56 protein-coding genes, 1 tRNA gene and 1 pseudogene (2 of these 58 running past the window's edge) are annotated in these 55,904 nt (G+C 62.4%); 41 read left to right on the top strand and 17 right to left on the bottom strand.

Features of this window, described 5'->3' with window-relative positions:
* From ACK4FZ_RS13025 to ACK4FZ_RS13010, 4 genes are all read left to right on the top strand, one after another.
* Positions 1-260 carry the 3' portion of a surface-adhesin E family protein gene (locus ACK4FZ_RS13025; RefSeq protein WP_409821551.1) on the top strand. 247 nt of this gene lie to the left of the window's left edge, so only the last 260 of its 507 coding nucleotides appear in the window; its start codon lies off the left edge, out of view; the stop codon is at positions 258-260.
* A 63-nt stretch (positions 261-323) separates the two neighbouring features.
* Positions 324-1,091 (top strand): ParA family protein, encoded by a 768-nt coding sequence (locus tag ACK4FZ_RS13020; RefSeq protein WP_409821549.1) that lies wholly within the window; start codon positions 324-326, stop codon positions 1,089-1,091.
* 16 nt (positions 1,092-1,107) lie between these two features.
* A complete protein-coding gene (locus ACK4FZ_RS13015; protein ID WP_409821547.1) occupies positions 1,108-3,666 on the top strand; it encodes an ATP-binding protein in 2,559 nt (852 codons plus the stop codon).
* Between the two features lie 2 nt (positions 3,667-3,668).
* Positions 3,669-4,565 carry a response regulator gene (locus ACK4FZ_RS13010; RefSeq protein WP_409821545.1) on the top strand — a complete coding sequence of 299 codons (897 nt, stop codon included), beginning with the start codon at positions 3,669-3,671 and terminating at the stop codon, positions 4,563-4,565.
* Here ACK4FZ_RS13010 and ACK4FZ_RS13005 read toward each other — a convergent pair.
* Positions 4,514-6,763: a DNA internalization-related competence protein ComEC/Rec2 gene (locus ACK4FZ_RS13005; protein WP_409821543.1), complete on the bottom strand. Its 2,250-nt coding sequence runs from the start codon at positions 6,761-6,763 to the stop codon at positions 4,514-4,516. The genes ACK4FZ_RS13010 and ACK4FZ_RS13005 overlap by 52 nt on opposite strands.
* A 94-nt stretch (positions 6,764-6,857) precedes the next feature.
* Here ACK4FZ_RS13005 and ACK4FZ_RS13000 point away from each other — a divergent pair, with 94 nt between their 5' ends.
* From ACK4FZ_RS13000 to ACK4FZ_RS12965, 8 genes are all read left to right on the top strand, one after another.
* Complete coding sequence (locus ACK4FZ_RS13000) at positions 6,858-7,661, top strand: class I SAM-dependent methyltransferase (RefSeq protein WP_409821541.1); 804 nt, start codon at positions 6,858-6,860, stop codon at positions 7,659-7,661.
* 117 nt (positions 7,662-7,778) lie between these two features.
* Entirely contained in the window at positions 7,779-8,276 is a 498-nt protein-coding gene (locus tag ACK4FZ_RS12995; protein ID WP_409821539.1) for a putative quinol monooxygenase, read from the top strand.
* Positions 8,277-8,393: 117 nt separating this feature from the next.
* Positions 8,394-8,789 carry an acyl-CoA thioesterase gene (locus tag ACK4FZ_RS12990; RefSeq protein ID WP_409821537.1) on the top strand — a complete coding sequence of 132 codons (396 nt, stop codon included), beginning with the start codon at positions 8,394-8,396 and terminating at the stop codon, positions 8,787-8,789.
* A gap of 108 nt (positions 8,790-8,897) precedes the next feature.
* Positions 8,898-9,356 carry a glycine zipper 2TM domain-containing protein gene (locus ACK4FZ_RS12985; RefSeq protein WP_409821536.1) on the top strand — a complete coding sequence of 153 codons (459 nt, stop codon included), beginning with the start codon at positions 8,898-8,900 and terminating at the stop codon, positions 9,354-9,356.
* Positions 9,357-9,528: 172 nt separating this feature from the next.
* Entirely contained in the window at positions 9,529-10,842 is a 1,314-nt protein-coding gene (locus ACK4FZ_RS12980; RefSeq protein ID WP_409821534.1) for a Na+/H+ antiporter family protein, read from the top strand.
* 55 nt (positions 10,843-10,897) lie between these two features.
* A complete protein-coding gene (locus ACK4FZ_RS12975; protein ID WP_017510314.1) occupies positions 10,898-11,101 on the top strand; it encodes a SlyX family protein in 204 nt (67 codons plus the stop codon).
* Positions 11,102-11,130: 29 nt separating this feature from the next.
* Positions 11,131-11,673 carry a hypothetical protein gene (locus tag ACK4FZ_RS12970; RefSeq protein ID WP_409821531.1) on the top strand — a complete coding sequence of 181 codons (543 nt, stop codon included), beginning with the start codon at positions 11,131-11,133 and terminating at the stop codon, positions 11,671-11,673.
* A complete protein-coding gene (locus ACK4FZ_RS12965; protein WP_409821528.1) occupies positions 11,670-12,413 on the top strand; it encodes a substrate-binding periplasmic protein in 744 nt (247 codons plus the stop codon). The genes ACK4FZ_RS12970 and ACK4FZ_RS12965 overlap by 4 nt, the downstream gene beginning before the upstream one ends.
* A gap of 14 nt (positions 12,414-12,427) precedes the next feature.
* Here ACK4FZ_RS12965 and ACK4FZ_RS12960 read toward each other — a convergent pair whose 3' ends face one another.
* Both ACK4FZ_RS12960 and ACK4FZ_RS12955 read right to left on the bottom strand, forming a co-directional pair.
* The gene (locus tag ACK4FZ_RS12960; protein WP_409821526.1) at positions 12,428-12,760 is read right to left on the bottom strand and encodes a hypothetical protein; all 333 of its coding nucleotides are present in this window, start codon (positions 12,758-12,760) and stop codon (positions 12,428-12,430) included.
* Positions 12,761-12,813: 53 nt separating this feature from the next.
* Positions 12,814-13,725: a DMT family transporter gene (locus tag ACK4FZ_RS12955; RefSeq protein ID WP_409821524.1), complete on the bottom strand. Its 912-nt coding sequence runs from the start codon at positions 13,723-13,725 to the stop codon at positions 12,814-12,816.
* Between the two features lie 47 nt (positions 13,726-13,772).
* On the opposite strand from ACK4FZ_RS12955, the gene dapC reads away from it, so the two are divergent.
* The 8 genes from dapC (at position 13,773) to ACK4FZ_RS12915 (ending at position 19,842) form a co-directional block, all read left to right on the top strand.
* Positions 13,773-14,963: a succinyldiaminopimelate transaminase gene (dapC, locus tag ACK4FZ_RS12950; RefSeq protein ID WP_409821523.1), complete on the top strand. Its 1,191-nt coding sequence runs from the start codon at positions 13,773-13,775 to the stop codon at positions 14,961-14,963.
* Positions 14,964-15,016: 53 nt separating this feature from the next.
* Positions 15,017-15,838, top strand: coding sequence for a 2,3,4,5-tetrahydropyridine-2,6-dicarboxylate N-succinyltransferase (dapD, locus tag ACK4FZ_RS12945; protein ID WP_206210824.1), 822 nt, complete (start codon positions 15,017-15,019; stop codon positions 15,836-15,838).
* Between the two features lie 186 nt (positions 15,839-16,024).
* Positions 16,025-16,840, top strand: a complete 816-nt coding sequence (locus ACK4FZ_RS12940) for an ABC transporter ATP-binding protein (RefSeq protein WP_409821521.1) — start codon at positions 16,025-16,027, stop codon at positions 16,838-16,840.
* Positions 16,837-17,619 carry a lipid asymmetry maintenance ABC transporter permease subunit MlaE gene (gene mlaE / locus ACK4FZ_RS12935; protein WP_409821519.1) on the top strand — a complete coding sequence of 261 codons (783 nt, stop codon included), beginning with the start codon at positions 16,837-16,839 and terminating at the stop codon, positions 17,617-17,619. Before ACK4FZ_RS12940 ends, mlaE begins: the two co-directional genes overlap by 4 nt.
* Before the next feature lie 11 nt (positions 17,620-17,630).
* Positions 17,631-18,116 (top strand): outer membrane lipid asymmetry maintenance protein MlaD, encoded by a 486-nt coding sequence (gene mlaD / locus ACK4FZ_RS12930; protein ID WP_409821518.1) that lies wholly within the window; start codon positions 17,631-17,633, stop codon positions 18,114-18,116.
* 30 nt (positions 18,117-18,146) lie between these two features.
* Positions 18,147-18,758: a phospholipid-binding protein MlaC gene (locus ACK4FZ_RS12925; RefSeq protein WP_409821516.1), complete on the top strand. Its 612-nt coding sequence runs from the start codon at positions 18,147-18,149 to the stop codon at positions 18,756-18,758.
* Complete coding sequence (locus tag ACK4FZ_RS12920; RefSeq protein WP_409821514.1) at positions 18,755-19,057, top strand: lipid asymmetry maintenance protein MlaB; 303 nt, start codon at positions 18,755-18,757, stop codon at positions 19,055-19,057. The genes ACK4FZ_RS12925 and ACK4FZ_RS12920 overlap by 4 nt, the downstream gene beginning before the upstream one ends.
* Complete coding sequence (locus ACK4FZ_RS12915; RefSeq protein ID WP_409821512.1) at positions 19,054-19,842, top strand: VacJ family lipoprotein; 789 nt, start codon at positions 19,054-19,056, stop codon at positions 19,840-19,842. The genes ACK4FZ_RS12920 and ACK4FZ_RS12915 overlap by 4 nt, the downstream gene beginning before the upstream one ends.
* Positions 19,843-20,001: 159 nt before the next feature.
* On the opposite strand, the gene ACK4FZ_RS12910 is transcribed toward ACK4FZ_RS12915, so the two are convergent.
* Genes ACK4FZ_RS12910 through ACK4FZ_RS12900 form a run of 3 tightly spaced genes read right to left on the bottom strand, consistent with a single transcriptional unit; the run spans position 20,002 to position 25,687 of the window.
* Positions 20,002-21,381 carry an efflux transporter outer membrane subunit gene (locus ACK4FZ_RS12910; RefSeq protein WP_409821510.1) on the bottom strand — a complete coding sequence of 460 codons (1,380 nt, stop codon included), beginning with the start codon at positions 21,379-21,381 and terminating at the stop codon, positions 20,002-20,004.
* Complete coding sequence (locus tag ACK4FZ_RS12905) at positions 21,371-24,499, bottom strand: efflux RND transporter permease subunit (RefSeq protein WP_409821508.1); 3,129 nt, start codon at positions 24,497-24,499, stop codon at positions 21,371-21,373. Before ACK4FZ_RS12905 ends, ACK4FZ_RS12910 begins: the two co-directional genes overlap by 11 nt.
* Positions 24,500-24,517: 18 nt before the next feature.
* On the bottom strand, positions 24,518-25,687 hold the full coding sequence (locus ACK4FZ_RS12900; protein ID WP_409821506.1) for an efflux RND transporter periplasmic adaptor subunit: 1,170 nt from the start codon (positions 25,685-25,687) through the stop codon (positions 24,518-24,520).
* A 313-nt stretch (positions 25,688-26,000) separates the two neighbouring features.
* Between ACK4FZ_RS12900 and ACK4FZ_RS12895 the strand changes: the two genes are divergently transcribed.
* From ACK4FZ_RS12895 to ACK4FZ_RS12870, 6 genes are all read left to right on the top strand, one after another.
* Positions 26,001-26,648 (top strand): TetR family transcriptional regulator, encoded by a 648-nt coding sequence (locus ACK4FZ_RS12895; protein WP_409821504.1) that lies wholly within the window; start codon positions 26,001-26,003, stop codon positions 26,646-26,648.
* A gap of 46 nt (positions 26,649-26,694) precedes the next feature.
* A complete protein-coding gene (locus ACK4FZ_RS12890) occupies positions 26,695-27,597 on the top strand; it encodes an ATP-binding cassette domain-containing protein (protein WP_144373719.1) in 903 nt (300 codons plus the stop codon).
* Positions 27,597-28,352 (top strand): ABC transporter permease, encoded by a 756-nt coding sequence (locus ACK4FZ_RS12885; RefSeq protein WP_409821502.1) that lies wholly within the window; start codon positions 27,597-27,599, stop codon positions 28,350-28,352. Before ACK4FZ_RS12890 ends, ACK4FZ_RS12885 begins: the two co-directional genes overlap by 1 nt.
* Positions 28,353-28,391: 39 nt before the next feature.
* Positions 28,392-28,637 (top strand): BolA family protein, encoded by a 246-nt coding sequence (locus ACK4FZ_RS12880; RefSeq protein WP_144373721.1) that lies wholly within the window; start codon positions 28,392-28,394, stop codon positions 28,635-28,637.
* Positions 28,638-28,647: 10 nt separating this feature from the next.
* Positions 28,648-29,904: a UDP-N-acetylglucosamine 1-carboxyvinyltransferase gene (murA, locus tag ACK4FZ_RS12875; protein ID WP_144373722.1), complete on the top strand. Its 1,257-nt coding sequence runs from the start codon at positions 28,648-28,650 to the stop codon at positions 29,902-29,904.
* A gap of 252 nt (positions 29,905-30,156) precedes the next feature.
* The gene (locus tag ACK4FZ_RS12870; RefSeq protein WP_409821499.1) at positions 30,157-32,136 is read left to right on the top strand and encodes a methyl-accepting chemotaxis protein; all 1,980 of its coding nucleotides are present in this window, start codon (positions 30,157-30,159) and stop codon (positions 32,134-32,136) included.
* A 153-nt stretch (positions 32,137-32,289) separates the two neighbouring features.
* On the opposite strand, the gene ACK4FZ_RS12865 is transcribed toward ACK4FZ_RS12870, so the two are convergent.
* Both ACK4FZ_RS12865 and ACK4FZ_RS12860 read right to left on the bottom strand, forming a co-directional pair.
* Positions 32,290-32,847: an adenine phosphoribosyltransferase gene (locus ACK4FZ_RS12865; protein WP_144373724.1), complete on the bottom strand. Its 558-nt coding sequence runs from the start codon at positions 32,845-32,847 to the stop codon at positions 32,290-32,292.
* 10 nt (positions 32,848-32,857) lie between these two features.
* Positions 32,858-34,150 carry an NCS2 family permease gene (locus tag ACK4FZ_RS12860; protein WP_409821497.1) on the bottom strand — a complete coding sequence of 431 codons (1,293 nt, stop codon included), beginning with the start codon at positions 34,148-34,150 and terminating at the stop codon, positions 32,858-32,860.
* A gap of 171 nt (positions 34,151-34,321) precedes the next feature.
* Here ACK4FZ_RS12860 and gmk point away from each other — a divergent pair, with 171 nt between their 5' ends.
* The 12 genes from gmk (at position 34,322) to ACK4FZ_RS12800 (ending at position 45,407) form a co-directional block, all read left to right on the top strand.
* Entirely contained in the window at positions 34,322-34,948 is a 627-nt protein-coding gene (gmk, locus tag ACK4FZ_RS12855) for a guanylate kinase (RefSeq protein ID WP_409821495.1), read from the top strand.
* A gap of 64 nt (positions 34,949-35,012) precedes the next feature.
* Entirely contained in the window at positions 35,013-35,219 is a 207-nt protein-coding gene (gene rpoZ, locus ACK4FZ_RS12850; RefSeq protein WP_017509856.1) for a DNA-directed RNA polymerase subunit omega, read from the top strand.
* An 8-nt stretch (positions 35,220-35,227) separates the two neighbouring features.
* Positions 35,228-37,381 (top strand): RelA/SpoT family protein, encoded by a 2,154-nt coding sequence (locus ACK4FZ_RS12845; RefSeq protein ID WP_409821493.1) that lies wholly within the window; start codon positions 35,228-35,230, stop codon positions 37,379-37,381.
* Positions 37,382-37,385: 4 nt separating this feature from the next.
* Entirely contained in the window at positions 37,386-37,592 is a 207-nt protein-coding gene (thiS, locus tag ACK4FZ_RS12840) for a sulfur carrier protein ThiS (RefSeq protein WP_409821491.1), read from the top strand.
* Between the two features lie 19 nt (positions 37,593-37,611).
* Positions 37,612-38,406, top strand: coding sequence for a thiazole synthase (locus ACK4FZ_RS12835; protein WP_144373730.1), 795 nt, complete (start codon positions 37,612-37,614; stop codon positions 38,404-38,406).
* Positions 38,407-38,532: 126 nt separating this feature from the next.
* Positions 38,533-38,745 (top strand): 30S ribosomal protein S21, encoded by a 213-nt coding sequence (rpsU, locus tag ACK4FZ_RS12830; RefSeq protein ID WP_144373731.1) that lies wholly within the window; start codon positions 38,533-38,535, stop codon positions 38,743-38,745.
* A gap of 112 nt (positions 38,746-38,857) precedes the next feature.
* Positions 38,858-39,304, top strand: a complete 447-nt coding sequence (locus ACK4FZ_RS12825; RefSeq protein WP_409821489.1) for a GatB/YqeY domain-containing protein — start codon at positions 38,858-38,860, stop codon at positions 39,302-39,304.
* Between the two features lie 9 nt (positions 39,305-39,313).
* A complete protein-coding gene (gene dnaG / locus ACK4FZ_RS12820; RefSeq protein WP_409821487.1) occupies positions 39,314-41,092 on the top strand; it encodes a DNA primase in 1,779 nt (592 codons plus the stop codon).
* A gap of 73 nt (positions 41,093-41,165) precedes the next feature.
* Positions 41,166-43,094 (top strand): RNA polymerase sigma factor RpoD, encoded by a 1,929-nt coding sequence (gene rpoD / locus ACK4FZ_RS12815; protein ID WP_144373734.1) that lies wholly within the window; start codon positions 41,166-41,168, stop codon positions 43,092-43,094.
* 31 nt (positions 43,095-43,125) lie between these two features.
* Positions 43,126-43,204 (top strand) — tRNA-Ile (locus ACK4FZ_RS12810).
* A 399-nt stretch (positions 43,205-43,603) separates the two neighbouring features.
* Positions 43,604-43,990 carry a VOC family protein gene (locus tag ACK4FZ_RS12805; RefSeq protein WP_409821485.1) on the top strand — a complete coding sequence of 129 codons (387 nt, stop codon included), beginning with the start codon at positions 43,604-43,606 and terminating at the stop codon, positions 43,988-43,990.
* Positions 43,991-44,339: 349 nt separating this feature from the next.
* Positions 44,340-45,407, top strand: coding sequence for a PLP-dependent cysteine synthase family protein (locus tag ACK4FZ_RS12800; RefSeq protein ID WP_409821483.1), 1,068 nt, complete (start codon positions 44,340-44,342; stop codon positions 45,405-45,407).
* Positions 45,408-45,485: 78 nt separating this feature from the next.
* Here the strand turns inward: ACK4FZ_RS12800 and arsB are convergent, their stop codons facing one another.
* The 7 genes and pseudogenes from arsB to ACK4FZ_RS12765 form a co-directional block, all read right to left on the bottom strand.
* Entirely contained in the window at positions 45,486-46,550 is a 1,065-nt protein-coding gene (arsB, locus tag ACK4FZ_RS12795; RefSeq protein WP_409821481.1) for an ACR3 family arsenite efflux transporter, read from the bottom strand.
* A complete protein-coding gene (locus ACK4FZ_RS12790; RefSeq protein ID WP_409821559.1) occupies positions 46,547-47,068 on the bottom strand; it encodes an arsenate reductase ArsC in 522 nt (173 codons plus the stop codon). Before ACK4FZ_RS12790 ends, arsB begins: the two co-directional genes overlap by 4 nt.
* A gap of 189 nt (positions 47,069-47,257) precedes the next feature.
* Positions 47,258-47,443 (bottom strand): annotated as a pseudogene (locus tag ACK4FZ_RS12785) (winged helix-turn-helix domain-containing protein); the annotation flags it as partial.
* On the bottom strand, positions 47,440-48,675 hold the full coding sequence (gene arsJ, locus ACK4FZ_RS12780; RefSeq protein ID WP_409821479.1) for an organoarsenical effux MFS transporter ArsJ: 1,236 nt from the start codon (positions 48,673-48,675) through the stop codon (positions 47,440-47,442). The pseudogene ACK4FZ_RS12785 and the gene arsJ, both read right to left, overlap by 4 nt.
* Before the next feature lie 3 nt (positions 48,676-48,678).
* Positions 48,679-49,689: an ArsJ-associated glyceraldehyde-3-phosphate dehydrogenase gene (locus ACK4FZ_RS12775; protein WP_409821477.1), complete on the bottom strand. Its 1,011-nt coding sequence runs from the start codon at positions 49,687-49,689 to the stop codon at positions 48,679-48,681.
* A 21-nt stretch (positions 49,690-49,710) separates the two neighbouring features.
* Positions 49,711-50,220, bottom strand: a complete 510-nt coding sequence (locus ACK4FZ_RS12770; protein ID WP_144373194.1) for a tyrosine-protein phosphatase — start codon at positions 50,218-50,220, stop codon at positions 49,711-49,713.
* Positions 50,221-50,344: 124 nt separating this feature from the next.
* Positions 50,345-51,211, bottom strand: a complete 867-nt coding sequence (locus tag ACK4FZ_RS12765) for a LysR family transcriptional regulator (protein WP_409821474.1) — start codon at positions 51,209-51,211, stop codon at positions 50,345-50,347.
* 86 nt (positions 51,212-51,297) lie between these two features.
* On the opposite strand from ACK4FZ_RS12765, the gene ACK4FZ_RS12760 reads away from it, so the two are divergent.
* Positions 51,298-51,732: a multidrug/biocide efflux PACE transporter gene (locus ACK4FZ_RS12760; protein WP_409821472.1), complete on the top strand. Its 435-nt coding sequence runs from the start codon at positions 51,298-51,300 to the stop codon at positions 51,730-51,732.
* 119 nt (positions 51,733-51,851) lie between these two features.
* Entirely contained in the window at positions 51,852-53,051 is a 1,200-nt protein-coding gene (locus tag ACK4FZ_RS12755) for a GGDEF domain-containing protein (protein ID WP_409821470.1), read from the top strand.
* A 40-nt stretch (positions 53,052-53,091) separates the two neighbouring features.
* On the opposite strand, the gene ACK4FZ_RS12750 is transcribed toward ACK4FZ_RS12755, so the two are convergent.
* Positions 53,092-54,021, bottom strand: coding sequence for a 2-hydroxyacid dehydrogenase (locus ACK4FZ_RS12750; protein ID WP_409821468.1), 930 nt, complete (start codon positions 54,019-54,021; stop codon positions 53,092-53,094).
* 181 nt (positions 54,022-54,202) lie between these two features.
* On the opposite strand from ACK4FZ_RS12750, the gene ACK4FZ_RS12745 reads away from it, so the two are divergent.
* Positions 54,203-55,381, top strand: coding sequence for a GGDEF domain-containing protein (locus ACK4FZ_RS12745; RefSeq protein WP_409821466.1), 1,179 nt, complete (start codon positions 54,203-54,205; stop codon positions 55,379-55,381).
* 99 nt (positions 55,382-55,480) lie between these two features.
* Here the strand turns inward: ACK4FZ_RS12745 and ACK4FZ_RS12740 are convergent, their stop codons facing one another.
* Positions 55,481-55,904 carry the final stretch of a protein adenylyltransferase SelO gene (locus ACK4FZ_RS12740; protein ID WP_409821464.1) on the bottom strand. It continues 1,058 nt past the right edge of the window, so the window shows 424 of its 1,482 coding nt (coding positions 1,059-1,482); its start codon lies beyond the right edge, outside the window; the stop codon is at positions 55,481-55,483.

The raw sequence follows: 55,904 nt of genomic DNA, 5'->3' as shown, positions 1-55,904 counted from the left end.
TCCGCGACCGCAAGACCATTTTCAACCCCAGGAAAGAAAACTTCCTCAGTACCCCGCGTCACAAACAGTCGATCAACCAATGGGAAGTGGACTGCAACGGTGCCACTTTCCGCCTGCTACGCATGACGCTGCTGGATGAAAACGGCCGGGAAATCCTGAACCGCACTTATAATGACAGCGAGATTCGCGCCATGCCGGTGGTAAGACAATCGGCGGGCTTTCAGCAGATGGACTACGTATGTAAACAAAGCAGCGTGTAATACTGCTGCGACGGTCTGGCAGACAAACACCGCCAGACTGTCTTCTGATAGCAAGGGGCAACTATGCGTCGGGTGGTATTCAACCAGAAGGGTGGCGTCGGCAAGTCCACCATTACCGTCAATCTGGCAGCGGCCGCCGCCAAGGCTGGCCGCAAGGTACTGCTGATCGATCTGGACCCGCAAGGCAACGCCAGCCACTACCTCAACGGTAGCCACGAGCCACCTGCAGCCAACGCGGCAGGTTTCTTCAACCAGATGCTCACCATCAGCATGTTTGAAAAAGGGCCGGATGCGTTTATCGTGCCAACCCGCTTCGACCAGTTACACCTGATGGCCTCGCACCCGGAACTGACCGAGCTGATGGTCAAACTGGAAGCGCGCTATAAAATGTTCAAGCTGCGCGAAACCCTGCTGCAACTGGACACGGTATACGACGAAATCTGGATCGACACCCCGCCGGCGTTGAACTTCTATACTCGCTCGGCGCTGATTGCGGCCAACCGCTGCCTGATTCCGTTCGACTGCGACACCTTCTCGCGCCACGCACTACTCAGCCTGATGGACAATGCCGCCGAAATTCGGGCCGACCATAACCCGGAACTGCACATCGAAGGCATCGTGGTGAACCAGTTCCAGCCTCGTGCCAGCCTGCCGGTACGCATGGTGCAGGCGCTGCGCGACGAAGGCCATCCGGTATTGAACCCGCCACTCTCAGCGTCGGTAAAGATTCGTGAATCACACGAGCGCAGCCTGCCGATGGTGTACCTGGACCCGCGCCACAAGCTGGCACAAGAATTCAGCCAGTTGTACCAGCATCTGGCCGGCGCCTGACCCCCGCCGCTGAACCATGAAAACCGACCAGAAATCGCAGCTACTCTGGCTGGCCAGCATACTGCTGGCGCTGGCCAGCAGCGTGGTGCTGATCCTCTGGCAAGAACGCAAGCTTCAAAACGAGCTGCGCAGTCAGCAACTGGCGCAAGCTACCCAGCAGCTGGACATCATCAGCCAACGTCTGCAACAGATCAGCCAGGCCGGACAAACCGCTACCGAGTTGCTGATCAACGCCAGCAACGGGCCGGTACACAACGGCTTTGAACGCTACGCCCCGTTTGTGTTGTCCGCTCACGATGCCTTTGACTTTGTGGCCCTGATCGAGCGTATCACCCCCGTGCAGCGGCTCGACCTGGAAGAACGCCAAAGCCTGAGCATCCGCGAATTCCGTGGCAGCAAACTGGTGAATGCCGCCCAACGCAACACCTACTTCGTGGCGACCTTGCAACACCCGGACGATGGCAAAGCGCTGCCTTCCCGGCTGGATCTGGGTGCCGAACCGGCCACGCTGGCCGTGTTGCGCCAGGTCAGTACCCGCGGCCAACCTGCCATTGCCCGTATCCAGGCGGGCAACCTGCAACGTAACGTCATTTTTTTTACGCCCAAAGCCAACCCGCAGGCGGCGTTGATCCTGTTCGGGCTGAACACGGACAGCCTGCTGGCCAGCCTCAACCGTAGCAGCAACCCGGCGCTACAGCTGAGGCTGCGTATCATGCTGCCGGGGCAAACACAGCCGCTACTGGACAGTCACCCGGGTATGCAAAGCAGCACCTTGCCGCTACTGAGTGCTACCCGACCACTCGGCAACCAGCGTCTGGCTTTCCAGTTATACACGCTAGAAGCCGACTCTCCGCTACCTACCCATACTGCCCCGCTCGCCACCGGCATGCTGCTGATAGTGGGTATCCTGCTTCTGGGAGCGCGGCGCTACCACCGCGACAACCAACGTGAAATCCACCGCCAAAGCGCTGCGCTGTCACTACAACAGCAAAGCCACCACAGTCTGAAACTGCAACTGGCGCAACAACAGCAGCAAATGCGGCCCTTGCAGCAAACCGAAGAACGCTGGCGCGCCTTGTTGCACGACGCGAGCGACGGAATGTTGCTACTGGATGCCAATGGCCAAGTACAAGAGGTCAACCCGGCAGCTGCACAGTTGATAGGTCAGCCGCGCGAAACGCTGCTGCATCTACCGGCGGGTGCCTTGATCAGCGAACTGCATCATCCGGACAGCCAGCCCTTTGCCCAGCACGCGGCGCCTTTGCTGGGCAACCCGTTCGAAGCGATGCTGATTTGTGATCAATCGTTCATGCTGCAGGTAGAGCTGAGCCTGAGTCGGATAGAACCCAGCCAAGACACACCGCTCTACCTGGTCGTCTGTCGCAACATTGCCGCGCGCAAAGAACGTGAAGCCGCGCTGATCCGGCTAAAAGATTCGCTAGCCGAACAGGTAGAAACGCAAAGCCGCCAGCTCACCGCGCTGCTGGACGCCAGCCCTATGGCGATGGCTTATATCGTCGACCGTCAGTTCAAGAAAGTGAACAAAGCCTTCCTGGAACTGTTTGTGCATGAAGAGGCGGCCATCGTCGAGCAGCCTACCCGCCTGATCTACGACAGTGACGAGCACTATATACGCACCGGCCGGCTGATCTACCCGCTGCTGTATCAGGGGCAGGTAACGCAGAATACGCTGCGCCTGCAGCGCGGCGATGGCAGCACCTTGTGGGTCAATATGTACGGTAGGGCTGTCAAGCCGGACACCCCAGGCCTGGGATCGGTTTGGCTGTACCAGGATATTTCCACCCAGCGTAATACCGAAGAGGCGCTGCGTCAGGCGCGCGACCTGGCCGAAGAAACCAGCCGTGCCAAAACCGAGTTTCTGGCCAATATGTCGCACGAACTGCGCACCCCGCTGCATGCCATCCTCGGCTTTGCCGAAATGGGCGAGGCGCGCAGCCACGGGGGTGACGGCAATAAAATTGCCCATTACTTTGAACGTATCCACAACAGCGGCAGCCGTCTGCTGTCACTGCTGAACGATCTGCTGGATCTGGCCAAAATGGAAGTTGGCAAGATGGACTACCAGTTCGGCCGTCATGATCTGGAACAGGTCGTTCGCGAAGCGGTAGAAGACCTGCGCGGGCAGGCCGGCAAGCACGGTGTGCAGCTGCTGCTTGCCGAAGCGCCACAGAGCATGGTGGCAGAGGTTGACCCTTTCCGCATTGGTCAGGTCATGCGCAACCTGCTGTCCAATGCCATCAAGTTCAGCCCCAAAGCCGGCCGGGTAGAGATCGGTTTCAGCCTGCGCCATGCGCCCGATGCCCTGTTGACCATTACCGTGCGCGACTACGGCCCCGGCGTACCTGCTGGCGAACAAGAGCGCATTTTTGACAAGTTCATCCAGAGCAGCCTCACCAAGACCGGCGCAGGCGGCACGGGCCTGGGGCTGGCAATCAGCCGCGAAATCGTACTGGCGCACCACGGCCTGCTATCGGTGCACAATGCCGCCGACGGTGGCGCCATTTTCAGCCTGACCCTGCCGCAACGGCAGCAACGGCAAGCCAAGGAGAACTGAGCATGGGCAAACGCCTGCTATTGGTAGACGACGAACCCTTCAACCTGGAGCTGCTGACCGAACTGCTACAGGATGCCGGCTACGACACAGTACAGGCCGAAGATGGCGAAACGGCCTGGCAGATACTGCAACAAGAGGGGGAAACTTTCTCTGCCGTGCTGCTGGACAAAATGATGCCGGGCATCAGCGGCTTCGAACTGCTGCGGCGCATGAAGTCGTCAGCCCGGCTGGCTTTCGTACCGGCCATCATGCAAACCGCCGTCGGCGCGGCGGCCAGCGTGCAGGAGGGGCTATCGTCCGGTGCGTTTTACTACCTGACCAAACCGTTCTCGCGTGACATGCTGCTAGCGGTAGTGGCCGCCGCATCGGTGCACTGGGACCGCCACCAGCACTTCAAGGAGCTGGCTAGCCAGCAAGCCGGCGCACTGCGGCACATGAACAGCGCCAGCTTTTGTTTTGGCAACCTGCTGGAAGCACAGCATGTCACCTCGCTGCTGGCCAAGGCCAGCCCGGAACCCGAAAAAGTGGCCACCGGGCTGTTCGAACTGATTGTCAACGCCATCGAGCACGGCAACCTGGAAGTGAGCTACGAAGAAAAAACGCGGCTGCAAAGCCAGGAGTGCTGGGAAAGCGAGCTGGAGCAGCGTCTAGCCGACCCGGTACTGGGGCGGCGGCGGGTGTGGGTAGACATGGCACGTGAGGCCGGTTGCCTGCGCTTTACCATTCGTGACGAAGGCCGTGGTTTTGACTGGCAGAACTTCCAGGACAGCGCGCCGGATGCGCTATTGGCCAGCCACGGCCGCGGCATCCTGATTGCGCGCAAACTGTCGTTCGACCTGGTGGAATATCAGGGCTGCGGCAACGTAGTGGTAGCCACTACCCTGCTACCCGCCCAGTAGGGCTGCCAGCCGCTACGGCTGGTCTGAAGTGCCAGCCTTTGCCCCAACTGCAAGCGCACAGCACCATGCCAGTCGCTACGCCACAGGGGGATGCCAGCTGCGGCCAACCTGGCCACCACTTCAGCGTGCGGGTGACGGTAACGGTTCATGAAGCCGGCACTGGCCACCGCATAACGCGGCTGCACACTGGCCAGCCAGATGGCGCTGCTGGATGTGCGGCTGCCGTGGTGGCCCAATACCAGCACATCGCTGCGCAACTGCGCGCCATAGCGCGTCACCAGCTCATCCTCCACCGCCTGCGGCGCATCACCACTGAGCAATAAGGCGCGTGTTGGCGTGGCAACCCGCAACACGCAACTGAGCGCATTATCCTCGCCCTGCGCGCCCAGCCGCGGCGCAAGCACGTCAAAACGAACGCCATCCCACGCCCAGCTTTGTCCCGCCACACAGGGTTGGCCACGCCAATCGGCAGCGCTGGCTTCCTGCCCCCGATACAACAAACGTACCGGCCATTGTCGTAACAAGCTGTCGGCGGCACCATCGTGATCATTATCGTTATGCGACAGCCAAAGCACATTCAGCTGCTGTACACCACGTGCACGCAATACCGGCAGCAACACGCGGCTAGCGTCGCCCGCGCCGGTATCAAACAGGGCGTCGTGCTTGGCTGTTTGCAACAGCACCGACAAGCCTTGCCCCACATCCAGCACCTCGGCCCACAGCTCGCCAGGTGGCGGGCGCGGCGCGCGATAGAGCAGAACAGGCAGCAATGCCGTGCACGCCAGCGTCTGCCAGGCAAGACCTAACGGTAACACCAGCATCAGGCTGCCCAGCAAGGCTGCTGGCAGCAACTGCCACGGTAACTGTGGACGGGTATAGGGGGGCCACTGTGCCAGCCAGTCCACCCCCAGCCAGAAACCGCCAGCCAATTGCCCTGCCAACCACACCAGCGCATCTACTGGCAACACGACACACAGCAACACCAGTGGCGTCAGCAACATGGAAACATAGGGAATGCCCAGCGCATTGGCCAGCGGCGACAACACGGGGAAGCTACCAAACAAGTACAGCAAAGGCAGCACAGAGGCCACGGTAACGCGCCATTGCGCCTTGAGCGCCCTCAGCCAGCCCGACGCAGGCTGGCGCAACCCTGTTTCGCCGGCAACCAAAGCCCCCACTAGCAGGAACGACAGCCAGAAACCCACCGCCAGCACCGCAAATGGGTCCAGCAACAACACCACCGTCAGCGCCGCCAACCAGACCTGCAAGCCCGACAGGCTGCGGCGCAGGCTCAAGCCCAGCACCGCGACCAGCAGCATCCACACCGTGCGCTGCGTCGGCACCGAAAAACCGGCCAGCACGGCATAGGCCAGCGCGGCCAACATGCCGGCCCAACGCGGTAGCCACGCCGGCAGCGGCAACCCAAGGCGACGCAAACCATGGCCCAGCCACGCGATCAGCACTGCAATCAGGCTGATGTGCAAACCGGACACACTGACAACATGGGTCAAGCCGGTGGCAGCCAGCGTCGTCCACTCGCTGCGCGTCAGCCACTGCTGCGCACCGACGGCTAACGCCACCACCAATGCGCTATCACGCCCTGGCCCTGCCGTGGCCTGCAGGCGATGCACAATGGCCTGGCGCTGATGGTCTATCCATGCCAGCACATCGGTTTTGTCGGGCGGCAAAACCTGACGCCCCTTGGCAATACTGCCGGTGGCCAGCACACCTTCGCTCCAGTACCAGCGCTCGGCATCAAAGCCCGCCACATTGGCCGCGCCGCGTGGCGGGCGCAAGCGTACCTGTAGCTGCCAGCGGCTACCGGCCGGCCAGTCACGCTTGGAGTAGTCGTTCAGCGCCAACAAGGGCGGCGTCCCCGGTGGCGCCTTATCCACTTCGAAGCGTAACCGAACGCCGTACTCTCCCGGTGCCGGCAGACCACGCACCACACCACTGATGGTCAGACGCTGGCCGTGCAGAGCGGGGTCCAATTGCTGCGCCAGTCGTGTATCAGCTCGCCAGCTGGCGTAGCTAAGGCCCAAAGCAAGCCATAACAACGCGCAGCGCCATCCCTGCCGGCGGCCCCACCAACACGGCCACAGCATCAGCGCCAGCGCCGGCAGCAGAAACCACGGCGGCAAGGCAGGTAGCAGCGCACACAGCACAATGCCGGCGCACAGGAAAGCCAGTCGGAACATACGGCCATGCTAGCCAGCACACTTATCGACAGGCAAAGCCGTTGCCTCGCTGGCAGCGATACCGTATCTTCGCCGCGTCAAAAAAGGAAAAACCATGCACGCCACGCCCCTGTACTGCGCCGAAAACGCCCGCCGAGACACCGCCGAAAGGTTGGCCGCACGCTTTGCGCTACCGCTGGTAAAGCAGCGCCCGGAAAGTGGCTACTGGCTGGAGCTGGGGCCGGAACGGCTGGAACTGCTTACCACCGGCAAGCACGGCGCGGTGTACGCCGAGTTTGTTGCCGGCGCCGCCAAGCACCGCCGCGAACAAGGCGGCGGCCGCGGCCAACCCGTGGCCAAAGCGGTGGGGCTGAAAGGCGCCAAAGACCTGCCGCGCATCGTCGACGCTACCGCTGGTCTGGGCGGCGACAGTTTCGTGCTGGCCACGCTGGGCTGCGAGGTCACCCTGCTGGAACGCTCGCCAGTGGCCGCCGCGTTGCTGTTCGACGCACTGGAACGCGCCAGCGTGCACCCGGACACCATGGACATCGCCGCGCGCATGACGCTGATCCACACCAACGCCATCGACTGGCTGGCACAGCAGACCGAACTGCCATGGGAACAACGCCCGGAAGTGGTGTTTGTCGACCCGATGTTCCCCGATACCGACAAGAAAAGCGCTGCCGCCAAGAAAGGCATGCAGGCCTTCCAGCACGTGATTGGCGACGACATGGACAGCGCTGCGCTGCTGGCCGCCGCCATCGCCGCCGCCACCGGCCGCGTGGTGGTGAAACGCCCGCAGCGCGGCGTACCGATCGAAGGCGTCAAGCCGTCGGTGGTGCTGGACGGCAAGTCCACCCGCTTCGACCTGTACGTGATCAAGGCGCTGCGGCCGCAGGACTTTGTTGGCCGCGACTAAGTTTTGTCGCACCACGACAGCAACAAGGGCAAGCCTGCGGCTTGCCCTTGTGCTTTTATCCATCGCCGATGCCATGCCACAATGCCGCATCATTCAAAAAGCATATCCGGTGATGCCATGCCTGCGCCCATCAAACTCGCCATCCTGATCGACACCCTGCCCGGCCGTGGCGAAGAGCAAGTACAGGCCTTTGCCGCGCTGGCGCCAAGAGTACGCGCAGAAAAGGGCTGCCTCGCCTACCAGCTGCACCGCGTGCCCGGGCAGGACGACCGCTTCGTGCTGACCGAAAGCTGGGCCAGCGCCGCCGACCTGGCCGCCCACGACGCCAGCGAGCACATGCAGGACGCGGCTCCGTGGCTGGCCAGCTTTCGCGCCGGGCCGGTTACCGTGCTGCCGCTGCAAGAAGTGCACCCGGCGCCGCCTCCCGCCGCGCCCAACAACAACCTGCCGCCCTTCCTGATCAGCGGCATCCTGCTGGGCAGCGTGTTGGCCGCCCTGGTGCAGCGTTATTGGCCGCTCGGTTACGGCCTGCTGGCAGGCGTCGGCGGCATGCTGCTCATGCAACGCTGGCTGCAGGCCTGCCAACAGCGCGGCTGGCTACCCGGCCGCCGCTGACGCGGCCACACCTCCCGCCCTGACTCCCCCTGCGCTACACTGCCCTCCCCGTGTCCGGCGCCCACGCGGCACAGACCGCCCGCGCCGCCTTGCAACCCTTGCCTATGGAGCCCGCCGATGGCTGTTTTTACCCTGGAAATGAAAGTCCGCGATTACGAGTGCGACATGCAGGGCATCGTCAACAATGGTGTCTACTTCAACTACCTGGAACACGCCCGCCATGAATTCCTGCTGGAAAAAGGCATCGACTTCGCCCAGCTGGCGCGCGACAAGGTGAACCTGGTGGTGGTACGCGCCGAGCTGGACTACAAAGGCTCGCTCACCAGCGGCGACCGCTTTGCCGTCACCGTGGCCTACGAGGCCGTGTCCAAGGTGCGCTTCGGCTTCCGCCAGCAAGTGATTCGCCTGGCCGACAACAAAGTGGTGCTGGAAGGCCTGATCGTCGGTACCGCCATCAACGAACGCGGCCGCCCGGCCATTCCGGCAGATTTCGCAACACGTCTGCAGGATTGAGCATACTGCCCTGTCATCAACCGTCACAAACCGTTACCCTGTTACCGCAAACTGTTGGCCACGAATGTGGTCCAATGCCGTAACTGTTTTTCTCGGGGAGTAGATACCATGACAACCAGAAACATCCTGATCGCCGGCATGCTGAGCATGGTCGCACTCACCGGCTGCGCTACCAGTTCCGATTCCGCCCAGGTGTACAGCAAAGGCCAGATGCGCCAGATGCACGAAGTGGAATACGGCAAGATCCTGGACATCAAGAACGTGAAGATGGAAGGCGACAAGAACGACCTGCTGACCCTGGGCGGCACTGCGCTGGGCGGCCTGGCCGGTAGCAATATCGGCAAAGGTAGCGGCGCGGTAGCAGGCGCTATCGTCGGCGCCATGGCGGGCGGCCTGGCCAGCGAAGCCGTGCAACGCAACAACACCAAAAACGCCTACGAACTGACCGTGCAGCTGGAAAAAGGCCGCACCGTGTCCATTGTGCAGGAAGCCGACGTGGTACTGACCGTGGGCCAGCGCGTGAAGGTAATTACCGGTGGCGGTACCGCACGCGTGCTGCCGATGTAAGCCTTGCCCCGTCACCGGTTCCGGTGATGACAAACACACAGCCTCCCTCGCGGAGGCTGTTTTGCATTCTGCGTGGCGCACGGCAGCGGGTGCGGCCAACTGGACAGCCCGGCAAACACGGGGTAGGCTGCCGGCCTTTTTTCCTTGTAAAACAATAACTTTGTATATACAAATGCTTGCCATCCCTGTCGCTATTACCCTGATGCTGGCCCTGTCGCTGGCACGTACCCATGTTGTCATCAGCCTGATCGTCGCCTCGCTGGCCGGCGGCCTGCTGGGCGGGCTGGACCTGCCGCAAACCCTGGCCGCCTTCAACAAGGGCATTACCGGCGGTGCGTCCGTCGCCCTGTCTTATGCCCTGCTGGGCGCGTTTGCCGTGGCCATCGCCAAATCCGGCCTGCCGCACGCGCTGGCCGACGCCGCGGTGCAACAGCTGCAAAACAGCCAGCGCCAGAGCAAGCTGAAGTGGCTGATGATCGGCCTGCTGGCGGTGGTAAGCGTGATGAGCCAGAACCTGGTGCCCATCCACATCGCCTTCATCCCGCTGCTGGTGCCACCGCTGCTGTACGTGATGGCGCGCCTGCAGCTGGACCGCCGGCTGGTGGCCTGCGTGATCACCTTTGGCCTTACCACGCCGTACATGCTGTTTCCGGTGGGCTTTGGCGAAATCTTCCTGAAGCAGATTCTGCTGGGCAATATCGAAAAAGCCGGCATGCCCGTGGCCGATGTCAACGTGATGCACGCCATGGCCATTCCGGCCGCCGGCATGCTGGCCGGCCTGCTGCTGGCGGTGTTTGTCAGCTACCGTAAGCCGCGCCACTACAGCCTGGGCAAAATCGAAAACACCGAGCGCACCCACGCCAAGGTTGGCCGCAAGTCGCTGCTGACCTCGCTGTTTGCCATTGCCGCCGCGTTTGGCGTGCAGCTGTACAGCGACTCGATGATGCTGGGCGCGCTGGCCGGCTTTCTGCTGTTCATCGCCAGTGGCGTGGTGAAATGGGGCGACGCCGATAGCGTGTTCAGCGACGGCATGAAGATGATGGCGATGATCGGCTTCATCATGATCACCGCGCAGGGCTTTGCCGAAGTGCTGCAGGCCACCGGCAAGATCAGCGAGCTGGTGCAAGTGTCGGCCGAGCTGTTCGGCCACAGCCGGGGCGCGGCGGCGTTTGCCATGCTGTTTGTCGGCCTGCTGGTCACCATGGGCATCGGCTCGTCGTTTTCCACCGTGCCCATCCTGACCGCCATCTACGTGCCGCTGTGCCTGCAGCTGGGCTTTTCGCCGCTGGCCACCGTGTCCATCATCGGTACGGCCGGCGCGCTGGGCGATGCCGGCTCGCCGGCGTCCGACTCCACTCTGGGGCCGACTTCCGGCCTGAACGTGGACGGCCAGCACGACCACATGCGCGATACCGTCATCCCCACCTTCCTGCACTACAACCTGCCGCTGTTGGCCGCCGGCTGGGTCGCGGCGATGGTGCTGTAAGCGGCAAGCGGTGAGGCTGCGTTACAATGCCGGTCAAACATTGATGGAACACGCCATGGAATCGCGCCTCACCGAGCTGGAAATCAAGGTCGCCCTGCAGGACGACCTGCTGGACACGCTCAACCTCACCATCGCGCGCCAGCAACAGCAGATCGACCTGCTGCAAGAGCAGCTGCGCCACCTGTACCGCATGCAGCAGGCCGGCAACCAGCCGGAAGAGCAGCGCTCGCTGCGCGACGAGATCCCGCCACACTACTAAACCGGCCCGCTTTACCTGAAAGATTAAGCATGAGTACTCCCCTGCAACTGGCCCGCTCGCTGGCACCCCTGCTGGCTGGCTACTGCTGGGCCATCGGTGGCAGCACCTTGCTGCAACACCTGGACCTGGTGGAACAACCGCGCGACCTGGACATCGTCACCACCGCGGCCGACTTTGCCGCCGTACGCGCCGTGCTGGCCGCCCGTGGCCAGGACATCACGCCACCACCGCACCCGCAATACGCCACCCGTCACTTTGCCCGCTTCGATATGGGCGATGGCCTAAGCGTCGACCTGATCGCCGACATGGCCATCAAGCTGGAAAAAGGCAGCTACCGCTGGCCGTTTGACGCCAGCGCCCGCTTTGAGGCAGACGGTCTGCCGTGGTGCTGCCCCGAAGACTGGGCGCTGCTGTACCGGCTGATGGGGCGCGAGGAACAAACCGAGGCACTGGACGAGTGGCTGGACGAGCACAGCGTGCAACACCCGCACCGACTGGCGGCCAACCTGTTTGCCCAGTACCCGGCCAGCGCCATGCAACCGGCCCCGGCCTGGTGGCCGTGGGACGAATGACCCGCAGCCTCGCCGCGCTGCTGGCCCTGACACTTGCCCTGCTGTGTGGCACGGCCTACGCCGGGCGCGTAGTCAACCTGGCCAGCACCGACTACCCGCCGTACTTTTCGCCGCAATTACCCGGCGATGGCGTCGTCGCGGCCATTACCCGGGCCGCGCTGGCCAAGCACGGCCACACGCTGCAGCTGCATTACCGGCCGTGGGCCAGGCTGATGGCCGAGGTAAAGGCCGGGCAGTTCGATGGCGTGATGGCCGTGTGGTACGAGCCGGCCCGTGCCGAATACCTGCATTACAGCCTGCCGCTGGTGAATACCGTGATGGGCTTTTACGGCCGGGTAGACAAGCCGGTCGCCACCGAGCCGCTGAGTGCGCTGCGTACCCGGGTCATTGGTACCGTGCGCGGCTACAAAAACCCGGACGTGTTCGATCGCGCCGGCCTGAAGCAAGAGCTGGCCGCCGATGACCTGACCAATCTGCGCAAGTTGGCCGCCGGCCGTCTGGACCTGGTGCTGATCGATAAGGTGCTAGCCAGGCACCTGCAGGGCAAACTCACCACCAGCGAACGCCACGCCATCCGCTGGCAAGACCCGCCTCTCTCGGTGATGCCGCTGCACGTCGGCTTGCGCCGCGAACTCAGTGATGGCGAGCAACTGCTGGCCGACTTCAACGACGGCCTGCAAACCCTGCGCAAGAACGGCCAGCTGGCAGCGCTGATCCAGCAATACCAACTGGCACAGTAACGCGTCGTAGCGGCTTAGCTGCGGCGCTTGCGGTCGCGCGATACCACGGCTTCGATGTTCTTGCGGCCGATCAGCAAACCCGAGCGCACCGGCGGCGACACGGTAGCCGACAGCAAGGCCACCGCCGCCGGGTTGGCCGCAAACACCCCCGCCTGCTGCTGTAGCAAGCCGGCCGCCTGCATCGCCTGCAGCTGGCTTTCGATCACCGCATCGCCCTCGCCACACGCGGCTGCCAGCCGGGCAGCCGTCAAGCCGCCGCTGCCGGCAGCCTGCAGCTGCTGCCACAATTGCTGGGCCAGCGTCGTCGACAGCGCCGCGCGCAAGGTAGTGAGATCCGGAGTCGTCATCGTGTATGCCTGAAAAAAAGTGGCCGGATTATGGCAGTAAGTGCGCGCGCCAGCTACGCACCGGTCAGCGTCGGCTGCGCGCGCGGTTTGGCCACGATGCGCCCGGACAGCAAACTGGCGCTGGCAATCAGCGCGCCGCCGATATACTCCTGCAGCTGCATGTGCTCGCCGGCCAGCAGCCAGGCCGATAGCGCCGCGAACACCAGCTCCATCAGCATCAGCGTCATGATTTGCGTCGCCGGCAAAATGCTCAGGCCGTGCATCGAAATGATGCTGGTAGACAGCAGCGTCACGCCCAGCACCACGATCATCAGCAGGATGGGCACGTCGATCAGCGCCAGCTCGGCCCCCAGTTGGCCGCGCCACAGCAGCGAAGCCAACCCGCAGCCGGCCACCCCCAGCCACACCGACGCCGACTTCACCGGCACCGGCAGGCTGCTGGCGCGCTTGGACAGCACATTACCCAGCGCAAAACTGATGCCGCCGGACAGCGCCAGCCAGTCGGCACGGCTTTGCAGCAAGCCACCTTGCAGAATGTCGGGGCGGTACAGGATGGTGATACAGCCCAACAGCGACAGCGCCACCACGCCCCAGCCCACCGGGCTTAGCCGCTCGCGCAACAGCAGGCGCGAAAACAGTACCGTCCATAGCGGCGACAGATAAAACAGCAGCAGCACGCGCATGACCTGCCCTTCCGATACCGCCCACGTATAGCTGAAATTGCACCAGCCATAGAGCAAAGTCAGCGGAATCAGCACCCGGTCGAAGCGAAACTGCCGCCGGAAGACGTCGCGGAACACGAATACACCCAGACAGGCCGACACCAGATACACGGTCAGCGAAGTAGCCGCCGTGGAAAAGCCGGCCTCGTGCAATACGCGGAACGGGTACCACATCAGGCCCCACACCAATGCCGTGGTCAGCGCACAGCTCACCGCCAACAGCTTTTGTTTTACAAAATCCATAAGCCTTTCTTACTATTGTCCTTTTGTTGCATTGCAAGGAAACGGCGTTGAACCCCCACCTCGATCTGTTGCAGCCCTACCCGTTCCAGCGTTTGCGCGGCCTGCTGGCCGGCGTGACGCCGCCCGCCGACCTGCGGCACATCAATCTGTCCATCGGCGAACCCAAACACCCGACGCCGGACGTGGTCAAGCAAGCGCTGATGGCCAACCTGGACGGCCTGGCCGCTTACCCGGCCACGCTGGGCAGCGACGCGCTGCGCAGCGCCTGCGCCGACTGGCTGCAGCGCCGTTACGGCATTGCCGTGGATGCTGCCCGCGAAATCCTGCCGGTGTGCGGCAGCCGCGAAGCGCTGTTTTCGTTTGTGCAAGCGGTGATCGACCCGCGCGGCAGCGACAAGCCGGTGCTGATTTCGCCCAACCCGTTCTACCAGATCTACGAAGGCGCCGCGCTACTGGCCGGCGCCGAACCGTATTACGTGAACTGCCTGGCGGCCAACGGCTACCAGCCGGACTGGGCGGCCGTACCGGAAGCCGTGTGGCAGCGTACGCAGGTAGTGGTAGTGTGCAGCCCCGGCAACCCGACCGGGGCGGTGATGTCGCTGGATGACTGGAACACACTGTTCTCGCTGTCCGACCGCTACGGTTTTATCATTGCCAGCGACGAATGCTACAGCGAGATCTACTTCGACACGCCGCCGCTGGGCGGGCTAGAAGCCGCACGCCAGCTGGGCCGCGGCTACGAGCGTCTGGTGATGTTCACCAGCCTGTCCAAACGCAGCAATGCGCCGGGCCTGCGCTCGGGTTTTGTGGCCGGCGACGCGCGCATCCTGGAAAAATTCCTGCTGTACCGTACCTACCATGGCAGCGCGATGAGCCAGACCATCCAGCAGGCCAGCATTGCCGCCTGGCAAGACGAAGACCATGTCGCGGCCAACCGCTCAGCGTATACTGCCAAGTTTGACGCGGTCACCCCGTCTTTGGCACAGGTACTGAACGTGGCGCGCCCCGACGCCAGCTTCTACCTGTGGGCCGAAGTGCCCGGCGGTGACGACGCCGCGTTTGCGCGCCAGCTGTTTGCCGAAGAACACATCACCGTGCTGCCCGGCAGTTACCTGGCCCGCGACGCCCACGGCGTGAACCCCGGCGCCGGCCGTATCCGCCTGGCCCTGGTGGCCACGCAAGCCGAATGCGAAGAAGCGGCACAGCGCATCGTCCGCTTCGTAAAAAAACACCACTGAACACGACATCGAGAACCATGACTACCATCCATATCGCCCAAGGACTGAACCATATGCACCCGATCCAGCCCATCATCGAACAAGCCTTCGAAAACCGCGCCGACATTACCCCGGCTACCGTATCGGCCGAACTGAAAGCCGCCGTGGAACAAGTGATCGAAGAACTGGACAACGGCCACCTGCGCGTGGCCGAGAAAATCGACGGCGACTGGGTCGTACACCAGTGGGTGAAGAAGGCCGTGCTGCTGTCGTTCCGCATTCGCGACAACGTGCTGCTGGATGACGGCGTGAGCCGTTACTTCGACAAGGTGGACACCAAGTTTGCCGACTGGAACCAGGAACGCTTCCAGCAAGCCGGCTTCCGCGCCGTACCGGGCGCCGTGGCTCGTAAAGGCAGCTTCGTCGCCAAAAACACGGTGCTGATGCCGTCCTACGTCAACATCGGCGCCTACGTCGATGAAGGCACCATGGTCGACACCTGGGCCACCGTAGGCAGCTGCGCCCAGATCGGCAAGAACGTGCACCTGTCCGGCGGTGTCGGCATCGGTGGCGTGCTGGAGCCGCTGCAGGCCAACCCCACCATCATCGAAGACAACTGCTTCATCGGCGCCCGCTCCGAGGTGGTAGAAGGCGTGATCGTCGGTGAAGGCTCGGTGATCTCGATGGGCGTGTACATCGGCCAGTCCACCAAGATCTACGACCGCGAAACCGGCGAAATCAGCTACGGCCGCATCCCGCCGGGCTCGGTGGTAGTGTCCGGCAACCTGCCGTCCAAGGATGGCAGCCACAGCCTGTACTGCGCCGTGATCGTCAAGAAAGTGGACGCGCAAACCCGCAGCAAAACCAGCATCAACGAACTGCTGCGCGGCGTCTAAGCTTTTTTTAAGGTCTTGTTATCGATAGTTTTCAGCGCTGTATTAATCACGCACGGTAACAATTTCTACACAAAAAAAGCGCGCTGGCATTTTGCGCACTGCACACAAGGCAGATAAAATGCCCACAGGGAGTCGGCAACAGTCGGCTCCCTGTTTCTTCTTGATTTCACAGGACAATCCCTGATCGTGTCTTCCGACAGTTTCATCGAGCTCAAAAACGTCAGCTTTGCCTACGGCGACCGGCCGATACTGCAGGACATCTCCCTTACCATCCCCCGCGGCAAGCTGGTGGCCATCATGGGCGGCAGCGGCAGCGGCAAAACCACGCTGCTGCGGCTGATCTCCGGCCAGGTACGCGCCCAGCAGGGGCAGGTACTGGTGGATGGCCAGGACGTTGGCCGCATGGGCAACCAGGCGCTGTACCAGCATCGCCGCCGGATGGGCATGCTGTTCCAGTTTGGCGCCCTGTTCACCGATCTGTCGGTGTTCGACAACGTCGCCTTCCCCATCCGCGAGCATACCCGGCTACCGGAAAGCCTTATCCGCGACCTGGTGCTGATGAAGCTCAGCGCCGTCGGCCTGCGCGGCACCGAAAGCCTGATGCCGGCAGAGCTGTCCGGCGGCATGGCACGCCGCATCGCACTAGCCCGCGCCATCGCGCTGGACCCGCAGATCATGCTGTACGACGAACCGTTCACCGGCCTGGACCCGATCTCGCTGGGCACCATCGCCCTGCTGATCAAAAAGCTGAACGACGCGCTGGGCACCTCGTCGATCATGGTGACCCACGACGTGCACAAATCGCTGGAGATCGTCGATTACGTCTACTTCGTGGCCAGCGGCCGCATCGCCGCCGAAGGTACGCCGGATGAAGTGCGCCACTCCGACTCGCCGTGGGTACAGCAGTTCGTGCAAGGCGAGGCCGACGGCCCGGTACACTTTGCCTACCCGGCCGGCAATACCCTGGCCGACGCCTTCGGCCTGAAGGAGGTGCGCGCATGAACGCCCTGCTGTCTCCGTTCCGCCGCCTGGGCGCTGCCACCATCAACGCGCTGTGGCGACTGGGCTTCATCAGCCGCTTCTTCGTGGCCATCGTGCTGAACTCCGGCCAAAGCCTGCTGCGCTTCCATCTCACCATCCGCGAGATCTACTACGCCGGCGTGCTGTCGCTGATCATCATCGTGGTGTCCGGCCTGTTTGTGGGCATGGTGCTGGGCCTGCAGGGCTACAACACCCTGGCCCGCTTCGGCTCGGCCGACGCACTGGGCGCGCTGGTGGCGCTGTCGCTGCTGCGCGAGTTGGGCCCGGTGTTGGCCGCCCTGCTGTTTGCCAGCCGCTCCGGTAGCGCCATGACCGCCGAAATCGGCCTGATGAAGGCCACCGAACAGCTGGAAGCCATGAGCGTGATGGCGGTGAACCCCATCGCCCGCGTGGTGGCGCCGCGCTTCTGGGCCGGCGTGATTTCCATGCCCATTCTGGCCGCGCTGTTCAACGTGATGGGCATCTTCGGCGGCTATCTGGTGGGCGTGGAAATGATCGGCCTGGACGCCGGCACTTTCTGGTCGCAGATGCAGAACAACGTCGACCTGCATTACGACGTGATCAATGGCCTGATCAAGAGCGTGTTCTTCGGCATGGCCGTGACGCTGATCGCCGTCTTTGAAGGCTACGACGCCACGCCCACGGCGGCCGGCGTATCGTCTGCCACTACTCGTACCGTGGTGACCTCGGCACTGGTCATCCTGGCGCTGGACTTCGTCCTGACCGCCTTCATGTTCTAGGAAACTGCACAATGAAACGTTCTACGATTGATTTATGGGTAGGCCTGTTTGTGGCCATAGGCCTGGCAGCTATCGCCTTCCTGTCGCTGAAGGTGGCCAACCTTACCCCGCAAAGCAACGCCGATACCTATACTTTGGTGGCCGAGTTCGACAATATCGGCGGCCTGAAAGTGAAAGCGCCGGTGAAGTCTTCCGGCGTGGTGGTTGGCCGCGTCAGCAACATCGAACTGGATACCAAACGCTACGTGGCGCGCGCCACGCTGACGCTGGATAAACAGTACCAGTTCAGCCGTGACACCAGTGCCGAGATCCTCACCGCTGGCCTGCTGGGCGAACAATACATCGGCCTCACCCAAGGCGGTGACCCCGACAACCTGGCCAGCGGCGACCGCATCAGCCTAACCTCCTCTGCCCTGGTGCTGGAGCAGCTGATCGGCAAATTCATGACCAGCTTTGCCGAAAAAGGCGCCCAAGACGCCCCGGCTCAAACCGAATAAACCAGACCTCTCCAGAGAAAGACGCACATCATGAAAAAACTGTTCACCACCCTGATGCTGATGCTGGGCCTCAGCAGCACCGCCCTCGCCGCTTCCGATAACCCGGTGGACGTGATCAGCACTACCTCGCAATCCGCGCTCGAACTGCTGAAGAAAGACACCGGCAAGAACACCAACCAGATCCGCAAACAAGTGGAAGACCTGGTGGTACCGCAGTTCGACTTCATCCGCATGACCGCGCTGGCGGTAGGCAAAGACTGGCGCGGTGCCACCCCGGCGCAGCAAACCCAGCTGGCCGAGCAGTTCCAGACCCTGCTGGTGCGCACCTACTCCTCCACCATGACCCGCTTCAAGAACGCGCAGATCGACGTCAAGCCGAACGCGCAGCTCAACAACAACGGCCGTGAGGCGGTAGTGAAGTCCGAAGTCACCCTGCCGGGCAGCGGCGACAAGAAAAACGTAATGGTCGACTACACCCTGTACCGGGGCAACCAAGGCTGGAAAATTTTTAACGTCAGTGTGGAAGGTGCCAGCCTGGTTACCATCTACCGCAACCAGTTCGGCGAAGAAATCCGCAAGAACGGCGTGGACGGCCTGATCAAGCTGCTGAAAGACAAGAACGAAAAAGGCAAACCGGCATGACACTGCGCACCGTTGCCCCGGGCCAGTTCGCGCTGAGCGGTGATGTCGGCATGGACACCGCCGCCGCGCTGCAGGCCCAGCTGAGCACTGCCCTGCAAGGGGGTAACGCCAGCCTGGACCTGTCCGGGCTGGGCAAGGTGGATTCCGCCGCCGTCGCCCTGCTGCTGAACGCCCTGCGTCATCAGCAGCAACAAGGGGGCACGCTGCAATTGCACCATGTGCCCGACAGCCTGCGCGTGCTGGCCGAGTTGTACGAGCTGGCACCGCTGCTCGGGCTTGCCGAGGAGGCCAAGCCGTGAACAAGCCTTTGCTGATCATCAGCTGCTGCGTGCTGACAGCCTGTGCCAGCACCGGTGGCAACCCGCAAGACCCGCTGGAACCGATGAACCGTGCCGTGTTCAGCTTCAACGACAAAGCCGACCAGTACGTGCTGAAGCCGGTAGCCGAAGGCTACCGCTTCATCACGCCGCAGCCGGTACGCACCGCTGTCGGCAATGTGTTCGACAACTTGCGCGACGTGTACAGCCTGGCCAACCACGCCATCCAGCTGGAAGGCAAGAAATCTGCCACCGACTTGCTGCGCGTATCGATCAACAGCACCTTCGGCCTGTTCGGCCTGATCGACCTGGCCACCCCGATGGGCTTGCCCAGCTACAAGGCCACGCTGGGTGACACCTTCGCCCACTACGGCTGGAAGCAAAGCAGCTACCTGGTGCTGCCGCTGCTGGGGCCCAGCACCATCCGTGACGGTACCGGCATGGGGCTGTCATTCGGCTACAGCAGCGGCTCGTGGGTATTCCAGGAAAACCGCGACGCAGCCGCAGCCACCATCGCCTACGGCGTGGTGAGCCGTGAAAAGCTGCTGGGGCTAGACGAAACCTTCGACCAAGCCGCACTGGACCGCTACAGCTACATGCGTGACGCCTACCTGCAGTACCGCAATGCGCGAACCGGTTTTACGCCCCCTGCCAGTCAGTCCAATCCGGACGACGACAATATCGACGACCTGGTACCGGACGATGCCTCTGCCCCGGTGGCCGAGCAACCCGCCTCGGCACCACAAGCCAGCGCCCCCGGCCTGTAAACCGGTAATAGGCACAAAAAACCGCCCGTTTACCGGGCGGTTTTCTTTTACTGTCAACTGCTGCATCCCCCTCCCGTACGGCACCCATCACGCTGAACCCGCCATGAAAAACGCCCGTCTGGCACCTGCCTGACGGGCGATCTCGACGGGAAAGGCGGCTTAGCCCGGCTGCCAGCCGCCCCCCAGGGCGCTGTACAGGCTGACCACCGCGTTCAGGCGCGCCAGACGGGCGTCCGACAGCGACTGCTCCAGCTGGAACACGCTGCGCTCGGCGTCCAGCACCTCCAGGTAGCTGCTGTAGCCGGCGTCGTAACGCAGGCGCGCCAGACGCAGTGCCTCGCGCATGGCAGCCAGCTGCTGGCCCTGGGCGGTTTCGGCCTCTTGCGAGGTACGTACGGCCGACAGCGCGTCCAGCGTATCGGCAAACGCCGACTGCACCGCCTTCTCGTAGGCGGCCAGCGCCTGCTTCTGGCGCGCGTTGGCCGCGTCTACGCCGGCGCTGATTTCGCCGTTATTAAAGATGGGCGCCGCCAGGTTGGCCGCGTAGTTCCAGGTTTGTGCCGGGCCGGTAAACAGCTTGGACAGCTCGAAGCTGGCGCTGCCCAGGCCTGCCGACAGGCCAATGCTGGGGAAGTAAGCCGCGCGCGCCACGCCGATACGGGCGTTGGCGGCGACCAGCTGCGCCTCGGCAGCGGCCACATCCGGGCGGCGCAGCAGCAGATCGGACGGCAGGCCGGACGGCACCTGCGGCGGCACCGTCAACGCCTCCAGCGTCTTGCCGCGGGCCACCGGCTGTACCAGCTCGCGCGGGTTGGTGCCGGTCAGCACTGCCAGCGCGTGCTCGGTCTGCACCACTGCCTGACGCAGGCGCGGCACCGCGGCACGGGCAGCAGCGGCTTCGGCTTCGGCCTGCTTCAGCTCCAGCTCGGAGGTCATGCCACCGTTAAAGCGCTTCTTGCGCAGGGTGAGGCTTTCCTCGCGGCCCTGCAGCGTGGCTTGTACCGCCGCCAGCTGCGCGTCGTAGCTCAGCAACTGGAAGTAGGTGCTAGCCACCTGGGCGCTCAGCGACTGGCGTGCCGCGTCCAGCAGGCGCCGGCTTTGCGCCAGGTCGGCGTTGGCCGCCTCGCGCTTGCGGGCTTCCTTGCCCCACAGGTCCAGCTCCCAGCTGGCCGACAGTCCACCGCTGTAGTTTTCACCCAGCGCGCCGGCCCCGCTACTGTAGCGCGAGGTTTGCGCACGGGCGCCGGACAAGCTGGCGTTCACCTGCGGCAGCTGGCTGGCGCGCGCGGCGCCGGCAGCGGCGGCCGCTTCGTCCACGCGGGCTGCGGTTTGCTGCAGGTCGCGGTTGTATTGCTGTGCGTCGGCGATCAGGCGGTTCAGCGTGGCGTCGCCAAACTGGCGCCACCAGTGCGCGTCCACCTGCGCCTGCTCGCTGCCTTGCGGTAGCGCCAGGCCGGGCCGCTGGTAATCGGGGCCAACGGCGCAAGCCGACAGCGCGGCCGCTACCAGCAGCGGCATCAAGGCTTGCTTAAGCGTCATGTTTTTCTCCTTTGGCGGCCTTGCCCTGCGACATCTGCATGATCAGCTTGAAGAACAGCGGGATGAACAGGGCAGCAATGAAGGTGGCCGCCAGCATACCGCCGATCACGCCAGTACCGATGGCGTGGCGGCTGGCAGAACCGGCACCGCTGGAAATGGCCAGCGGCACACAACCCAGAATGAAGGCCAGCGAGGTCATCACGATGGGGCGGAAGCGCAGCTTGGCGGCATCAATAGCCGCTTCGGCCAGGCCCATGCCTTCTTCCATCTTGATCACGGCAAACTCGACAATCAGGATGGCGTTCTTGGCCGCCAGACCGATCAGCGTCACCAGCGCTACCTGGAAGTAAACATCGTTCTCCAGACCGCGCAGCCAGGTGGCCAGCAGTGCACCAAACACGGCAAACGGCACCGCGGTCAGTACCGCAAACGGCAGCGTCCAGCGCTCGTACTGCGCCGACAGGATCAGGAACACCATCAACATGCCGACCACGAACACCATGGCCGACGAACCGCCGGTGGATTTTTCCTGGAACGCCGAGCCGGTCCACGCCAGGGTGTAGCCGTCCGGCAGCACTTCCTTGGCCAGCCGCTCCATCGCGATCAGCGCCTCGCCCGAACTGTAGCCCGGGGCTGGGCCACCAACAAACTTGGCGGCCGGGAAGGCGTTGTAGCGGTCCACCACTTCGGGGCCGGTACGCTGCTCGATGGTCACCAGGCTAGTCAGCGGAATCATCTGCCCGTTCTGGCCACGCACGAACACATTACGCAGGTCTTCCACGCTGTCGCGGAAGTCGGCTTCCGACTGCAGCTGTACGGTAAAGATGCGACCGAACTTGCTGAAGTCGTTAACGTACAGCGAACCGAAAGTACTGCTCATCGCGTCGAACACATCGCTGACTGCCACGCCCAGCGCCTTGGCTTTGTCGCGGTCCAGCTGCACGTTCAGCTGCGGCACGTTGGCCGAGAATGTGGTCTGCACGCCGGCCAGTTCCGGGCGCTTGGCAGCGGCCATCATCAGCTTCTGCGCCTGCTGTGCCAGTTCGGCACTGCTGGCACCGTTACGGCTTTGCAGGTAGGCCTCGAAACCGCCGGTAGACGACATGCCGGAGATCGGCGGCGGGTTGAACGCCAGCACCAGGCCTTCCGGCACCATCATGCCTTTCTGGAACACGTCGCCTACCACCGCTTGTGCCGACAGCTCGGGGGCCTTGCGCTCGTCCCACGGCTTCAGCGTGATGAAGGTCACGCCGGTATTGCTGCGGTTGGTACCGGACAGAATGTCGAAGCCGGCAAAGCTCATCACGTCTTTCACCGCCGGGTTGGCCGCAATCTGCTTGTCGAAGCGGTTCATCACGTCCTGGGTGCGGTTGATGGCCGCGCCGTCGGGCAGGATGGTGGCCGCGATGATGTAGCCTTGGTCCTCTTCCGGCGCCAGCGACGACGGAATCAGCTTGAACAGCCACACCGACGCGCCGATCAGCACGCCGAACATCGCCAGCGCCAGCAGGCTGCGACGGATCAGGAACGATACGCCGTTGCCGTAGCTGGTGGTCATGCGGTCGAAGAAGCGGTTGAAGCCTTCAAAGAAGCGGTTGCTGTGCTGGTGCTCGGGTTTGAGCATCAGCGCGCACAGCGCCGGGGTCAGCGTCAGCGCCACGATGCCCGAGATGGTCACCGAGATGGCGATGGTGATGGCGAACTGCTTGTACATCTGGCCGGCAATACCGCCCAGGAACGCGACCGGAATGAACACCGAGCACAACACCAGCACGATGGCGACCACCGGGCCGCTGACTTCCTTCATCGCTTGCAGGGTGGCTTCGTACGGCGGTTTGCCTTCCTGCATCATGATGCGTTCGACGTTTTCCAGTACCACGATGGCGTCATCCACCACGATACCGATGGCCAGCACCATGCCGAACAGCGTCAGCGTGTTGATGGAGTAGCCGAACAGATACATACCGGCGAAGGTGCCCACAATCGATACCGGCACCGCCAGGCCCGGAATCAGCGTGGCGCGCCAGTTCTGCAGGAACAGGTACACCACGGCAAACACCAGCACCATGGCCTCGGCCAGCGTGGCAATCACCTCGTTGATAGACACTTCCACAAAGCGGGTGGTGTCGTACGGGATGGCGTAAGACAGACCTTGCGGGAAACGCGCGGCCAACTCGTCCATGCGCTGCTGTACCGCCTTGGCGGTGTCCAGCTGGTTGGCACCCGGTGCCAGGTTGATACCGATCGGGATGGTCGGGCGACCGTTATGCAGGCCGGAGAAGTCATACGACAGCGCGCCCAGCTCTACCCTTGCCACGTCCTTCAGGCGAACTTGCTGCCCGCCACTGCCGCTGCGCACAATGATGTTCTCGAACTCGGACACCTCGCTGAAACGGCCCTGGGTGGTAATGGTGTAGGTAAAGTCGGGCTTGGTACCGGCTACCGGCGTACCGCCAATTTTGCCTGCTGCAAACTGCGCGTTCTGCTCGCGGATAGCCTGTGCCACATCACCCGGGGTGAGGTTCAGCTGCGACAGACGGTCCGGGCGCAGCCAGATACGCATGGCGTAATCCTGGCCGGCAAAGTTGGTCACCTGGCCCACGCCCGGGATGCGCTTGAGCTCGTCTACCACGTTAAGCAGCGCGTAGTTGCTCATGAAAAGGGTGTCGAAGCGCTTGTCCGGCGAGTACAGCGAAATTACCTGCAGGAAGGTCGCGGCTTGCTTGCTGACGTTGACGCCCTGGCGCCGCACCTCTTCCGGTAGCGAGGACAGCGCTGACTGCACACGGTTATTAACGTTGATGGTGGCCTGGTCAGGGTTGGTACCGATCTTGAAGGTCACCGTCACCGTCAGGCGGCCATTACCCGAGCTGGTGGACTGCAGGTACAGCATATCGTCCACGCCGTTGATGGCTTGCTCCAGCGGTGACGCCACCGTATCGGCCACCACCTCGGCCGAAGCCCCTGGGTAAAAAGCCGTTACCGCTACCGACGGCGGTACGATCTGCGGATATTGTTCCACCGGCAGCGCCCGCATGCCAAAAAAACCGGCGAGCAGGATAACGATGGAGATCACGCTGGCAAAGATAGGCCGGCGTACGAAAAAGGCTGAGAACATGGTGTGCTTCCCCCTGGCTTAGCCGTTGGCCGGCGCACTGGCTGCCGGCTTGGCCGCCTGCGGTACCACCTTGGCACCCGGGCGCAGCTTGATCAGGTTATCCACAATCACCCGTTCGCCAGGCTTCAGGCCGCTCTCAACAATGAAGCCGGCCGGCGTGGCCTCCGCCAGTTGCAGCGGGCGCGGCTGGGCGGTGTTATCTTGCCCTACCACCCACACCATTTTGCCCTGCTGGGTAGTAAGCACAGCCTGCTGCGGTACTACCAGCGCGCCCAGACGGGTTGCCCCCTTCAGCTGCACGCGCACAAACTGGCCTGGGCGCAGCTCGCCCTGCGGGTTGGCAAAGGTGGCACGGGCAGCAGCGGTACCGGTGGCCGGGTCTACCACGCGGTCGGCGTAATCGATCACGCCTTCACGACCGTACACGGTACCGTCAGGCAGTTTGACGCTGACGGTGTAACGATTGCCGGCCGGCAGGCGCAGCTTGCCTTCTGCGGCCAACCTTTGTGCACGCAACACGTCGTTATCCGAGAGCGAGAACTTCACATAGATCGGGTCTAGCTGCGAGATACGCGTCAGCAAACTGCCTTCGCCAGCCTGCACCAAGCTGCCCTCGGAACGCACCTCGGCGCTGGTCACACCACCAATCGGTGCGGTAACACGGGTGTAATCCAGGTTGATCTGCGCACTCTTCAATGCAGCGCGGGCCGCAGCAACTGACGCCTTGGCGCTGGCCAGCGCCGCCACCGCGTCGTCGCGGTCTTTTTGGCTGACGGCGTTTTCCTTGAACAGCGGAATCACGCGGTCGTGGTCTTGCTGGGCGCGGATCAGGCTGGCTTCCTGCAGTTTCAGCGCGGCGGCAGCTTGATCGACGGCAGCCTGGTACGGCGCCGCGTCAATCTGGAACAGCAAGTCGCCGGCTTTCACGCTACTACCTTCGGTGTAGGCACGCTTTTGCAGGATGCCGGACACGCGCGCGCGCACCTCCACCTCGCGCGAGCCGCTGGTCTGCGCTACATATTCGGTAATCAGCGGTACGTCGGCTGCCTGCATGGTTTGCACCGACACCGGCATCGGCGGCATCTGGCCACCGTGACCGGCGGCCTGGTCAGCACCGCCTTTGCCGCAGGCGGCGAGCAGCACGGCCAGAGGCAGCAATACGGCAATTGAAGGTTTGGTGGGTATCACGGAATGCTCCTTGATAGGAAAGTTATACCTGCAAGCAGGCCGATTCTTGATGTCATGCGTCTTGCCGGGCCGAAAGTGGCCGCCCTGCTTCATGCGTACACGCTTCAGTGTAGCCCGTGATTGACTGATGCAATCAACATGAACACAGGGCATTGCCGGGCGGTGTGTGATGCCAAATTATCAAAATACAAAGGCAAGTCGCGCATTTTGATGCCATAATACATACATTCACGTATGTATGTAAACAAACAGTGCTGCAGGATGTGGCGTTTGCCGCTATCCTTATGCCCGCTTTGAAACCCCTGTTATCGACATGGCCAGAAAAACCCGCGAAGAAGCCGAACAAACCCGCCAGTTGCTGCTGGACACCGCTGAAAAGGTGTTCTGGGAGCAAGGCGTGGCCGCCACCTCGCTGACCGACATTGCAGCAGCGGCGGGACTGACGCGTGGCGCCATTTACTGGCACTTTGCCAACAAGCTGGACCTGTTCAACGCGCTGTGCGACCGCATCATGCCGGCGCTGGAAATCATCAACGGCATTCTGCTCGATAAGCGCTACAACCCGGCGGCAAGGCTCTGGCGCCATGTGCACGCCATGTTCGACCTGCTGTACCACGACCAGCGCATGCGCCGCATCTGCGCCATCCACCACATCGGTTGCGAGCAAGTCGGCGAGATGGCGCCGCTGCTGCTGGAGCAACTGAGCTGGACCCAGGAAAAAGAAGCCCAGTTGGCGAGGGTGCTGGAAGAAGCCGACAGCCAGGGGCTGCTGCGGCCGAGTGTGGTTCCCGCCCTCGCCGCCATCGGCCTGCACTCGCTGTACGGTGGCCTGTGCCACAGCTGGATGATTGCCATTGATAACGACACCATCCACCGCCATCTATCTGCCATGTTAAGCCCTTATTTTGTCGGGATTTTCCGTGACGAATGCTGGCTACAGGACGCTGCACCCGCCGCCTGATTGGCGTATACTCCGCGCTTTCCGCTTTTATCCGCACGCTCCGTTCATGACCCACGCGATCAGCATCGAGTCTGTCAGCAAGCGCTTTGGCAGCTTGCAGGCACTGGATGACATCAGCTTTACCGTAGAACAAGGCGAGTTCTTCGCCCTGCTCGGCCCCAACGGTGCCGGCAAGACCACCCTGATTTCGGCCATGGCAGGTTTATCGCGCCCCGATAGCGGCCACATCCGCATCATGGGCCACGACACCGTACGCGACGCCCGCAGCGCCCGCATGACGCTGGGCGTGGTGCCGCAGGAACTGGTATTCGACCCCTTTTTCAGCGTCCGCGAAGCCCTGGTGTTCCAGTCCGGCTATTTCGGTATCCGCCGCAACGATGCCTGGATCGACGAACTGCTGCACAAACTGGGCCTCACCGACAAGGCCGGCACCAATATGCGCGCGCTGTCAGGCGGCATGAAGCGCCGCGTGATGGTGGCGCAGGCGCTGGTCCACCGCCCGCCGGTGATCGTGCTGGACGAACCTACAGCCGGCGTGGACGTGGAACTGCGCCAGAGCCTGTGGGCCTTCGTGCAGGAGCTGAACAACGCCGGCCATACCATCGTGCTGACCACCCACTACCTGGAAGAAGCCGAAACCCTGTGCAGCCGCATCGCCATGATGAAAAAAGGCAAGCTGCTGGCGCTGGAAAACAAAGACAAGCTGCTGGCCCATAGCGCCAGCCGCGAAATCTCGCTAAAGCTGGCCGGCGCGCTGCCTGCCAGCCTGCAGGCACTGAAAATCCGCGAAGCCGACGGCCGCCACGTGCTGCAACTAGCCGACATCACCCGCCTGGAAGACGTGTTGCGCGAGCTGAGGTTGGCCGCAGTCGAAGTGCGCGAGCTGTCGGTACAGGAAACCGATCTGGAGCAGGTGTTCGTGAAAATGATGCATGGAGGGCGCGCCTGATGCACGGCTTCATGACGCTGTTCAAGAAAGAGATCCTGCGCTTCTGGAAGGTGGCCTTCCAGACCGTGATGGCACCGGTGCTGACCGCCCTGCTGTACCAGCTGATTTTTTCGCACGTCCTGTCGCAGCACGTGGAAGCCTACCCGGGCGTCAGCTATACCGCGTTCCTCATTCCGGGGCTGGCGATGATGTCGATGGCACAGAACGCCTTTGCCAACAGCTCGTCCAGCCTGATCCAGAGCAAGATCACCGGCAACATCGTGTTCCTGCTGCTGCCACCGCTGACGGCGCTGGAATTCTTTGCCGCCTACCTGCTGGCCGCCGTGGTGCGGGGCGTGGTAGTGGGCGCCGGCGTGCTGGCGGTCACCAGCTGGTTCGGCCTGCTGCTACCGGCGCACCCGCTATGGGTGCTGGTCTTTGCCGTGTTCGGCTGTGGCGTTCTGGGTACACTGGGCATTGTGGCAGGCATCTGGGCTGATAAATTCGACCAGTTGGCCGCCTTCCAGAACTTTCTGATCATGCCGCTGACTTTCCTGTCGGGCGTGTTCTATTCCATTAACAGCCTGCCACCCCTGTGGAAAACCGTGTCCCACCTGAACCCGGTGTTCTACATGATCGACGGTTTCCGTTACGGCTTCTTCGGCCAGGGCGACGTGTCGCCGTGGCTGTCGCTGGCGGTGGTGGCCGGCAGTTTTGCGCTTCTGGCTGGCTGGTCCTTGCATTTGATCGCCAGTGGCTACAAATTGCGTCAGTAAGACGCTACGTTTCATTAAAGCATTCCTACAGGATTCCCCATGGTTAGTGCAGACTACATCCAGAACGTCATCACCGCGTCCCTGCCCTGTGAACACATCCAGGTACTGGGCGACGATGGCACCCACTTCGAAGCCGTGATCGTGAGCGCCGAGTTTTCCGGCCGCAACCGCGTGCAGCGTCACCAGCTGGTCTACAAGGCTCTGGGTGACCGCATGCGTGCCGAGATCCACGCACTGTCGATGAAGACCCTCAGCCCGGAAGAATGGGCACAGCAACAAGGCTAAAAACAACACCATGGAAAAACTGGTCATTCAGGGCGGCACCGGCCCGCTCAACGGCGAAATCCGCGTTTCCGGCGCCAAGAACGCCGCCCTGCCCATTTTGTGCGCCGGTCTGCTGACCGCCGACACCCTCAAGCTGACCAACGTGCCGATGCTGCGCGACGTGGCCACCACGCAGAAGCTGCTACAAGGCATGGGCGTACGCGTGATGACCGACAACGTGCACGAAGTCGAAATCACCGCCGCCCAGCTGGATACCCTGGTGGCACCGTACGAGCTGGTGAAAACCATGCGCGCGTCCATTCTGGTGCTGGGCCCGATGCTGGCCCGCTACGGTGAAGCCACCGTGTCGCTGCCGGGCGGTTGCGCCATCGGTAGCCGTCCGGTGGACCAGCACATCAAGGGCCTGGTGGCGATGGGTGCCGAAATCTCCATTGAGCACGGTTACGTCAAAGCGCGCGCCAAGCGCCTGCGCGGCGCGCACATCGTGATGGACATGGTCACCGTCGGCGGTACCGAAAACCTGATGATGGCCGCAGCACTGGCCGAAGGCACCACCATCCTGGAAAACGCCGCCCGCGAACCGGAAGTGGTCGATCTGGCCCACTGCCTGGTGGCGATGGGTGCCAACATCCAGGGCATCGGCACCGACCGCATGGTGATCGAAGGTGTGGAACGCCTGCACGGCGCCCAGCACGCCATCATGCCGGACCGTATCGAAGCCGGCACCTTCCTGGTGGCCGCCGCCATGACCCGCGGCCACCTGGTGCTGCGTAACGCTGCGCCACGTGCGATGGACGTGATTCTGGACAAGCTGGCCGAAACCGGCGCCGTGATCGAATGCGGTGACGACTGGATCTCGCTGGACATGAAGCGCCGCCCGAAAGCTGTCAACGTACGCACGCTGCCGCACCCGGCCTTCCCTACCGACATGCAGGCCCAGATGATGACGCTGAACGCCATCGCCGACGGCGCTGCCGTGATGACCGAAACCATCTTCGAAAACCGTTTCATGCACGTGCCGGAACTGAACCGCATGGGCGCCAACATTGAAGTGGAAGGCAACACTGCTATCGTCAAAGGCGTGGAAAAGCTGTCCGGTGCCACCGTGATGGCCACCGACCTGCGCGCCTCTGCCAGCCTGGTGCTGGCCGGCCTGGTGGCCGAAGGCGAAACCACCGTCGATCGCATCTACCATCTGGACCGTGGCTACGAGCACATCGAGGACAAACTGAACGCAGTGGGCGCCAACATTACCCGCGTCAACTAAGCACGCTGCAAACGCTGCACCGCCCCACAACCCTGCTTGCTGCCAAGCAGGGTTTTTTGTTGCCCGCATTACCTAGCCCACCCACACACTCACCTTTCTTTTTTAAACATCACAACTAAAAACAAATACAGATAGGCGAAAAAATCACAAAACCAGCATTTTATGCAATTCAAATGCCAATAAAGTTGATAAAAATTGCCATCACCCCTGCACCCTATCGATAATGTAAAAAATATTAAACAAGGATGCGCCATGCCACACAGTATCAAGAGCAAACTGCTGATCGGTGCCGGCCTGCTGGTCTTTATCGGCTTCGCGGCCATCATCGGGCTCAATAGCTGGCTGAGCATGCGGCAAGCAGAACAGCATGTCATGCAGCACGCCAGACTGCAGGCTGCTGACGAAGCCAAACGCTTGCGCGTCCTGCTGGAACGTAGTGATACAGCTGCCGCCACACTGGCCATCGCCATGCAGTCCCTTCCAGGCAGTGGCGGCAGTGACCTGCGGCGCGTCGCTAGCCTGCAAACGCGGCAGCTGCTGGCACAGCACCCGGATGCAGTCGGCATTTTCACACTGTGGGAACCCAATGCTCTGGATGGCCGCGATGCCGAACTGGCCGGCAAACCGGAAAACGATGCCACTGGGCGTGCCGGCGTGTACTGGTACCGCAAGGATGGCAAGGAAGACGCCGTCTGGGGCGCTGAAGACGTAGAAGAAGACGCTTATTACGCCGCCCCCAAGGCCAGCCGTCAGAGCGTGATGACCGAGCCGTACGAAGACCGTGACATCAAGGTAATGATGGCCACCTTGTCACATCCGATACTGATCAACGGTAGCTTTGCCGGCGTGGTTGGTATCGATCTGGGTCTGGGCAAGTTGCAAACCCTCGCGGCACAAGTACGGCCCTACGGCGACGGCTACATGAGCATTTATTCCAACAGTGGCATGGTGCTAGGTGCTGCCGATGCGGCCCTGGTCGGCAAGCCGGACCCGGCCCTGCTACCGTCTACCCTCGCCGCCATCAAGGCTGGCCAAGCTTTCGAGTACACACAAGATAACACCCTGCATCTGCTGCAGCCGGTACAGGTTGGCCGCAACGCCATGCCATGGGCGGTACGTATCTCCATTCCGCTCGATAGCGCCTTTGCCGATACCCGCACCGCCAGCTGGAAAACCGCCGGCTTGAGCCTGGCTGCGCTGGCCGTGATCCTGCTGGCACTGGGCCTGCTGCTAGGCAAGCTGATTGCACCGCTGTCACGCCTGCAACACGCGCTGGCCGAGCTTTCCGGCGGCGACGGCGACCTCACCCGCCAGCTGCCCATCCACGGCCGTGACGAAATCGGCGCCTCGGCCACCGCCTTCAACCGTTTCAGCCAGTCACTGCGCCACATGTTGCTGGAGGTACGCGAACGCACCGGCCAGGTCAACCAAGCCGTAGGGGCATTGGCGACCGAAACGCTCGATATCAGCCAGCACTCTGGCCAGCAGGCACAAGCTGCCACCAACACCGCCAGTGCGGTAGCCCAGCTATCAGGCAGCATCAGCCGCATTGCCGACGCCGCCAGCCAGGCCGAACAGGCAGCACGCAGCGCCGGTGACGAAGCCGAGCAGGTAGCGCACAGCGTGCACAGTACCGCCAGCGAGATTGGCCGTATTGCCGATACCATCCGGCGTATTGGCGGTGTGCTGAGCGGGCTGGAAAACCGCTCTGAGCAAATCAGTAGCATCGTGCAGGTGATCAAGGACATCGCAGAGCAAACCAATCTGCTGGCCCTGAACGCAGCCATCGAAGCCGCCCGCGCTGGCGAGGCCGGGCGCGGTTTTGCGGTAGTCGCTGACGAAGTGCGCAAGCTGGCCGAACGCACCGCCACCGCCACGGTAGAGATCGCCGGCAGCATTCGCCAGGTGCAGGAAGCCAGCGCTGGCGCCGCAGGTAGTATGGAAGAAGCCATTCGCCAGGTAGAAAACGGGGTGATGCTGGCCGAACGTGCAGCAGGCTCCATCACCCAGATCCGCGAGCACAATCTGGGCGTCTTGGCCACCGTCGGGCACATCGCTGCCGCCACCGCCGAGCAGTCCACCGCCAGCCGCGACATCGCCCGCCACATCGATGCCATCCACGGCATGACCGCCGATACCGATGCTTCGCTGCACCACGCCAATGGTGCGGTGGGCGACCTGCAACGGTTGGCCGATGAACTGCAAACGCTGCTGGCCCGCTTCAAACTGTAAGGTTGGCCGCAAGGCCGGCACTATCGGCCTGCCCAAGCGGCAGGGCTTTTCATTGCGCGCCCCCACCACCAACGTTGACCGCCAGCGCCGGCGCCAGGTAACAAAAAACCCTGCCGGCTTGCGCGGGCAGGGTTGTCATCGTTAGCGCACGGGCTAGTGGCCGTCGAACGAGCACACAGTAAACAGCGGAATATCCAGACCACGCATCAGGTCGCCACCGCCCAGCTCGGGCAGCTCGATGATGCCGGCGGTTTCCACTACCTCGGCGCCCAGGCGCTGCAGCAGCTTGTAACCGGCCATCATGGTACCGCCAGTGGCGATCAGATCGTCGATCAGCACCACGCGGTCACCCGGCTTCACCGCATCGGTGTGCATTTCCACCGTGGCGTTGCCGTACTCCAGCTCGTACTCCTCGGCTACCGTGGTGAACGGCAACTTGCCCTTCTTGCGGATGGGCACGAAACCCACGTTCAGCTCGTAGGCCAGCACCGAGCCGATGATGAAGCCGCGGGCATCCAGGCCGGCCACCATGTCGATCTTCTCGCCCATATAGCGGTGCACGAAGATGTCGATCAGCATGCGGAAGGTCTTGGGGTTCTGCAGCAGCGGGGTGATGTCGCGGAACATCACGCCTTCGCTCGGCCAGTTCGGCACGGTGCGGATCCAGCCCTTCAGGTAGCGCGAGTAGTCGAGATTGCTCAGGTTTTCCATGGCCATGACCTTAGTGGAAGAACGCCAGCTTGACGATCCACAGACCGGCAATCACCAGTACCGCCGGCTTCAGGTCGGCAAAGCGGCCAGCCAGAATCTTGATGGCAGCGTAGCTGATGAAGCCGAAAGCAATGCCGTCCGCAATGGAGAAGGTAAACGGCATGGCCACCGCCGTCATTACCGCCGGAGCGGACTCGGTCAGGTCGTCCCAGTTGATCTCGGCCAGACCACGGGTCATCAGTACGGCCACGTAGCACAGCGCCGGGGCAGTGGCATAAGCCGGTACGGTCTTGGCCAGCGGCGAAATCCACAGGCAAGCCAGAAACAGGATGGCCACTACCAGCGCAGTCAGGCCGGTACGGCCACCCACGGCGGTGCCGGCAGCGGATTCAATGTAAGCGGTGGTGGACGAGGTGCCCATGGCAGCGCCGGCGGTAATGGCGACCGAGTCGGCCATCAGCGCGCGCTTCAGACGCGGCAGCTTGCCGTCTTTGTCCAGCAGACCGGCACGGTGCGATACGCCCACCAGGGTGCCGGTGGTATCAAACAGGTCGACGAAGAAGAACACGAAGATCACGCCCAGCAGGCCGGCAGTCAGCGCGCCTTCCAGATCCATCGTCATGAAGGTCGGCTCCATGCTCGGAACAGGCGCGAAAATGCCCTCGAAGCTGGACAGGCCCAGCATGATGGACAAGGCGGTTACCGTCAGCACACCGATGATGATGGAGCCGTGCACCTTGCGGTATTCCAGCGCCACGATGATGAAGAAGCCCAGAATGGCCAGCAGCACTTTCGGGTCGTGCAGGTTACCCAGGGTCAGCAGCGTCGCCGGATGGTCTGCCACCACGCCGGCGTTTTTCAGCGCGATGATGGCCAGAAACAGGCCGACACCGGCCGAAATGGCAAACTTCAGCGATTGCGGAATGGCGTTGACGATGGCTTCGCGCACCTTGAACAGGCTAACAGCCAGGAACACGATGCCAGAGATGAACACCGCGCCCAGTGCCGTTTCCCACGGCACGCCCATGCCCTTCACCACGGTAAAAGTGAAATAGGCGTTCAGACCCATGCCCGGCGCCAGCGCGATCGGGTAATTGGCCACCAGCGCCATGATGCCGGTACCCAGTGCCGCTGCCAGGCAGGTGGCAACGAATACAGCGTTGAAGTCCATGCCGGTAATCGACAGGATGGCCGGGTTAACGATGACGATGTAAGCCATCGTCAGGAACGTGGTAAAGCCGGCAATGACTTCGGTCTTGACGTCGGTGCCGTGCTCTTTCAACTTGAAGAAACTTTCTAGCATGATGACATGCCCTCCCCTCGTCTTTTGAGACGTAACTGTATGAAAAACGCGCGATTTTAACCTGAAACGCGCGTTTGTTGCGCTGCAGTTTATGGTGGCCGGCCCGGCTTAACCGCGCTCCTGCGTTGTGGTATCCTGAAATATTGCTCAAGTTCGTTAGGAAGCGCTTACATGACGCCAGCCCAAGGCTCGATTTTCATCGTGGTTGCCCCTTCCGGCGCCGGCAAAACCTCGCTGGTAGCTGCTCTGCTGCAGGCCGAACCGGGGGTAGAGCTGTCGGTGTCGTACACCACCCGCGCCCCGCGTGAGGGCGAGGTAGACGGCAAGAGCTACCACTTTGTCGACCGTGCTGCCTTTGAAGGCATGATCGCCGCCGGCGACTTCCTGGAATACGCCGAGGTCTACGGCAACTACTACGGCACCAGCGCACGCTGGCTGCGCGAACGGTTGGCCGCAGGTCGCGACATCCTGCTGGAAATCGACTGGCAAGGTGCGCGCCAAGTGCGCAAGGTATTCGGCGACGCCGTGGCCGTGTTCATCCTGCCGCCATCGCTGCCGGTGCTGGAAGCCCGCCTGCGTGGCCGCGCTACCGACAGCGAAGAGGTCATCCAGCGCCGCTTGTCCGAGGCACGCATGGAGATCGACCAGGTAGCCGAGTACGACTACCTGATCGTCAATGACAATTTCGAACAGGCCCGTCTGGACCTGATCAGCGTCATCCGTAGCCAGCGCCTGCAAGCTGCCCGCCAGTTGCAGCGCCATGCCGACGCCATTGCCGGCATGCAAACAGCGCGCTAGGGCTTTATCCGGAACGCGCAATCCCTTATCTTTTTGCTTCACCCTTTCGTGAGAGACTCAAATCATGGCCCGTATCACTGTTGACGACTGCCTGGACCGCATCCACAACCGCTTCGACCTGACCCTGGCAGCCGCCTACCGCGCTCGCCAGGTGGCATCCGGCGCCACTGCCTTTGTGGAACAAGGCCGTAATAAGCCGACCGTCGTTGCCCTGCGCGAAATCGCCGGTGGCCACGTTGGCCGCGAAATCCTCACCCGCCACAAAGGCTGATCGCCACGATGACGCCAGAGAACGCCTCCCCCATCGACTACAACGCCCTCGTTGACGCCGAGGCCGAGGCGTTATTCGAAGCCGCGTCACGCTATCTGAAACCCGAAGACGTGCAGCTGCTGCGCCAGGCTTTTGTCACTGCGCGCGACGCCCACGAAGGCCAGACCCGCAAGAGCGGCGAGCCGTACATCACGCACCCGCTGGCGGTAGCCACCATGCTCACCGACTGGCGACTGGACGCGCAGGGCCTGGCGGCGGCGCTGATGCACGACGTACTGGAAGACACCGGCGTCACCAAGCCCACGCTCACCGACCAGTTCGGCCGCACCATTGCCGACCTGGTAGATGGCCTGTCCAAGCTGGAAAAGCTGGAATACCAGACCAAGGAAACCGCGCAAGCGGAAAACTTCCGCAAGATGGTACTGGCGATGGCGCGCGACATTCGCGTCATCATCGTCAAACTGGCCGACCGCTTGCACAATATGCGCACGCTGGACGTCATGCGTGAAGACAAGCGCCAGCGTATTGCCCGCGAAACGCTGGAAATCTACGCCCCGATCGCCAACCGCATCGGCCTGAACAAGGTTTACCGCGAGTTGCAGGATCTGGCGTTCATGCATCTGCACCCCAATCGCTATCACGTGCTGTCCAAAGCAGTGCGATCGGCGCGCGGCAACCGCCGCGAGGTGGTGGACAAGATCCTGAAAGCGGTCAGTCAGCGGCTGGTAGAATCCAATATCGAAGCCACCATCAAGGGCCGCGAGAAAAACCTGTACAGCATTTACAAGAAGATGCAGGAGAAAAAGCTGTCTTTCTCCGAAGTACTGGACATCTACGGCTTCCGCGTCATCGTCAAGGACAACCCCAGCTGCTACCTGGCGCTGGGCGCGCTGCACAGCCTGTACAAGCCCATTCCCGGCAAGTTCAAGGACTATATCGCCATCCCCAAGGGCAACGGCTACCAGAGCCTGCACACCACCCTGTTCGGCCCCTACGGCACGCCGGTGGAAATGCAGATCCGCACCCGCGAAATGAACGCGGTGGCCGAAGCCGGTATTGCCTCGCACTGGATGTACAAGTCCGGTCACGCCAGCATCGACGCCGCCAAGCAGCGCACCCACCAGTGGCTGCAAAGCTTGCTGGACATGCAAGCGGAAAGCGACGACGCGGTGGAATTCCTGGAACACATCAAGATCGACCTGTTCCCGGACGAGGTATACGTATTCACGCCCAAGGGCAAGATCATCGTGCTGCCGCATGGCGCTACCCCGGTGGACTTTGCCTACGCGGTACACACCGACGTTGGCCACCGCTGTATCGCGGCCCGCGTCAACCACAACCTGGTGCCGCTGCGCACCGTGCTGCGCAACGGCGACACCGTGGACATCATCACCTCCACGCAGACCAAACCGAACCCGTCGTGGCTGAACTTCGTGCAGAGCGGCCGTGCCCGCTCCGGCATCCGCAATTACCTGAAGTCGCTGCAAACGCAAGACGCCATCCAGCTGGGGCAGAAACTGCTGCGCCAGGCCGCCAGCGCGCTGTCGGCGTTCGAGCCGGAAATCACGCCCGAGCTGGAAGAAGCGCTGCTGACGCGGCTGGGCGAACGCAACCGCCGCTTCAGCGACATCCTGGCCGATATCGGCACCGGCAAGCAGTTGGCCGCCGTGGTGGCGCGCAAGCTGCTGGAGCTGTCCGGCCAGCAGGCACAGCAGGCGGCACTGGGCCCGATTGCCATTCGCGGCAACGAAGGCGCGGCCATCCACCTGTCCAACTGTTGCAACCCGATCCCGGGCGACCAGATCGTCGGCATCGCCAAGAAAGACCAGGGCCTGCTGATCCACCGCAGCAGCTGCCACAACGTGCAGCGCGTCGAAACCGACAAGCTGCTGGAAGTACGCTGGGAAGCCCAGAAAGACCGCATGTTCGGCGTGAACATCAGCATTCTGGCGTTCAACCAGCGCGGCGCGCTGGCCGATATCGCCGCCGCCATCTCGCACGCCTCGGCCAATATCGAGACCGTGGACACCCAGGACAACCATAGCCAGGACGGCTACATCCACATCCATTTCCGCCTGCAGGTAGACAACCTGCAGCATCTGGAAAAGGTGCTGGCACAGGTACAGCAGGTAGAAGTCGTCCAGCGCGCAGAAAGACGCTAGCAGCATGCCAAGCATCCGCATCAACGGCGAAGAGCGCCACCTCGACGCCGCCATCACCACCCTCGCCGCGCTGGTAACCGAACTGGGCCTCACCGGCAAGCGCATCGCCATCGAGCGCAACGGCGAAATCGTACCGCGTAGCCAGCACGCCAACACCCCGCTTGCAGAGGGTGACGAGCTGGAAATCGTCGTCGCCGTGGGCGGCGGCTAACTTAAGCAAGGGACCAAGCGTGCAAGACCCACTGATCATCGCCGGAAAATCCTACCAATCCCGCCTGCTGGTTGGCACCGGCAAGTACCGCGACTTCCAGCAAACCGCCGACGCGCTGGACGCCTCCGGCTGCGAGATTGTCACCGTGGCCATTCGCCGCGTGAACCTGGGACAGAACCCCAACGAGCCGAATCTGCTGGACTTTTTGCCGAAAAACCGGTATACACTGCTGCCCAACACGGCAGGCTGCTACACCGCAGACGACGCCGTGCGCACCCTGCGCCTCGCGCGCGAGCTGCTGGACGACCACCGTCTGGTCAAGCTGGAAGTGCTGGGTGACCCGCATACCTTGTACCCCAATGTACGCGACACACTCAAAGCCGCCGAAACCCTGGTGAAGGAAGGCTTTGACGTGATGGTCTACACCTCGGATGACCCCATCGTGGCGAAAGAGCTGGAACAGATCGGCTGCTGCGCCATCATGCCGCTGGCCAGCCTGATCGGCTCCGGCATGGGCATCCTGAACCCGTGGAACCTGCAGCTCATCATCGAGCAATCGAACGTTCCCGTGCTGGTAGATGCCGGCGTGGGCACCGCCTCGGACGCCACCATCGGCATGGAGCTGGGTTGCGACGGGGTACTGATGAATACCGCCATTGCTGCCGCACAAGACCCTGTGCGGATGGCACTGGCCATGAAACTGGGCGTCCAGGCCGGTCGCGAAGCGTACCTGGCCGGGCGTATGCCTAAACGCTTTTATTCGGCGACACCGAGTTCGCCACGTGAGGGGGTGATTTCTTCCCGTTCAGGGTGATGCGCAGTGCACACAAATACCCGTTGCCACGCATCTGGCTTTTACAAAAGCTACAACGTTGTTTAGAATACTCATTTTTCTCGGGGCGGAAACGCCCCAAGCCAAAGAATCAAGGACCTCAGCTAAATGCCGACTATCCGCGTTAAAGAAAACGAGCCGTTCGAAGTAGCCATGCGTCGCTTCAAGCGCGCTATCGAAAAGACCGGTCTGCTGACCGAACTGCGTGCACGCGAATTCTACGAGAAGCCGACCGCAGAACGTAAGCGCAAAAAAGCTGCTGCCGTGAAGCGCCACTACAAGCGCATCCGCAGCCAGATGCTGCCGCCGAAGCTGTACTAAGCTTTCCGGTAGCACACACAAGACCGCAGGCCTGGCCTGCGGTTTTGCCATTTATGCGCTGGCTGCAGCAGCCGCTGCGGCCAACCCCACCCTTTCCAGCCTGGACACCATCATGAGCCTGAAAGCCCGCATCTCCGAAGACATGAAAAGCGCCATGAAAGCGCGCGAAACCGAACGCCTGGCCGCTATCCGCCTGCTGATGGCCGCCATCAAGCAGAAGGAAGTGGACGAGCGCGTAGAGCTGGACGATGCCGGCATCACCGCCGTGGTGGACAAGATGCTGAAACAGCGCCGCGACTCCATCACCCAGTACGAAACCGCCAACCGCCAGGACCTGGCCGACAAGGAAAAGGCCGAAATGGCCGTACTGACCGCCTACCTGCCGCAACAGCTTACCGCCGAAGAAATCGACGTGATGATTGACGGCGCCATCGCCGCCAGCGGCGCTGCCGGCATGCAGGACATGGGCAAAGTGATGGCGCTGCTGAAGCCGCACATGGCCGGCCGTGCCGACATGGGCGCGGTATCCGCCCGCATCAAGGCCAAACTGGCCGGCTAACCCAGCCGGATGATCCCGCAGGATTTCATCGACCAGCTACTGTCCCGCGTCGACATCGTCGACGTGGTGGACAGGTACGTCCCGCTGAAAAAGGCAGGCCAGAACTACATGGCCTGCTGCCCGTTCCACAAAGAAAAATCCCCGTCGTTCACGGTCAGCCCCAGCAAGCAGTTCTACCACTGCTTCGGCTGCGGCGCGCATGGCTCGGCCATCGGCTTTGTCATGGAATACCAGGGCCTGAACTTTGTCGAAGCGGTAAAGAACCTGGCCGAAGGCCTGGGCATGCCAGTGCCCGAAGAGCGTGCGGCCAACCCCGAAGCCAGCCGCGCCGCGCGTGAAAAGCAGCTGTCGCTGGAAGGCGCCCTCACCCAGGCCGCCACCTACTACAAGCAGCAGCTCAAAAGCGCCGTCAACGCCATCGGCTACCTGAAAGGCCGCGGCCTGACCGGCGAGATTGCCGCCCGCTTCGGCCTGGGCTACGCCCCCGGCGAATGGCAGAACCTGGCCAGTGTGGTCAGCGACTACCAAAGCCCGGCGCTGCTGGAATCCGGTCTGGTGATCGAAGCCGAAGACAGCGGCCGCCGCTACGACCGCTTCCGCGACCGCGTGATGTTCCCCATCCGCAACCAGCGCGGCGCCATCATCGGCTTTGGCGGCCGTGTCATCGGCAAGGGCGAACCCAAATACCTGAACTCGCCGGAAACCCCGCTGTTCGAAAAGGGCCGCGAGCTGTACGGCCTGTACGAAGCGCGTCAGGCCATCCGCAACGCCGGCTGCGTGCTGGTGGTGGAAGGCTATATGGACGTGGTGGCGCTGGCGCAATACGGCGTGGAGTACGCGGTGGCCACGCTAGGCACCGCCACCACCGGCGAACACGTCCGCAAGCTGCTGCGCCACGCCGACCAGGTGTACTTCTGCTTCGACGGCGACAAGGCAGGCCGCAAGGCCGCCTGGCGCGCGCTGGAAAACAGCCTGCCGCAGCTGGTGGACGGCAAGGCACTGCACTTCCTGTTCCTGCCGCAAGAGCACGACCCGGACAGCTACATCCGCGAGTTCGGCCGCGACGCATTCGAAGCCGCGCTGCGCGAGCAGAGCATTCCGCTGTCGGCCTACTTCACCCGCGAGCTGACCGCCAGCGTCGATTTGTCCAGCCCGGAAGGCCGCGCCGAACTGATCAAGCAAGCCAAACCCTTGCTGGACCAGATAGCCGCCCCCATGTTGGGCTATATCATCAAGAAACGGCTGGCCGAGCTGACGCAGATGGACGTCGACGAGATCGACATGCTCACCGGCCAAGCGCGCCCGGAACGCAAGGGCCGCCGCGAGTACCGTCTGCCGCGTGACTCCAGCCGCCCGGCCAGCACGCCGATGGTGCGCAAGCAGATCAAGTGGGCGCTGCTGAACCCGCAATGGGCACACTGCGTGGACGTGCGCGAAAGTCAGCAATACGACGGCGAGATGGCCACCCTGGTCGCCATCATCGAATACATTCAGGCCAGCGACCCGCTACCCAATAGCGCGCAACTGGCCGAGCATTTCCGCCATACCGAGCACGAAACCATGATCGACTCGGTATTGCACGAGTCGCTGCGCGAGCCGGAAGAGTTTGCCAACCCGGACGAGCACGACAAGGAAAGTTTCAGGCTGGGCTTTGCCCGGCTGATGGACCGCTACGACGACGAACTGGTCTCCACCCTCTCCAGCAAGGGGTACGAGCACCTCACTGCAGAAGAGCTACAGCTCCTGCGCACCCTGCTCACCCGCCGCATGCGGCCAACCTCAGGGTAGCGAGCTCGGTTAATTACACGTAGCTGTGATATAATCAATTGTTTTTTTCGGCTTTTTTCGAGCAGGAAACCAAATGGCGGCATCTCCCGACACCAAGAAACAGAACAACGAACCGGCAACCGAGCCAATGAGCCTGGAAGAGCAGCGGAAACGCCTGCGCCAGCTGATTGCTCTGGGCAAGGAACGTGGCTATCTCACGTATGCAGAGATTAACGACCACCTGCCCGAAGACGTCTCCGACGCCGAACAGATCGAAAACATCGTCACCATGATCGGTGGCCTGGGCATCCAGGTGTACGATGAGGCACCCGATGCCGAAACCCTGCTGATGTCCGACGCCACCCCTGCCGTGGCCGACGAAGACGCAGTGGAAGAAGCCGAAGCCGCCCTCTCCAGCGTGGACTCCGAGTTCGGCCGCACCACCGACCCGGTGCGCATGTACATGCGCGAAATGGGTTCGGTAGAGCTGCTGACCCGTGAAGGCGAGATCGTCATCGCCAAGCGCATCGAGGAAGGCCTGAAGTTCATGATCCAGGCGCTGTCCGCCTGCCCGGGCTCCGTGGCAGAGGTACTGGCCCTGATCGACAAGGTAGAAGCCGGCGAACTGCGCATCGACGAAGTGATCGACGGCATGATCGACCCCGAAGCCGACACCGCCGAAGCCGCCGTGGAATTTGCCGAGCCGGTGGTAGAAGACACCGAGCTGGACGAAGAAGAAGACGAAGACGAAGAAGACGAAGCTGTCGACGAAGCCGCCGTCAGCGAAGCCAACCTCGAAGAGCTGAAGCAGGAAGCGCTGGCTCACTTCGCCCAGGTACGCGAGCAATACACCGCCCTGTTGGCCGCGCTGGAAAAGCACGGCTTTGGCAGCAAGCAGTACAACGAAGCCCAGGCCGCCATCACCGAGCTGTTCATGGGCGTGCGCTTCTCTACCCGCCAGATCGAAAGCCTGTGTGAAAGCCTGCGCGCCAGCGTGAACGGCATCCGCAAGCTGGAACGCGAAATCCTGGACATCTGCGTCACCCGCGTGCGCATGGAACGCCAGTACTTCGTGAAAAACTTCCCGGGCAACGAATGCAACCTGGCCTGGGTAGAAGGCGAAATCGCCAGCGGCAAAGACTGGTCCGACGTGCTGGGCCGCTTCAAGTACGCCATCATCGAGAAGCAGACCAAGATCGCCGACATGCAGCAGAAGTCCATGCTGAGCATCAACGATCTGAAAGAGATCAACCGCCAGATGTCGTCGGGTGAAACCAAAGCCCGTCTGGCCAAGCGCGAGATGATCGAGGCCAACCTGCGTCTGGTGATCTCCATCGCCAAGAAGTACACCAACCGCGGCCTGCAGTTCCTCGACCTGATCCAGGAAGGCAACATCGGCCTGATGAAGGCGGTGGACAAGTTCGAATACCGTCGCGGCTACAAGTTCTCCACCTACGCCACGTGGTGGATCCGTCAGGCCATTACCCGCTCCATCGCGGACCAGGCGCGCACCATCCGCATTCCGGTGCACATGATCGAAACCATCAACAAGATGAATCGCATCAGCCGCCAGATCCTGCAGGAAACCGGCCGCGAGCCGGACCCGGCCGAACTGGCCGAAAAGATGGAGATGCCGGAAGACAAGATCCGCAAGATCATGAAGATTTCCAAAGAGCCCATCTCGATGGAAACCCCGATCGGCGACGACGACGACAGCCACCTGGGTGACTTCATCGAAGACTCGGTAACCGTAGCCCCGGCCGAAGCCGCCATGTACGCCAGCCTGCGCGACGCCACCAAGGAAGTGCTGGACTCGCTGACCCCGCGCGAAGCCAAGGTGCTGCGCATGCGTTTCGGTATCGACATGAACACCGACCACACGCTGGAAGAAGTGGGCAAGCAGTTCGACGTTACCCGCGAGCGTATCCGTCAGATCGAGGCCAAAGCGCTGCGCAAGCTGCGCCACCCGACCCGTTCCGAGCGCCTGCGCAGCTTCCTCGATAACGAACCGGGTAACCAATAAAGCATTTATTTGCTATAATTGACGCCCTCTAGGGCCTCTAGCTCATGCCTGGTTAGAGCAGCGGACTCATAATCCGTTGGTGCCGGGTTCGACTCCCGGGGGGCCCACCAAGAAAGCAAGGACCTGCAGCGCATGCTGCAGGTCCTTTTTCTTTGCCCTGGCACCGTACCATCACAGCCCCTACCGTCCGCCATACTCATCAACTGCACAAGCTGCACTGGGTTCATGACAACAAGCCGAAAACGTCCAGGCAGATGGCGTCTGCCCTGCATCCTGCTTACGGCGGCAACACCTTGCCAGCACACCAGTCATCCCAATATCATGACCTGATAGATACCTTCACCAAGAACATGGGCATCGCAATAGCCGTGTAGCGGCGCTGCCCGCTTGGAACTGTGTATGCCGTTACGGAGTACTGCAGCTTGGACTGCAGACATGGCGCTCAACCGGCACTCTACTCTGCTGCAACTAAGCTTCTCTTCACGATTTGTCCCAAAAGGAGCAACACCATGAATAGCAATCCGGTCGGTTGGTTTGAAATCTACGTTCAGGACATGCCCCGTGCGAAGGCGTTTTACGAGGCCGTGTTTCAAGGCACATTAGAAGAGCTGAAAAACCCGGACCCTGACGGTTTCCCAGACATGGAAATGTGGGCTTTTCCGATGGCAATGGAAAGTTCAGGCGCAGCAGGGGCGCTGGTGAAAATGGCGGGATGTCCTTCTGGCGGTAGTACCTTGGTCTACTTCTCCTGCGAGGATTGTTCAGTTGAGGCTGAACGAGCGGTAGCGCATGGAGGAAAGATACTTAAAGACAAGGTGGCTATTGGCGAGCACGGCTTTATTGCGATGATCGTCGATACCGAAGGCAATACGATTGGCCTGCATTCAATGCAATGAGCACGAGCTTGGGCTCAATGAAATGAAGCCCGACGTTTACCGCGCTTTTGAAACTGGTAGCCAAAAACTCGGTAAACGTTGGGCTTCGCTACGCTCAACCCAAGCTACGCCATCACGCCCACACCCTGTGCCCACTACTTATCCACATAAAGACTTGGTGGGCACGCTGCGCTTTGCCCACCCTACCGCCTCCCCTACCTTCATCCCACCCTGCCGCCCCCATCCGAGCCCGCCAACTGTATCCCCGTTTTGTGCCACTGCTGCCACTGATGGCCACAGTTTTAGCCCGCTACAATGGTTTGTATCCAATAAGACGTTTGCGGCCAACCTGGGCCGGCGAGGAGACACCATGACAAGCTGGCTGATGCAGGCCATTCGCAAGATCGAGGCCGATTTCAACCGTAGCAGCGACACCCACCTGATTCCGCTGGTGCTGCCGGCGGCGCCCGGCATCCAGCTGTATTTCAAGGACGAGTCCACCCACCCTACCGGCAGCCTGAAGCACCGGCTGGCGCGCTCGCTGTTTCTGTACGCGCTGAGCAATGGCTGGATCAAGGAAGGCACGCCGGTGATCGAGGCGTCCAGCGGCAGCACCGCGGTGTCGGAGGCTTACTTTGCCCGCCTGCTGGGCTTGCCCTTTATTGCGGTGATGCCGGCCAGCACCTCGTGCGAGAAGATTCGCGCCATCGAGTTTTACGGCGGCCGCTGCCACCTGGTGGACGACCCGGCCACCATCTACGACGAATCGCAGCGCCTGGCGCGCGAGCTGAACGGCCACTACATGGACCAGTTCACCTACGCCGAGCGCGCCACCGACTGGCGCGGCAACAACAATATTGCCGACACCATCTTCCGCCAGATGGCGCTGGAACCACAGCCGGAGCCGCGCTGGATTGTATGCGGCGCCGGCACCGGCGGCACCAGCGCCACCTTTGGCCGCTACGTGCGCTACCAGCAAAAACAGACGCAGGTATGCGTGGTGGACCCGGAAAACTCGGCCTTTTACGCCAGCTACGTCAGCGGCGACGCGCACTGTAGCTGCGAAGGGGGCTCCGGTGTGGAAGGCATTGGCCGCCCGCGGGTGGAGCCGTCGTTCATCCCCACCGTGATCGACCACATGATCCGCGTGCCCAACGTGGCCAGCTACGCCGCCATCCACTTTCTGGAAGAAGTGCTGGGCCGCAAGTGCGGCGGCTCTACCGGCACCAACTTCTACGGTGTGTGCCTGCTGATGGCCGACATGCTGCAGCGTGGCGAACAGGGCAGCATCGTCACCATGATCTGCGACGACGGCAGCCGCTACCTGAACAGCTACTACAACCCGGACTGGTTGGCCGCCGGCGGCCACGACATCCAGCCGTGGCTGCACAGCTACCGCCGCTTCTTCCACGATGGCGTGTGGCAGCCGCCGCAGTAAACACCCGCGCTGTCTACAAAAAAAGCCGATGGCACTCGCCATCGGCTTTTTGCTACCCCAGACGCCGTGCGGCCAACCTTAAGCTTGCTGGTACCAGCCACGGCTGGCGTTGACGACGCGTACCACCAGCAACATCACCGGCACCTCGATCAGCACCCCCACTACCGTGGCCAGCGCGGCGCCGGAGTGCAGGCCGAACAGGCTGATGGCGGCGGCCACCGCCAGCTCGAAAAAGTTGGACGCGCCAATCAGTGCCGACGGGCAGGCAACGCTGTGCTGCTCGCCCAGACGCCGGTTCAGCCAGTAGGCCAGGCCAGCGTTGAACAGTACCTGGATCAGGATGGGCACTGCCAGCAGCACGATCACCAGCGGCTGCGCCAGGATGGCCTGGCCCTGAAAGGCAAACAACAGCACCAGCGTCAGCAGCAGCGCCGCCATCGACCACGGCTGGATGGCGGCCATGGCCCGCTCGAACGCAGCCGGGCCGCGTGCCAGCAGCCACCTGCGCAGCGCCTGTGCCAGCAGCACCGGCAGCACGATGTACAACAGCACCGAGGTCAGCAGCGTAGCCCACGGCACGGCGATGCTGGACACGCCCAGCAGCAGCGCCACCAACGGGGCAAAGGCAAACACCATGATCAGGTCGTTTAGCGCCACTTGCGACAGCGTAAAGTACGGGTCGCCCCCGGTAAGCCGGCTCCACACAAACACCATGGCGGTGCACGGTGCGGCCGCCAGCAGGATCAGCCCGGCCACGTAGCTGTCCAGTTGGTCGGCCGGCAGCCACGGCGCAAACAGCTGGCGCACGAACAGCCAGCCCAGCAGGGCCATGGAAAACGGCTTGACCAGCCAGTTCACAAACAGGGTGACGCCGATGCCGCGTACGTGCTGGCGCACCTGGTGCAGCGCGCCAAAGTCGATCTTCAGCAACATGGGGATGATCATCACCCACACCAGCACGCCCACCGGCAGGTTGACGCGGGCGATTTCCATGGCGGCCAACGCGGCAAAGCCCTGCGGCCACAGCTGGCCCAGGCCGATGCCCACCACGATACAGGCGGCCACCCAGGCGCTGAGGTAGCGCTCGAACAGGCTCATGCCGTTGGCCGCAGACGGCGGCCGGGTGTCGCAAGTGCTGCTCATGCCAGCGTCTCGCCGCTCAGCGTGTCTGGCCGGCCAATGTCGTGCACTGCATGCTGCAGCGCCAGGCGGTCCAACTTGTGCAGGGGCAGGCTGAGGAACAGGCGCAGGCGGGTGGTGATGTCGCGGTAGGTGCGCACAAAGGCTTTGTGCTGCGCGGCCTCGTCGCCCGTTACCGCTGCCGGGTCGGCAAAGCCCCAGTGCGCGGTCATCGGCTGGCCGGGCCAGGCCGGGCAGACCTCTCCGGCGGCGGCGTCGCACACGGTAAACACAAAATCCATTGCCGGCGCATCGGGGCCGGCAAACTCGTCCCAGCTCTTGCAGCGTGCGCTGGCCGGGTCGTGCTGGTGCTGTTGCAGCGTGGCCAGCGTTTGCGGGTGCACAAAGCCGCGCGGGTGGCTGCCCGCGCTAAAGGCACGGAAGCGGCCTTCGCCCAGCTGGTTGAGGATGGCTTCGGCCATGATGCTGCGGGCACTGTTGCCGCTGCAGATGAACAGCACGTTGTAGACACGATCGGACATGATGTCAGGCTCCATGATAGACATCGGAATCGGGGCAACCGGCGGCGGGCAGCACGGCAATGCCAGCTCCGGGCACTGCTGTGGCTGGCCGGCGCAGCATTCATCGGTGAGGTAGGCCAGCAGTTGCTGCATCAGCGCCAGGTTGGCGCGGTAGCGCTGAAAGCGGCCTTCCTGCGCCACCGTCACCAGCCCGGCGTGGCTCATGCCTTTCAGGTGAAAGGACACATTATTGGCCGGCAGGTCCAGGTTGGCCGCAATCTGGCCGGCAACCATGCCTTCGTGGCCTTGGCGTACCAGCAGGCGGTAGATATCCAGCCGCACACCGGAGGCCAGCGCTTCGAACAGTTTGACGGCGCTTTCTTTGGGCAGGCTCATGCGTTTTCTCGGGCAGGGTTGGCCGCATGCTGCGGCAGGGCCAGCGACACCAGCGCGGCCACGGTAATAAATACGGTGGAAATCCACAGGCAGGCGGCCAGACCGTACTGCTGGTACACCCAGCCGGACAGCACGGTGCCGACGAGGCGGCCCATGGCGTTGGACATATAGTAAAAACCCACGTCCAGCGACACGCCGTCGGCCTTGGCGTAGCTCACGATGAGGTAGCTATGCAGCGACGAGTTCACCGCAAACAGCACGCCAAACAGCGCCAGCCCGCCCAGTACCACCCAGCCAGCGGGCCAGCCTGCGGCCAACCCTAAGGCCATGGCAGCGGGCAGGCCGGCCAGCAGGGCGGCCCATGCAAAAGCGCTACGGCCATCCGGCACCCTGTCCTGCTTTTTGCCGGTGATGGCTGGCGCCAGCGTCTGCACCACGCCGTAGCCGATGACCCACGCCGCCAGAAAGCCGCCTACCTGCCAGAAATCCCAGCCAAACACGGTGCTGAGGTACACCGGCAGCGCCACCACAAACCACACGTCGCGTGCGCCAAACAGAAACAGCCGCGCCACCGACAGCCCGTTGATGGCCGGGCTTTTCGACAGCAGCTCGCGAAACTTTGGCTTGGCTTTGGCCTTGCCCAGGTCTTGCCGCAGCTGCCACAGGCTGAACAGCCAGATCGCCGCCAATACCGCCGCCATGCCCAGCACCGCGCCGCCAAAGCCCAGCGTGGCCAGCAAGGCACCACCCAGAAAGAAGCCCACGCCTTTCAGCGCGTTCTTGGAACCGGTCAGCAGCGCCACCCAGCGGTACAGCGTGCCCTGCTCGCCGTCCGGTACCAGCAGCTTGATGCTGCTTTTGGCCGACATCTTGTTCAGGTCTTTTGCAATGCCGGACAGCGCCTGGCTGGCCATCACGTACGGCACGGTCAGCATGGCGGCCGGTGCGGCCAACATCAGCAGCGCCAGTACCTGCAATGCCAGGCCCAGGTTCATGGTACGGTTCAGCCCCAGCCGTGCGCCCAGATAGCCGCCCACCAGATTGGTGACCACGCCGAACACCTCGTAGAACAAGAACAGGGCGGCAATTTGCAAGGGGGCGTAGCCCAGCTGGTGAAAGTGCAGCACCACCAGCATGCGCAGCGCGCCGTCGGTGAGAGTGAACGCCCAGTAGTTGGCCGTTACCAGCAGGTACTGGCGGATGGCCGGCGACAGCGTGGAAAGCGCCTGCATCGCTTAGCCCTGGTCAGCCAGGCCCACCAGCCGCGCCAGCTCTACGGTGCGGTTGGCGTAGCCCCATTCGTTGTCGTACCAGGCGTACAGCTTCACCTGGGTGCCGTTCACCACCAGGGTGGACGGCGCATCGATAATCGACGAGCGCGGGTCGGTACGGTAGTCGATGGACACCAGCGGGCGCGGCTCGTAGCCCAGAATGCCTTGCAGCGTATGGTTGGCCGCGTGCTGCAGCGCGGCGTTGACTTCCTCGGCCGTGGTGGCGCGTTCTACTTCAAACACGCAGTCGGTGAGCGAGGCGTTGGCCAGCGGCACGCGCACGGCGTGGCCGTTCAGGCGGCCGCGCAGCTCGGGAAAGATCTCGGCAATGGCAGTGGCCGAGCCGGTGGTGGTGGGGATCAGGCTCATGCCGCTGGCGCGGGCGCGGCGCAGGTCTTTGTGCGGCTGGTCCAGAATGCTCTGCGTGTTGGTCAGATCGTGAATGGTGGTAATGCTGCCGTGGCGGATGCCGAAGGTTTCGTGAATCACCTTCACCACCGGCGCCAGACAGTTGGTGGTGCACGAGGCGGCAGTAACGATACGGTGTACGGCCGGGTCGAACAGCTGCTGGTTGACGCCCATCACCACGTTCAGCGCGCCCGCCTCTTTCACCGGCGCACTCACCACCACGCGCTTCACGCCCTGTTCCAGGTAGGCCTGCAGCACGGCCACGGTTTTCATCTTGCCGCTGGCTTCGATCACCACATCGCAGCCGCGCCAGTCGGTATCGGCAATCGCCTTGTTGTGGCTGACGCTGATGCGCTTGCCGTCAATGACGATGGCGCCGTCCACCGCGCTGGCCTCGTGGCCCCAGCGGCCGTGTACCGAGTCGAAGTTCAGCAGATGGGCGTGGGTTTCCGCGTCGCCGGCCGGGTCGTTGATGTGCACGAATTCAAACTCGGGCCAGGCCCAGGCGGCACGCAGTGCCAGGCGGCCGATGCGGCCGAAACCGTTGATACCGATCTTGATGGTCATGGTGATGTCTCGCAAACAGATTCAGGAATGGGGGGCAGCCGGGTTGAATTGCGCCAACCAAGCGCGGTGTACCGGGTGCTGGATGGCATTGGGCCGCAGCGCCTGCACCTGGGCTACCGCCTCGTCGTGCGGTACGCCGAAGGCGATCAGGATGCGGGCGGCGATCAGACCGGTACGACCCGAGCCACCCTTGCAGTGGATGGCGAGGTACTCGCCAGCACGCAAGCGGGCCAGCAGATCTGGCGCGGCAGCCTGCCAGGCGCTATCAAAATCGGCCAAGGGTGCGCTTTCGTCCGCCACCGGCAGGTGATACCAAGCCAGGCCAAGTTGGCCGCAAGTGGTACCGATACTGTCGGCAGCGTTGTGTTGCAGTTCGCTCATCGGCATCAGGCTGATCACGCCGCTGGCACCCGCCAGCTGCAGGGTGGCCAAGGCCTGGCTGACGCTGCTGTCACGCAAGCCGGGGCACGGGGTAAGCAATAGCCCGCCTTGCTGGCTGGGCAGGGGAAGCAGGTCAAAGGGATGCGGCATGGTCAGGCTCCGGTCTGGTAGCTACGGCCAGCAGCACGCTGGCAGCAGTAAAATCAATATTACAAGAACTGTTGAAATGTAGTCTATCCCTGCCAGGTGACAAATAGATGACACGTCGGTGAGATCAGGCCGCAGGCTGGCCAAAACAGCGCAGCATCCACGCTGCCGCGGGGCCGGGGGGCTGCTGGCGCAGCCACACCGCATACAGCGGCTGCCGTTGCGGCCAACCCGGCAGCGGCAGCGGGTGGAGCTCGGGTGCATAACGCGCCACCAGCCAGTCCGGCAGCTCGGCCCAGCCAAAGCCCAGCTGCGTCATTTCCAGCAGCAGCAGGTAACTGGGGGCAAACCAGCAGCGCCCTGCACTGCTGTCCGGTGCGCTGCGGGCGCTGAAGGTTTGCAGTTGCAGCCGGCGGTGCGCTTGCAGCGCGGTCGCCTCCAGCGGGCTGGCCTGCGCCAGCGGATGGCTTGGTGCCACGTAGAGCGAGGTGCTGGCCTGCTGTGCCAGCACCTGGGTGGCAAACTCGCTGCCGACACGGGCCATGCCGGGCAGCAGGCCCAGCTGGGCACGGCCGCTGCGTACCAGCGCCAGCACGTCGTCCTGCTCGCCCACCAGGCACTCCAGCTCGGTATGCGGGTACTGGTCGGCAAACGCTTGCAAGGCCGCTTCCAGGCTGCCGGTGTGAAAGGTATCGGACAGCACCAGCGTCAGCCGTGGTTCGACACCGCTTTGCAAGGCTGCGGCTTCCAGTTGCAGGCTGTCATGCGCGGCCAGCGCCTGGCGCGCCAGCGGCAACAGGCGCTGACCTTCGGCAGTCAGGGTCAGTTGGCGGCTACCACGCTGGAACAGCGTGAGGCCGAGGTCGATTTCAAGGTTGGCCAGGCTTTCGCTCAGCGTGGACTGGCGTTTGCCCAGTTGCCTGGCACCTGCCGAGATCGAACCGTGGTCTACTGCCGCGACAAACGCCATCAGCGCATCCTGACTAAATGACATATCGGCTTCTCCGATGGTAGCTAGCTTTTAGATAGCGGGAAAACCTATCACACTGCCGCCATTCCCGTCGATACAGGTGCTTCATCATGCAGACTCACACCAAAACCCCGCTGGAGCGCATCGTGCACGCCGTGCTGTACGAAGTGTGCGCCATGGCGCTGCTGGTGCCGCTGGGCAGCTGGCTGCTGGGGCACAGCCCGGCACAGATGGGCGTGCTGGCCATCATGCTCAGCACGCTGGCGATGAGCTGGAACATGCTGTTTGGCGCCTTGTTCGAGCGCCTGGAGCGTTACTATGGCTGGCAGCGTACCCCCGCGGTACGCACCCTGCACGCCATCCTGTTTGAAGGCGGCCTGGTGTTCATTTGTGTACCGGTAGTGGCGTGGTGGATGCAGGTGAGTTACTGGCAAGCGCTGCTTTTGGACATTGGCATTTTGCTGTTTTTCTTGCCTTATACCTACGTATTCAACTGGCTGTATGACCGCCTGCGCTTGCGCTGGGTAGCCTTGCCTGCCAAGTGAAGAAAGCACGCAACACCAGCAACGGTAGGGTCTTATAGATAGGTTGTCGCCACCGGGGCGGGCAGCAAGAATGGCGCATCAGGGCAGCCAGGCTGCTTACCGCAACGGATCGGAAGGCCATGAGCCAAACCCAATGGCTATTGCTTGTCGTACAGTTTTACCTCTATGGCGTGGGGTGGCTGCTGGCTATCCTGCTGATTCGCAACATGCGCCATCTGTTGTGGCAATACGGTCTGTCTTCGCTATGTCTGGCCAGCGGCATCCTGCTATGCATGCTGGTATCCCCGCAAACGCTATCGCTACCGCTGCCGTATACCCTGCTGTCGTTCGTGTTGCTGATGGGGTTTCTGTTTGCGGCCAACGGCAGCCTGCTTTTCATGCGGATGCCCGCATTTTCCTACCCCAGACTATTGCTTGCCGGCTTCTGCGCCAGCCTGCCTCTGTTGTGGCTGGGGCAACTGGGCTGGCATGACTGGCGTCTGGCGCTGCTATCACTGCAAAGCGGGGGCATCATCCTGTGGGTAACCTGGCGCGTACACGAAGCGTCACGACAGGAATTCCCCGGCATTGGTACCTGGCTGCTGCACCTGTCAGCCTATGTATTCGGCCTGTTTTTTCTACTGCGCGGCGTATTAAGGCTGATGCTGGGCGAAAACGTGGTGCCGGAGCTGTACCAGCCCAACGCCAACAATTTGCTGCAAGCAGTAATGTTCATGGTGATGTCGGCCATTTTCAACCTCACTACCACGGTGCGCATTGCCGCCCGCATGGCCAGGCAGTTGCATCGCTTGTCGCAGCACGACCCGCTCACCGGGCTACTCAACCGCCGTGCCTTGCATACCCAGCTGACCGAAACCTATTTACAACAGTTTGCCTGCTACAGCGTCGTGGTCATCGACATCGACCATTTCAAGCAGATCAACGATCAGTTAGGCCATAGCGCCGGAGACGCCGTACTGGCACGAGTGGGTGAGATTCTGGCCCGCTACAGCCAACCGCACTGTCAGGTCTACCGCCTGGGTGGCGAGGAGTTTGCCCTGATTCTGCTAGGTGAGCCGCAAGGCCAAGCTTTGCAGCTGGCAGAGACGGTTCGCCACCACATCGACAACAGCCCACCGGTCAGTCATGGCCAGAACATCAAGATTACCGCCAGCCTGGGCGTCGCCGAAGGCAATGCCAGACTGCAGCGGCTGGAGCAGGTGCTCAATAGTGCCGACATGGCAATGTATGCGGCCAAACAGCAAGGCCGCAATTGCGTCAGCCCTGCCAGACCGGGCCCGGTCATTACCCCACGGCCCGCCAGCTCGTCCTGCCCTTGAGCCACGCGCCAGCCAACAGGGCCTCAATAGCGCGGCGCTACTAATAACCGCGCTGCCGTACTACCTTGCCCATTGCAGGCAAGCCTTGCTGCAAGCGGGTCAGGTTGGCCGCAATCTGCGCCACGGCCTGCTGCCGCAAGGTAATGGCAGCGATGTGGGGTGTCACCGTCACGGCAGGGTGCTGCCACAGGCGGCTGTCCGCCGGTAGCGGTTCGCTGGCAAACACGTCCAGCTGAGCACAGCGCAGCTGCCCGCTATCGAGCGCCGCCAGCAAGGCCTGCTCGTCCAGCAGATCGCCGCGGCCGGCATTGATCAGCATGGCACCGGCAGGTAACCGTGCCAGCGCTTCCTCATCCAGCAGACCGATGGTTTCCGGCGTGGAAGGCAGCACGCAAGCCAGCACATCGCTACCGGCCAGCAGCGACAGCAGGCCTTCACGACCATGGTAGCTGGGCAAGTCCGCCAGCTGACGCGGGGTACGGCTCCAGCCTTGCACCCGGTAGCCGTCAGCGTGCAGCCCCCGGGCTACCGCCAGACCGATTTCACCCAGGCCCAGCACCCCTACCCGTACATCCTGCGGCTGCCGTGGCGGCAGCATCTTCCACACGCCGGCAGCCTGCTGGCGCCGGTACACGTCCATATGGCGCTGGTAGGACAACACTCCGTAGCGCACGTACTCCAGCATCTGCGCAGCCATGCCGCCGTCCAGCAAGCGGTAAATCGGTACATTGGGCGACAGGTCTTCGCGGGCTAGCAACTTATCTACACCGGCACCCAGCGCAAACACGCCTTCCAGCGCTGTCAAACCGTCAAACAGCTGCGGCGGCGGCCCCCAAGTGATGACGTAGCGCAGTTGTGTCGGCGCTGGCTGCTCTGCCAGTGTGACAAAAGTGAACTGGGGCAGGGCCTGACGAAACAAAGCCAGATAGGCAGCGACTTCTTTCGGGCTGGGGGTATGCAGCAGGATCATGATGGCGCTGACAAAAAAGAGACACCCCCTTATAAACAATCCTGAGGCGGCGGCCAAGCCTCTGGCGGTACTAAACCATCATCTTTCAATAAGTATGATAGCTGTATGGATAAATAGTTGAAAAAGCCGCATAAGCCTAGTAAAACCATAGATATAGATAAGCCATCTACCAAGGAAGCTTATGCAATACCACGCGCACTGGCTGCTTCTGGTCACCCAGCTTTATCTGTATGCCCTTGCCTGGTTACTATCGCAAACCCAGTTCAAGGGCCATGGCCCGCTATTGCTGCAAAACACGCTGGCGGCGTTCTGTATGGCAACCGGCCTGCTGCTACCGGCCATCCTGCCTGGCCAGCAGATGCTGGACAGCCTGCCTTACGCCGCCATGTCAGGCTTGCTGCTGGCCGGCTTTATCTATGGTGCCAACGCTAACCGGGTCTTTTTCTGCCTGCCGCGCATCAGCCATGTGCGTATCTGGCTGCTGACCTTTTCTGCCGGCAGCATCATTTTCGTGATGGGCTGGTTACCGCTGGTAGCGCCCTACCGTATCAGCGTGCTCAACAGCATGCTGGCCGTCGTGATCCTGATTGGCCTGCGCCAGATGCATGGCATGGCTATCCGGGAGTTTCCGGGCTGGTCAACCTGGATACTGCATTTGCCCCTGCTGCTGTTTGCCATGTATCTGTTAGCCAGCAGCATTGCCAGGCCAATACTGGGCGACGCCGTTCTGCCAGAAGTAACCGTGGCCAGCGACCTCAATGTGCAACAAACCGTGTTCTATATGGTGATGGCGGCCTTCTTCAACATGATGTCCATCGTGCGGCTGGGTACCCGTATCACCCGGCAACTGCACACCATGTCGCACCGCGACCCGCTCACCGGCCTGCACAACCGCCGTTCGCTTAACCGCAGCTATGTCGATCACCCCAAAGCCTACCGCCAGCGTCTGTGTGTCGTGTTTGTCGATATCGATCACTTCAAGGCGATCAACGACAACTTTGGCCATCACATCGGCGACGAAGTGTTGCAAGTCGTAGGCCGCACGATGATGGTACACACTACCGACCGCATCCGCGCCTACCGGCTGGGTGGGGAAGAGTTCTGCATGGTGCTGCAGGAAAGCTCGCTACCGGAGGGGCTGGCCCTGGCCGAAACCTTGCGTGACACACTGGCGCGGCAGCAGCTGGTCTTCGATGACAAGCCGCTGCGACTCACCGCCAGCTTCGGCGTTGCCTGCGCCACGCAGGACGGCATGGACATGGATGCGCTGATGAGTGCGGCAGACGAAGCACTGTACAAAGCCAAACGTAACGGCCGCAACCGGGTAGAGGCTGCCGTACTGGCCGTCAGCCTGGTCTAGCGCTGGCTGGCGCCCTGTGTGCCAGGCAACGCTTACCTGGCGATAACCCTGCGGCAAACAACCGGCATAGCAGCCTGGCCTGTCAGCCCAGGCGCAGGCTCAGGTACCGCAGAACGTGCGATAGCCACGCGCTAGCTCGGCGCTTGCCGGCTGCGCATAGCGCGCCAGCTCCGGCCATTCGGTATACGGGTCCGCCAGCACCGTCAGCAAGCGCTGCAGCAAGGTGGTATCGCCGTACTCGCTGGCTGCCGCCAACGCCTCTTCCACCAGATGGTTACGCGGAATGTACAAGGGGTTGGCCGCACGCAGGTCGCGGGCAACGCTCTGCGCGTCGATACCGTCTGCGGCCAACCGGTGCTGCCAGCGCGCCAGCCACGGCTGCAGCGCCGCGCCATCAGTGCACAGCGCCGCCAGCCGCACGCCGCCATCCCCGTCCAGCACGTCGGCCAGATAGCGCCACGCCAGCGTGAAATCGGCCTGTTGCTGTTGCAGCAAGGTCAGCCAGTCATCAGCCAGTGCCTGG

This window comes from Vogesella sp. (genome assembly GCF_046297735.1).
GTDB classification, from domain to species: domain Bacteria; phylum Pseudomonadota; class Gammaproteobacteria; order Burkholderiales; family Chromobacteriaceae; genus Vogesella; species Vogesella urethralis.
This window is presented reverse-complemented; position numbering and strand designations above follow the sequence as displayed.

Coding starts and splice junctions, on each gene's coding strand:
- ACK4FZ_RS12755 (WP_409821470.1), top strand. CDS start 51,852: ATGAGCCAAACCCAATGGCTATTGCTTGTCGTACAGTTTTACCTCTAT.
- ACK4FZ_RS12920 (WP_409821514.1), top strand. CDS start 18,755: ATGACACTGCGCACCGTTGCCCCGGGCCAGTTCGCGCTGAGCGGTGAT.
- ACK4FZ_RS12760 (WP_409821472.1), top strand. CDS start 51,298: ATGCAGACTCACACCAAAACCCCGCTGGAGCGCATCGTGCACGCCGTG.
- ACK4FZ_RS12890 (WP_144373719.1), top strand. CDS start 26,695: ATGACCCACGCGATCAGCATCGAGTCTGTCAGCAAGCGCTTTGGCAGC.
- ACK4FZ_RS13000 (WP_409821541.1), top strand. CDS start 6,858: ATGCACGCCACGCCCCTGTACTGCGCCGAAAACGCCCGCCGAGACACC.
- ACK4FZ_RS13015 (WP_409821547.1), top strand. CDS start 1,108: ATGAAAACCGACCAGAAATCGCAGCTACTCTGGCTGGCCAGCATACTG.
- ACK4FZ_RS12990 (WP_409821537.1), top strand. CDS start 8,394: ATGGCTGTTTTTACCCTGGAAATGAAAGTCCGCGATTACGAGTGCGAC.
- ACK4FZ_RS12860 (WP_409821497.1), bottom strand. CDS start 34,150: ATGCTAGAAAGTTTCTTCAAGTTGAAAGAGCACGGCACCGACGTCAAG.
- arsJ (WP_409821479.1), bottom strand. CDS start 48,675: ATGCAGGCGCTTTCCACGCTGTCGCCGGCCATCCGCCAGTACCTGCTG.
- ACK4FZ_RS12925 (WP_409821516.1), top strand. CDS start 18,147: ATGAAAAAACTGTTCACCACCCTGATGCTGATGCTGGGCCTCAGCAGC.
- ACK4FZ_RS12775 (WP_409821477.1), bottom strand. CDS start 49,689: ATGACCATCAAGATCGGTATCAACGGTTTCGGCCGCATCGGCCGCCTG.
- ACK4FZ_RS12805 (WP_409821485.1), top strand. CDS start 43,604: ATGAATAGCAATCCGGTCGGTTGGTTTGAAATCTACGTTCAGGACATG.
- ACK4FZ_RS12980 (WP_409821534.1), top strand. CDS start 9,529: ATGCTTGCCATCCCTGTCGCTATTACCCTGATGCTGGCCCTGTCGCTG.
- dapD (WP_206210824.1), top strand. CDS start 15,017: ATGCACCCGATCCAGCCCATCATCGAACAAGCCTTCGAAAACCGCGCC.
- ACK4FZ_RS12790 (WP_409821559.1), bottom strand. CDS start 47,068: ATGTCCGATCGTGTCTACAACGTGCTGTTCATCTGCAGCGGCAACAGT.
- ACK4FZ_RS12865 (WP_144373724.1), bottom strand. CDS start 32,847: ATGGAAAACCTGAGCAATCTCGACTACTCGCGCTACCTGAAGGGCTGG.
- rpoZ (WP_017509856.1), top strand. CDS start 35,013: ATGGCCCGTATCACTGTTGACGACTGCCTGGACCGCATCCACAACCGC.
- ACK4FZ_RS12825 (WP_409821489.1), top strand. CDS start 38,858: ATGAGCCTGAAAGCCCGCATCTCCGAAGACATGAAAAGCGCCATGAAA.
- ACK4FZ_RS12880 (WP_144373721.1), top strand. CDS start 28,392: ATGGTTAGTGCAGACTACATCCAGAACGTCATCACCGCGTCCCTGCCC.
- ACK4FZ_RS12955 (WP_409821524.1), bottom strand. CDS start 13,725: ATGGATTTTGTAAAACAAAAGCTGTTGGCGGTGAGCTGTGCGCTGACC.
- arsB (WP_409821481.1), bottom strand. CDS start 46,550: ATGAGCAGCACTTGCGACACCCGGCCGCCGTCTGCGGCCAACGGCATG.
- ACK4FZ_RS12910 (WP_409821510.1), bottom strand. CDS start 21,381: ATGACGCTTAAGCAAGCCTTGATGCCGCTGCTGGTAGCGGCCGCGCTG.
- ACK4FZ_RS12770 (WP_144373194.1), bottom strand. CDS start 50,220: ATGCCGCATCCCTTTGACCTGCTTCCCCTGCCCAGCCAGCAAGGCGGG.
- gmk (WP_409821495.1), top strand. CDS start 34,322: ATGACGCCAGCCCAAGGCTCGATTTTCATCGTGGTTGCCCCTTCCGGC.
- ACK4FZ_RS12800 (WP_409821483.1), top strand. CDS start 44,340: ATGACAAGCTGGCTGATGCAGGCCATTCGCAAGATCGAGGCCGATTTC.
- ACK4FZ_RS12765 (WP_409821474.1), bottom strand. CDS start 51,211: ATGTCATTTAGTCAGGATGCGCTGATGGCGTTTGTCGCGGCAGTAGAC.
- rpoD (WP_144373734.1), top strand. CDS start 41,166: ATGGCGGCATCTCCCGACACCAAGAAACAGAACAACGAACCGGCAACC.
- mlaD (WP_409821518.1), top strand. CDS start 17,631: ATGAAACGTTCTACGATTGATTTATGGGTAGGCCTGTTTGTGGCCATA.
- ACK4FZ_RS12985 (WP_409821536.1), top strand. CDS start 8,898: ATGACAACCAGAAACATCCTGATCGCCGGCATGCTGAGCATGGTCGCA.
- ACK4FZ_RS12975 (WP_017510314.1), top strand. CDS start 10,898: ATGGAATCGCGCCTCACCGAGCTGGAAATCAAGGTCGCCCTGCAGGAC.
- ACK4FZ_RS12845 (WP_409821493.1), top strand. CDS start 35,228: ATGACGCCAGAGAACGCCTCCCCCATCGACTACAACGCCCTCGTTGAC.
- ACK4FZ_RS13010 (WP_409821545.1), top strand. CDS start 3,669: ATGGGCAAACGCCTGCTATTGGTAGACGACGAACCCTTCAACCTGGAG.
- ACK4FZ_RS12885 (WP_409821502.1), top strand. CDS start 27,597: ATGCACGGCTTCATGACGCTGTTCAAGAAAGAGATCCTGCGCTTCTGG.
- ACK4FZ_RS12895 (WP_409821504.1), top strand. CDS start 26,001: ATGGCCAGAAAAACCCGCGAAGAAGCCGAACAAACCCGCCAGTTGCTG.
- ACK4FZ_RS12750 (WP_409821468.1), bottom strand. CDS start 54,021: ATGATCCTGCTGCATACCCCCAGCCCGAAAGAAGTCGCTGCCTATCTG.
- ACK4FZ_RS12905 (WP_409821508.1), bottom strand. CDS start 24,499: ATGTTCTCAGCCTTTTTCGTACGCCGGCCTATCTTTGCCAGCGTGATC.
- ACK4FZ_RS13005 (WP_409821543.1), bottom strand. CDS start 6,763: ATGTTCCGACTGGCTTTCCTGTGCGCCGGCATTGTGCTGTGTGCGCTG.
- ACK4FZ_RS13020 (WP_409821549.1), top strand. CDS start 324: ATGCGTCGGGTGGTATTCAACCAGAAGGGTGGCGTCGGCAAGTCCACC.
- ACK4FZ_RS12745 (WP_409821466.1), top strand. CDS start 54,203: ATGCAATACCACGCGCACTGGCTGCTTCTGGTCACCCAGCTTTATCTG.
- thiS (WP_409821491.1), top strand. CDS start 37,386: ATGCCAAGCATCCGCATCAACGGCGAAGAGCGCCACCTCGACGCCGCC.
- ACK4FZ_RS12995 (WP_409821539.1), top strand. CDS start 7,779: ATGCCTGCGCCCATCAAACTCGCCATCCTGATCGACACCCTGCCCGGC.
- rpsU (WP_144373731.1), top strand. CDS start 38,533: ATGCCGACTATCCGCGTTAAAGAAAACGAGCCGTTCGAAGTAGCCATG.
- ACK4FZ_RS12965 (WP_409821528.1), top strand. CDS start 11,670: ATGACCCGCAGCCTCGCCGCGCTGCTGGCCCTGACACTTGCCCTGCTG.
- ACK4FZ_RS12870 (WP_409821499.1), top strand. CDS start 30,157: ATGCCACACAGTATCAAGAGCAAACTGCTGATCGGTGCCGGCCTGCTG.
- dnaG (WP_409821487.1), top strand. CDS start 39,314: ATGATCCCGCAGGATTTCATCGACCAGCTACTGTCCCGCGTCGACATC.
- murA (WP_144373722.1), top strand. CDS start 28,648: ATGGAAAAACTGGTCATTCAGGGCGGCACCGGCCCGCTCAACGGCGAA.
- ACK4FZ_RS12960 (WP_409821526.1), bottom strand. CDS start 12,760: ATGACGACTCCGGATCTCACTACCTTGCGCGCGGCGCTGTCGACGACG.
- ACK4FZ_RS12970 (WP_409821531.1), top strand. CDS start 11,131: ATGAGTACTCCCCTGCAACTGGCCCGCTCGCTGGCACCCCTGCTGGCT.
- mlaE (WP_409821519.1), top strand. CDS start 16,837: ATGAACGCCCTGCTGTCTCCGTTCCGCCGCCTGGGCGCTGCCACCATC.